Source organism: Ensifer canadensis, from assembly GCF_017488845.2.
GTDB lineage: Bacteria > Pseudomonadota > Alphaproteobacteria > Rhizobiales > Rhizobiaceae > Ensifer > Ensifer canadensis.
Genome location: NZ_CP083370.1, coordinates 227,718 through 282,808, shown reverse-complemented (window position 1 = coordinate 282,808; position 55,091 = coordinate 227,718). Strand labels below are relative to the sequence as shown.

The 55,091-nt window shown below is 60.0% G+C and carries 63 protein-coding genes and 2 tRNA genes (2 of these 65 cut by a window edge); 26 read left to right on the top strand and 39 right to left on the bottom strand.

The window, feature by feature from the left end; translation table 11 throughout:
* The 6 genes in view from cheR to J3R84_RS01340 are tightly spaced (at most 41 nt apart) and all read right to left on the bottom strand, a layout consistent with a single transcriptional unit that may run on beyond the window.
* Positions 1-130, bottom strand: partial view of a protein-glutamate O-methyltransferase CheR gene (gene cheR, locus J3R84_RS01365; RefSeq protein ID WP_025425900.1) — the 5' portion only. Its footprint begins 779 nt before the window's first position; the window shows 130 of its 909 coding nt (coding positions 1-130); the start codon lies at positions 128-130; its stop codon lies off the left edge, out of view.
* Positions 127-597 (bottom strand): chemotaxis protein CheW, encoded by a 471-nt coding sequence (locus J3R84_RS01360; RefSeq protein ID WP_203527678.1) that lies wholly within the window; start codon positions 595-597, stop codon positions 127-129. Before J3R84_RS01360 ends, cheR begins: the two co-directional genes overlap by 4 nt.
* A gap of 5 nt (positions 598-602) precedes the next feature.
* Positions 603-2,891 (bottom strand): chemotaxis protein CheA, encoded by a 2,289-nt coding sequence (locus J3R84_RS01355; RefSeq protein ID WP_025425898.1) that lies wholly within the window; start codon positions 2,889-2,891, stop codon positions 603-605.
* A 19-nt stretch (positions 2,892-2,910) separates the two neighbouring features.
* Positions 2,911-3,276, bottom strand: a complete 366-nt coding sequence (locus J3R84_RS01350; protein ID WP_025425897.1) for a response regulator — start codon at positions 3,274-3,276, stop codon at positions 2,911-2,913.
* Positions 3,277-3,279: 3 nt separating this feature from the next.
* A complete protein-coding gene (locus tag J3R84_RS01345) occupies positions 3,280-3,573 on the bottom strand; it encodes an STAS domain-containing protein (protein ID WP_025425896.1) in 294 nt (97 codons plus the stop codon).
* Positions 3,574-3,614: 41 nt separating this feature from the next.
* Positions 3,615-5,237: a globin-coupled sensor protein gene (locus J3R84_RS01340; RefSeq protein ID WP_025425895.1), complete on the bottom strand. Its 1,623-nt coding sequence runs from the start codon at positions 5,235-5,237 to the stop codon at positions 3,615-3,617.
* 258 nt (positions 5,238-5,495) lie between these two features.
* On the opposite strand from J3R84_RS01340, the gene J3R84_RS01335 reads away from it, so the two are divergent.
* The gene (locus tag J3R84_RS01335) at positions 5,496-5,756 is read left to right on the top strand and encodes a hypothetical protein (RefSeq protein ID WP_146160866.1); all 261 of its coding nucleotides are present in this window, start codon (positions 5,496-5,498) and stop codon (positions 5,754-5,756) included.
* A 181-nt stretch (positions 5,757-5,937) separates the two neighbouring features.
* Here the strand turns inward: J3R84_RS01335 and J3R84_RS01330 are convergent, their stop codons facing one another.
* The 7 genes from J3R84_RS01330 to J3R84_RS01300 form a co-directional block, all read right to left on the bottom strand.
* Entirely contained in the window at positions 5,938-7,329 is a 1,392-nt protein-coding gene (locus J3R84_RS01330) for an FGGY-family carbohydrate kinase (RefSeq protein WP_025425893.1), read from the bottom strand.
* 4 nt (positions 7,330-7,333) lie between these two features.
* A complete protein-coding gene (rhaM, locus tag J3R84_RS01325; protein ID WP_025425892.1) occupies positions 7,334-7,648 on the bottom strand; it encodes an L-rhamnose mutarotase in 315 nt (104 codons plus the stop codon).
* Positions 7,649-7,655: 7 nt separating this feature from the next.
* Positions 7,656-8,660 carry an ABC transporter permease gene (locus tag J3R84_RS01320; protein WP_203527681.1) on the bottom strand — a complete coding sequence of 335 codons (1,005 nt, stop codon included), beginning with the start codon at positions 8,658-8,660 and terminating at the stop codon, positions 7,656-7,658.
* Complete coding sequence (locus J3R84_RS01315; RefSeq protein ID WP_025425890.1) at positions 8,660-9,640, bottom strand: ABC transporter permease; 981 nt, start codon at positions 9,638-9,640, stop codon at positions 8,660-8,662. The genes J3R84_RS01320 and J3R84_RS01315 overlap by 1 nt, the downstream gene beginning before the upstream one ends.
* Positions 9,637-11,133, bottom strand: a complete 1,497-nt coding sequence (locus tag J3R84_RS01310; protein ID WP_025425889.1) for a sugar ABC transporter ATP-binding protein — start codon at positions 11,131-11,133, stop codon at positions 9,637-9,639. Before J3R84_RS01310 ends, J3R84_RS01315 begins: the two co-directional genes overlap by 4 nt.
* Before the next feature lie 253 nt (positions 11,134-11,386).
* Positions 11,387-12,376, bottom strand: a complete 990-nt coding sequence (gene rhaS, locus J3R84_RS01305; RefSeq protein ID WP_025425888.1) for a rhamnose ABC transporter substrate-binding protein — start codon at positions 12,374-12,376, stop codon at positions 11,387-11,389.
* Between the two features lie 126 nt (positions 12,377-12,502).
* On the bottom strand, positions 12,503-13,315 hold the full coding sequence (locus J3R84_RS01300) for a DeoR/GlpR family DNA-binding transcription regulator (RefSeq protein WP_025425887.1): 813 nt from the start codon (positions 13,313-13,315) through the stop codon (positions 12,503-12,505).
* A 203-nt stretch (positions 13,316-13,518) separates the two neighbouring features.
* Between J3R84_RS01300 and J3R84_RS01295 the strand changes: the two genes are divergently transcribed.
* The 17 genes from J3R84_RS01295 to J3R84_RS01215 all read left to right on the top strand — a co-directional run bounded on the left by J3R84_RS01295 (position 13,519) and on the right by J3R84_RS01215 (position 28,065).
* Positions 13,519-15,618 (top strand): bifunctional rhamnulose-1-phosphate aldolase/short-chain dehydrogenase, encoded by a 2,100-nt coding sequence (locus J3R84_RS01295; protein ID WP_025425886.1) that lies wholly within the window; start codon positions 13,519-13,521, stop codon positions 15,616-15,618.
* A 13-nt stretch (positions 15,619-15,631) separates the two neighbouring features.
* Complete coding sequence (rhaI, locus tag J3R84_RS01290; protein WP_025425885.1) at positions 15,632-16,927, top strand: L-rhamnose catabolism isomerase; 1,296 nt, start codon at positions 15,632-15,634, stop codon at positions 16,925-16,927.
* Between the two features lie 287 nt (positions 16,928-17,214).
* A complete protein-coding gene (locus tag J3R84_RS01285; RefSeq protein ID WP_025425884.1) occupies positions 17,215-17,469 on the top strand; it encodes a GlsB/YeaQ/YmgE family stress response membrane protein in 255 nt (84 codons plus the stop codon).
* Positions 17,470-17,546: 77 nt separating this feature from the next.
* Positions 17,547-17,735 (top strand): hypothetical protein, encoded by a 189-nt coding sequence (locus J3R84_RS01280; protein WP_025425883.1) that lies wholly within the window; start codon positions 17,547-17,549, stop codon positions 17,733-17,735.
* 104 nt (positions 17,736-17,839) lie between these two features.
* Entirely contained in the window at positions 17,840-18,301 is a 462-nt protein-coding gene (locus J3R84_RS01275; RefSeq protein ID WP_025425882.1) for a YbaK/EbsC family protein, read from the top strand.
* Between the two features lie 102 nt (positions 18,302-18,403).
* Positions 18,404-18,790 (top strand): DUF930 domain-containing protein, encoded by a 387-nt coding sequence (locus tag J3R84_RS01270; RefSeq protein WP_025425881.1) that lies wholly within the window; start codon positions 18,404-18,406, stop codon positions 18,788-18,790.
* 928 nt (positions 18,791-19,718) lie between these two features.
* Complete coding sequence (locus J3R84_RS01265) at positions 19,719-20,003, top strand: hypothetical protein (RefSeq protein ID WP_203527684.1); 285 nt, start codon at positions 19,719-19,721, stop codon at positions 20,001-20,003.
* On the top strand, positions 20,003-20,329 hold the full coding sequence (locus J3R84_RS01260; RefSeq protein ID WP_203527686.1) for a helix-turn-helix domain-containing protein: 327 nt from the start codon (positions 20,003-20,005) through the stop codon (positions 20,327-20,329). Before J3R84_RS01265 ends, J3R84_RS01260 begins: the two co-directional genes overlap by 1 nt.
* Entirely contained in the window at positions 20,313-21,146 is an 834-nt protein-coding gene (locus tag J3R84_RS01255; protein ID WP_203527689.1) for a helix-turn-helix domain-containing protein, read from the top strand. Before J3R84_RS01260 ends, J3R84_RS01255 begins: the two co-directional genes overlap by 17 nt.
* Before the next feature lie 734 nt (positions 21,147-21,880).
* On the top strand, positions 21,881-22,711 hold the full coding sequence (locus J3R84_RS01250; protein WP_203527692.1) for a hypothetical protein: 831 nt from the start codon (positions 21,881-21,883) through the stop codon (positions 22,709-22,711).
* Between the two features lie 342 nt (positions 22,712-23,053).
* Entirely contained in the window at positions 23,054-23,695 is a 642-nt protein-coding gene (locus J3R84_RS01245; protein ID WP_203527694.1) for a hypothetical protein, read from the top strand.
* A gap of 8 nt (positions 23,696-23,703) precedes the next feature.
* The gene (locus J3R84_RS01240; RefSeq protein ID WP_203527697.1) at positions 23,704-24,048 is read left to right on the top strand and encodes a hypothetical protein; all 345 of its coding nucleotides are present in this window, start codon (positions 23,704-23,706) and stop codon (positions 24,046-24,048) included.
* A 92-nt stretch (positions 24,049-24,140) separates the two neighbouring features.
* Positions 24,141-24,428, top strand: coding sequence for a hypothetical protein (locus J3R84_RS01235; protein ID WP_203527700.1), 288 nt, complete (start codon positions 24,141-24,143; stop codon positions 24,426-24,428).
* Entirely contained in the window at positions 24,425-25,084 is a 660-nt protein-coding gene (locus J3R84_RS01230; protein ID WP_207932890.1) for a hypothetical protein, read from the top strand. Before J3R84_RS01235 ends, J3R84_RS01230 begins: the two co-directional genes overlap by 4 nt.
* Before the next feature lie 86 nt (positions 25,085-25,170).
* Positions 25,171-26,682 (top strand): IS21 family transposase, encoded by a 1,512-nt coding sequence (istA, locus tag J3R84_RS01225; protein WP_373688562.1) that lies wholly within the window; start codon positions 25,171-25,173, stop codon positions 26,680-26,682.
* A gap of 12 nt (positions 26,683-26,694) precedes the next feature.
* Positions 26,695-27,450, top strand: a complete 756-nt coding sequence (gene istB, locus J3R84_RS01220) for an IS21-like element helper ATPase IstB (protein ID WP_203530155.1) — start codon at positions 26,695-26,697, stop codon at positions 27,448-27,450.
* 201 nt (positions 27,451-27,651) lie between these two features.
* A complete protein-coding gene (locus J3R84_RS01215; RefSeq protein ID WP_203527389.1) occupies positions 27,652-28,065 on the top strand; it encodes a DUF6950 family protein in 414 nt (137 codons plus the stop codon).
* Between the two features lie 40 nt (positions 28,066-28,105).
* On the opposite strand, the gene J3R84_RS01210 is transcribed toward J3R84_RS01215, so the two are convergent.
* The 13 genes from J3R84_RS01210 to J3R84_RS01150 all read right to left on the bottom strand — a co-directional run bounded on the left by J3R84_RS01210 (position 28,106) and on the right by J3R84_RS01150 (position 36,288).
* Complete coding sequence (locus J3R84_RS01210; RefSeq protein WP_203527388.1) at positions 28,106-28,492, bottom strand: hypothetical protein; 387 nt, start codon at positions 28,490-28,492, stop codon at positions 28,106-28,108.
* Positions 28,493-28,582: 90 nt separating this feature from the next.
* Positions 28,583-29,368 (bottom strand): hypothetical protein, encoded by a 786-nt coding sequence (locus J3R84_RS01205; RefSeq protein ID WP_203527386.1) that lies wholly within the window; start codon positions 29,366-29,368, stop codon positions 28,583-28,585.
* Entirely contained in the window at positions 29,368-30,156 is a 789-nt protein-coding gene (locus J3R84_RS01200) for a hypothetical protein (RefSeq protein ID WP_203527385.1), read from the bottom strand. The genes J3R84_RS01205 and J3R84_RS01200 overlap by 1 nt, the downstream gene beginning before the upstream one ends.
* A 245-nt stretch (positions 30,157-30,401) precedes the next feature.
* Positions 30,402-31,076, bottom strand: a complete 675-nt coding sequence (locus tag J3R84_RS01195; protein ID WP_203527384.1) for a Fic family protein — start codon at positions 31,074-31,076, stop codon at positions 30,402-30,404.
* On the bottom strand, positions 31,073-31,273 hold the full coding sequence (locus J3R84_RS01190) for a hypothetical protein (RefSeq protein WP_203527383.1): 201 nt from the start codon (positions 31,271-31,273) through the stop codon (positions 31,073-31,075). Before J3R84_RS01190 ends, J3R84_RS01195 begins: the two co-directional genes overlap by 4 nt.
* A 411-nt stretch (positions 31,274-31,684) precedes the next feature.
* The gene (locus tag J3R84_RS38675; protein ID WP_309239106.1) at positions 31,685-32,113 is read right to left on the bottom strand and encodes a hypothetical protein; all 429 of its coding nucleotides are present in this window, start codon (positions 32,111-32,113) and stop codon (positions 31,685-31,687) included.
* Positions 32,114-32,153: 40 nt separating this feature from the next.
* Positions 32,154-32,330, bottom strand: a complete 177-nt coding sequence (locus J3R84_RS01180; protein ID WP_203527382.1) for a hypothetical protein — start codon at positions 32,328-32,330, stop codon at positions 32,154-32,156.
* Positions 32,331-32,358: 28 nt separating this feature from the next.
* Entirely contained in the window at positions 32,359-32,673 is a 315-nt protein-coding gene (locus J3R84_RS01175; protein WP_203527380.1) for a hypothetical protein, read from the bottom strand.
* Between the two features lie 137 nt (positions 32,674-32,810).
* Positions 32,811-33,152 carry a hypothetical protein gene (locus tag J3R84_RS01170; protein WP_203527378.1) on the bottom strand — a complete coding sequence of 114 codons (342 nt, stop codon included), beginning with the start codon at positions 33,150-33,152 and terminating at the stop codon, positions 32,811-32,813.
* 5 nt (positions 33,153-33,157) lie between these two features.
* Positions 33,158-33,733, bottom strand: coding sequence for a hypothetical protein (locus J3R84_RS01165; protein ID WP_203527376.1), 576 nt, complete (start codon positions 33,731-33,733; stop codon positions 33,158-33,160).
* Positions 33,734-33,735: 2 nt separating this feature from the next.
* Entirely contained in the window at positions 33,736-34,425 is a 690-nt protein-coding gene (locus J3R84_RS01160; RefSeq protein ID WP_203527375.1) for a hypothetical protein, read from the bottom strand.
* 454 nt (positions 34,426-34,879) lie between these two features.
* Entirely contained in the window at positions 34,880-35,143 is a 264-nt protein-coding gene (locus J3R84_RS01155) for a helix-turn-helix transcriptional regulator (protein WP_203527373.1), read from the bottom strand.
* 500 nt (positions 35,144-35,643) lie between these two features.
* Entirely contained in the window at positions 35,644-36,288 is a 645-nt protein-coding gene (locus J3R84_RS01150; RefSeq protein ID WP_203527371.1) for an Arc family DNA-binding protein, read from the bottom strand.
* Between the two features lie 135 nt (positions 36,289-36,423).
* Between J3R84_RS01150 and J3R84_RS01145 the strand changes: the two genes are divergently transcribed.
* The 5 genes from J3R84_RS01145 to J3R84_RS01125 are packed head-to-tail and all read left to right on the top strand — an operon-like array spanning position 36,424 to position 38,877.
* Positions 36,424-36,600 (top strand): Arc family DNA-binding protein, encoded by a 177-nt coding sequence (locus J3R84_RS01145; protein ID WP_203527369.1) that lies wholly within the window; start codon positions 36,424-36,426, stop codon positions 36,598-36,600.
* Between the two features lie 43 nt (positions 36,601-36,643).
* Positions 36,644-36,889, top strand: coding sequence for a hypothetical protein (locus tag J3R84_RS01140; protein WP_203527367.1), 246 nt, complete (start codon positions 36,644-36,646; stop codon positions 36,887-36,889).
* Entirely contained in the window at positions 36,882-37,547 is a 666-nt protein-coding gene (locus tag J3R84_RS01135) for a hypothetical protein (protein ID WP_203527365.1), read from the top strand. The genes J3R84_RS01140 and J3R84_RS01135 overlap by 8 nt, the downstream gene beginning before the upstream one ends.
* The gene (locus J3R84_RS01130; protein ID WP_225906204.1) at positions 37,547-37,786 is read left to right on the top strand and encodes a hypothetical protein; all 240 of its coding nucleotides are present in this window, start codon (positions 37,547-37,549) and stop codon (positions 37,784-37,786) included. The genes J3R84_RS01135 and J3R84_RS01130 overlap by 1 nt, the downstream gene beginning before the upstream one ends.
* Positions 37,786-38,877: a tyrosine-type recombinase/integrase gene (locus J3R84_RS01125; protein WP_225906203.1), complete on the top strand. Its 1,092-nt coding sequence runs from the start codon at positions 37,786-37,788 to the stop codon at positions 38,875-38,877. The genes J3R84_RS01130 and J3R84_RS01125 overlap by 1 nt, the downstream gene beginning before the upstream one ends.
* A 70-nt stretch (positions 38,878-38,947) precedes the next feature.
* On the opposite strand, the gene J3R84_RS01120 is transcribed toward J3R84_RS01125, so the two are convergent.
* The 10 genes from J3R84_RS01120 to J3R84_RS38995 all read right to left on the bottom strand — a co-directional run bounded on the left by J3R84_RS01120 (position 38,948) and on the right by J3R84_RS38995 (position 45,241).
* Positions 38,948-39,023 (bottom strand) — tRNA-Phe (locus J3R84_RS01120).
* Positions 39,024-39,204: 181 nt separating this feature from the next.
* On the bottom strand, positions 39,205-39,414 hold the full coding sequence (gene yacG, locus J3R84_RS01115; RefSeq protein WP_025425879.1) for a DNA gyrase inhibitor YacG: 210 nt from the start codon (positions 39,412-39,414) through the stop codon (positions 39,205-39,207).
* A gap of 5 nt (positions 39,415-39,419) precedes the next feature.
* Positions 39,420-40,040, bottom strand: a complete 621-nt coding sequence (locus J3R84_RS01110) for a Maf-like protein (RefSeq protein WP_025425878.1) — start codon at positions 40,038-40,040, stop codon at positions 39,420-39,422.
* Positions 40,041-40,090: 50 nt separating this feature from the next.
* On the bottom strand, positions 40,091-40,309 hold the full coding sequence (infA, locus tag J3R84_RS01105; protein ID WP_004435948.1) for a translation initiation factor IF-1: 219 nt from the start codon (positions 40,307-40,309) through the stop codon (positions 40,091-40,093).
* A gap of 395 nt (positions 40,310-40,704) precedes the next feature.
* Entirely contained in the window at positions 40,705-41,172 is a 468-nt protein-coding gene (locus J3R84_RS01100) for an arsenate-mycothiol transferase ArsC (RefSeq protein ID WP_025425877.1), read from the bottom strand.
* A gap of 14 nt (positions 41,173-41,186) precedes the next feature.
* On the bottom strand, positions 41,187-41,663 hold the full coding sequence (locus J3R84_RS01095) for a UPF0262 family protein (protein ID WP_025425876.1): 477 nt from the start codon (positions 41,661-41,663) through the stop codon (positions 41,187-41,189).
* Positions 41,660-42,964 carry a histidinol dehydrogenase gene (gene hisD / locus J3R84_RS01090; protein ID WP_025425875.1) on the bottom strand — a complete coding sequence of 435 codons (1,305 nt, stop codon included), beginning with the start codon at positions 42,962-42,964 and terminating at the stop codon, positions 41,660-41,662. The genes J3R84_RS01095 and hisD overlap by 4 nt, the downstream gene beginning before the upstream one ends.
* A 37-nt stretch (positions 42,965-43,001) precedes the next feature.
* A complete protein-coding gene (locus J3R84_RS01085) occupies positions 43,002-43,442 on the bottom strand; it encodes a DUF2948 family protein (protein WP_025425874.1) in 441 nt (146 codons plus the stop codon).
* 106 nt (positions 43,443-43,548) lie between these two features.
* Positions 43,549-44,841: a UDP-N-acetylglucosamine 1-carboxyvinyltransferase gene (gene murA, locus J3R84_RS01080; protein ID WP_025425873.1), complete on the bottom strand. Its 1,293-nt coding sequence runs from the start codon at positions 44,839-44,841 to the stop codon at positions 43,549-43,551.
* 160 nt (positions 44,842-45,001) lie between these two features.
* Complete coding sequence (locus tag J3R84_RS38995) at positions 45,002-45,241, bottom strand: hypothetical protein (protein WP_025425872.1); 240 nt, start codon at positions 45,239-45,241, stop codon at positions 45,002-45,004.
* Between the two features lie 158 nt (positions 45,242-45,399).
* Between J3R84_RS38995 and J3R84_RS01070 the strand changes: the two genes are divergently transcribed.
* Together J3R84_RS01070 and J3R84_RS01065 are read left to right on the top strand one after the other, a co-directional pair.
* Positions 45,400-45,474: transfer RNA gene (locus J3R84_RS01070), tRNA-Thr, on the top strand.
* A gap of 282 nt (positions 45,475-45,756) precedes the next feature.
* Positions 45,757-45,966 (top strand): cold-shock protein, encoded by a 210-nt coding sequence (locus J3R84_RS01065; protein WP_025425871.1) that lies wholly within the window; start codon positions 45,757-45,759, stop codon positions 45,964-45,966.
* Between the two features lie 689 nt (positions 45,967-46,655).
* Here the strand turns inward: J3R84_RS01065 and pncB are convergent.
* From pncB to J3R84_RS01050, 3 genes are all read right to left on the bottom strand, one after another.
* The gene (gene pncB, locus J3R84_RS01060) at positions 46,656-47,960 is read right to left on the bottom strand and encodes a nicotinate phosphoribosyltransferase (protein WP_025425870.1); all 1,305 of its coding nucleotides are present in this window, start codon (positions 47,958-47,960) and stop codon (positions 46,656-46,658) included.
* An 81-nt stretch (positions 47,961-48,041) separates the two neighbouring features.
* Entirely contained in the window at positions 48,042-48,641 is a 600-nt protein-coding gene (pncA, locus tag J3R84_RS01055; RefSeq protein ID WP_025425869.1) for a bifunctional nicotinamidase/pyrazinamidase, read from the bottom strand.
* A 182-nt stretch (positions 48,642-48,823) separates the two neighbouring features.
* Complete coding sequence (locus tag J3R84_RS01050; RefSeq protein ID WP_025425868.1) at positions 48,824-50,005, bottom strand: polysaccharide biosynthesis/export family protein; 1,182 nt, start codon at positions 50,003-50,005, stop codon at positions 48,824-48,826.
* Positions 50,006-50,410: 405 nt separating this feature from the next.
* Between J3R84_RS01050 and J3R84_RS01045 the strand changes: the two genes are divergently transcribed.
* Positions 50,411-55,091: the 5' portion of a type I polyketide synthase gene (locus J3R84_RS01045; protein ID WP_203527364.1), read on the top strand. 2,861 nt of this gene lie beyond the right edge of the window; only the first 4,681 of its 7,542 coding nucleotides appear in the window; it begins with the start codon at positions 50,411-50,413; its stop codon lies beyond the right edge, outside the window.

The following is a 55,091-nucleotide window of genomic DNA, read 5'->3' as shown; positions in this document are numbered from 1 at the left end:
GATAGATGCCGGCATCGGCATAGATCATCGCTGCGATTTCACTGAGATCGCGGCGCGTCAGCGGATACTCACCGCTTGCCAAACATTCATCGGGCGACTGCTTCTGCTCCAGAATGGCCTGGTTTCTCATGCTGCTTCCCTTTCTTCCTGCGGGAAGACAGATTGGAGTTCTATCAGGCAGATCAGCCGGCCTTCGATCGCGAGCACGCCGCGGGCGAAGCTCCTTTCGAATTCGGACGAGATGACATCAGGTGTCGGCTGGATCTTGTCATCGGTAATCGTCAGTATGTCGGAGACGGCATCGACCAGCAGGCCGACGACCTTGTTCTTCACCTGGGCGACGATGATGACATGGCGGACGGTCGGCTCGGCCGGCTTCATGCCGAGGCGTGCCGACAGATCGATGATCGGCAGCACCGCGCCGCGCAGATTGATGATGCCGAGCATATAGGCCGGCGCATGCGGCATTGCAGTCGCCGGTGTCCATCCGCGGATTTCGCGCACGGACATCACGTTCACGCAGAACTCCTGATCGCCGACGCGGAAAGCAATCAGCTCTCGTCCGTCCGTGGTCAGATTCCTTGCGGCATAGGTCATCGCATTCATCCAGCAGCAGCGAGAGACATTTCAGCCTTCAGCGAATGGCCACGCGAGGCGGCCACGATCGTGTCGACATCGAGGATGAGCGCCACCCGACCGTCGCCAAGAATGGTCGCCGCAGCGATGCCCGGCACGTGGGTGTAGTTGGCCTCAAGGCTCTTGATGACGACCTGGCGCTGGCCCTGGATGGCGTCGACCATCAGTGCGCGCTGGCCGCCACCTTCGGATTCCACCAGAAGTGCGACGCCTTCGACCGGGTTTGCCTGGCTGGCGCGGAAGTTGAGGATGCGACCGACGTCGACCAGCGGGCAGAAGGAGTTGCGGATCGATATCAGCCGCTGGTTGGAGCCGAACGAATGGATTGCGGCGGCTTCCGGCTGCAAGGTCTCGACGATCGCCGTCAGCGGCACCACCAGCGTCTGGTTGGCGACCGTGACCACCATGCCGTCAAGCACGGCGAGCGTCAGCGGCAGGCTCATGGTGAAGACCGAGCCGTGGCCGGGCTTCGAGGAGATGTTGATGCGGCCGCCGAGCGCCTGGATCGAGCGCTTGACCACGTCCATGCCGACGCCGCGGCCGGAGATGTCGGAGATCTTGTCGGCGGTGGAGAAGCCGGCGTGGAAGATCAGGTTGTCGATCTCCTCGTCGGAGAGATTGGCATCGGCGGCGATCAGATCGTTGTCGATCGCCTTCTGGCGCACCTTCTCGCGGTTGATGCCGGCGCCGTCGTCGGCAAGCTCGATGACGATGCGGCCCGACCGGTGCTTGGCCGTCAGGCGCACGGTGCCTTCGGCGCTCTTGCCGGCGGCGAGACGCTTCTCCGGCGTTTCGAGGCCGTGATCGACGGCGTTGCGGATCATGTGCGTCAGCGGTTCGGCCAGCTTGTCGATGACCGTCTTGTCGACTTCGGTGTTTTCGCCTTCGGTGATGAGACGGACAGACTTGCCGGTCATGTCGGCGATTTCGCGAACGATGCGCGACATGCGCTGGAACACCGGCTTTACCGGCTGCGCGCGGATCGCCATCACCGAGTCCTGGATCTCGCGGGTGAGCTGCTGCAGCTCCTCGAGGCCCATGTTGATCGACGAGGTGCCGTTGGCGTCGTTTTCGACCACGCTCTGCGACAGCATCGCCTGGTTGATCACCAGTTCGCCGACGAGGTTGATCAGGCGGTCGACGCGATCGAGATCGACGCGGATGGTCGGTGTCGCGGCGGATGCGGCTGCCTGCTGCGCGGCTGCGGATTGCGCCGCGGCACTGGCGGCGGCACCGGCCGACTTTTCAACAGGCGCACGGGCGGTCGACTGGGCCATCTGCAGCACGTTGCTGGCCGTGCCGGCGGCAGAGACGGCCGCATCGCGGATCGCCTGCCGGGCTGCCAGCTGCTCTTCTTCCTCGATCACGCCGACCGAAACAGCCGGCTCGTCGTCGAGGATCGAGAGGTCGAACGGCACCGGCTGCATCGGCAGCTCTTCGCTCGGAGCGGCTGTGTCATCGGAGACCAGCAAAATCTCGAGGTCGCAATCCCACTCGGCGAATTCGAACACGGTGCGGATCGCGTCCTCGCCCTTGTCCGTCTTCAACGAGATCTTCCAGGAGAAGTAGGCGGATTCCGGATTTAGGCGATCGAGCGCCGGAAGCGCGTCCATGTCGCAATGGATGCTCATCTCGCCAAGGCGGGAAAGGTCGCGCAGAAGCAGCGTTGCCTCGTTGCCCTTGGCGTAGAGATCGGATCTCGGCTTGAAGACGATCTCGTAGGTCGGCATCTCCATCAGCGCCGGCTCGTCTGCCTCGAAATCGTCGAAGGAGAACGCGACGGGCTGGAAGCCTTCGTCGTTGGCGACGGGTGCCGTTACAACCGGGGCGGCCTTGGTGACCGGCTCGGCAGCGGCCGACGCCTGCGGTACCTCGCCGTTGGCAAGCGCCTCGAGTTCCTTGATCAACTGGCGGCTGCGCGCCTCGTCGACGCTACCGCCATCGCGGGCAGCGTTCGTCAGGTCGGCGAGCACGTCGGCCGACTTCAGCATCACCTTCAGAACCTCAGGACCGGGGTCGAGCCTGTTGGAACGAACGCAATCAAGTGTCGTCTCGAACACGTGGGCGAAGGAGACGAGGTCGTCGAGCCCGAAAGCGCCGGCGCCACCCTTGATCGAGTGCACCGCGCGAAACACCGCATTGACCGTTTCCGGATCGCGGTCGCCGTCATTGAGCTTCAGCAGACCCGATTCCAGTTCGGCGAGTTGTTCCTCGCATTCCTGGAAGAAGATCTCTTTGATTTCGTTCATATCCATTGGAGGCTATCCTCGGACTTCAGGCCGTTACGCGCTCGATTGCATCAATCAGTTTGGTCGGGTCGAACGGCTTGACGATCCAGCCGGTAGCTCCGGCCTGACGGGCGCGGTTCTTCTTTTCGGCGTCGCTTTCCGTGGTCAGGACCAGGATCGGGATAGCGCGGTAACGGTCGTTCTTGCGCACGCCTTCAATGAAGCCGAAGCCGTCGAGACGCGGCATGTTGATGTCGGTGACGATGACATCCGGATTGGCTTCTTCGAGAACCTCGAGGCCCTCGACGCCGTCCTCTGCCTGGATCGTTTCGAAACCGGCATTGTTCAGCGTGACCAGAAGCATGTTTCGGATCGTCCGGGAGTCGTCGACTGTCAGAACTCGCTTTTTCATTCTTCAAATCTCCTTTGCCATCAGGTGATCGATATCGACCCCGATGAGCTGTGTCGTTTTCTCGAAAGCGTCCGACACCTTGCTGAAGGTGAAAGACAAATGATCCTCTTCCCAAGTCTTGGCGCCGGCCATCAGCACCTGGACGCAGAGCGTTCCAACCCGCTCGACCGCCGAGGCGTCGATCGTGAGATCGCTGCCCTTCAGGCCCAAAAGCTTCTCATGCAGCGCTGTCGCTTCGTTCAGGTCCAACACCGGAGCGAGGCTGAGCGTCTTCTGAGCGGTCTTTTTGCTGGCCATTCCTGTTTTCCTCGACTGCTAACTCTTGAGTGCCCTTGAGATCAGCGTTGCCAACCGGCGAACTGACGTTGCGGACCGTCGTCGAACAATGGCGCCGCCATTTCATCGTCGGCCATCGCCGCAGGAGCCACGAGGCCGCGTCCCTGGCTGGCGGCCGGTGTTGGTGAGGCCGCGTGGCGGCGTTCAACGCGGAACCTGCGGATCGTCTCGCCGAGCTCGACGATGACATTGTGCAGGTCGTCGGAAGACCGGACCGTCTCGCCCGCCATCGCGGCACTTGCCTGCACGGCCTGCGAAATCGCACCGATGTCAGAGGCAACGCCCTTGAGATCGCCGACCTGTTGTTCAGCCTCACGGGCGATACCGGAGACGGCGGCATTGATCGATGTGACCTGCTGGACGATGCTGCTGATCGCATCCTGAGTGCGACCGACGATCTCGACGCCGGTCTCGACCTGCGCCTTGGTGCCCGTCACCAGCTGCTTGATTTCACGTGCCGCTTCGCCGGAGCGCTGCGCCAGCGCGCGCACTTCCTGGGCGACGACGGCAAAGCCGCGGCCGCTGTCGCCTGCCCTTGCAGCCTCGATGCCGGCATTCAGCGCCAACAGGTTGGTCTGGAAGGCGATCTCGTCGATGACGCCGATGATCTGGCCGATCTTTTCGGCCGACGCTTCGATGTCGGCCATGGCGGAGATTGCCTGGCCGGCAATCTCGCCGCTGCGCTCGACAGCAACCCTTGTCTCGGTGGCTTTGATCTCGGTGGCGCTGATGCGGCTCGAGCCCGTCGCCATGCGTTCGGTCATGTCGGCAAGCGCTGCGAGCTGACCCGAGAGGGCATCGGCTTCAGCCGCCGCCTTGTCGGAAAAACCGGCCGCTCCGTCGCGCAGACGGCCAATGAAAGTCTCCGCCGCCTGACCGCGCTGATCGGCGGACTGCAGGCTCTGCTGGATCGTGTCGAGTGCCGCGTTCAAGCTGGCGACGATCGGCTGGTAGGCATCCGGCGCGCTCTCGGACAGGCGCACGCCCAGGTCGCCGTCGTTCAAGCCTTTGGCGAAGTCGCCGAATAGGGTCGTTACCGCCTGCTCGTCGGCACTGTGCTGGTCGGCGAGCTGGCGCTGATGCTGCTGGCGAAGGGCGTTGAAGCGGAGCGAGACGCCGATCTCGGTGTCGACGAAAACGGTACGGACTAGTGCCGCAACCAGATCGCACAGTTCCTTGCGACGTCCCCTGCCCATCGGCAGGAAGGACTTCGGCCAGGCCTCTTCGATGAGGCCGACCAACAAGTGTTCCAGCACGACGGCGTGGCTTGCCATCTGCCAGCGCGGATCGAGGCCCATGCGGTTCGATGTGTCGGCAAGCACCTTGACGCGCTCGGCATAGAGGCCGTCAAAGCGGGCATCGGTCAGCACGTTCCAGTGCGAAGACTGGATGTCCTGCAGGCGATCGAGCTGCCGGTCGTTGTCGAAATGGCGGGCTGCGTCGGGATAGCTCTGCAGGCGCTGGAAGAGATCGCGAAGGGCTGCGTCGATGCGAGGGGAAAGTTTCTGCCTGGTGTCGCGGACGCGGGAACAACTCTCGTCGTCGAGCCCGGCAAAGCGCAAGCGCTCCAGCAGACTGCCTGCCTGGCCCTTCCTTGCCTGTTCTGACGATGCTTCCTGCCTCAACGCTAAATCCCCGGCTTTGCATGCTTGGAATTTGCCTGGGGAGTATCCGGACGGTCCACGGTCCACCGGACGTGCACGCCACATCAATGAGATCAGCCCCCGCCGCTTGGGCGTCTGCTATCGTCCATCCCGCAAGTAAATTCGGTGAAGAATCGATACCGGACCGGAACCGGTACGGCGGGGCGGCATCATGCCTTGAGGAGACTGTGAATTTTCCCATTCCGACGTGTGGGACAATGTTTATGGTTAATTCCTTGCTTGAAGGTTAACGGTCGATGGCCTGTAACCGGAATCACTAAAATTCGCCGGGTGTTTCCTGGCGCTGTTTTTGCGGCGCAGCAATGCCGCACTATTGACCCCGAATTTCAACAGGTTTTCACTCACAAGAGTTTAGAATTGTACTTCTACTTGCGCTCGCGTATCGAAGCGAACGTGAAGTGGGCGCAGATCGCGCGGAAGAAACCTTTGCAGCAAGCAAAGCGACATCATGACGATGCGCTGACGGGAAACGAACAATGATTGTTCTTGGAATTGGCGCCGCTCTCACAGCAATCCTGACAATGATGGCCGTATCCATCGTGCTCAATCTCGAGCATAACCGCTCGACGAACCGCAGCTCGGTTTTCTAAGCGAAAAAACGAACGCCATCGTCGTCAACCGCGCACTTCATGCGGCACCGTTACTCTCCTATATTTCACCGTTACTGGTTGCCATTGGCCTGTTGCACATGGCTTTTCGTTAGCGACCGCCAGTTTTCTGCATAGTGCACAAAGCTCTCAGGCACGGGGCCGGCGAAGGCCTGCACGCCGGTCCGCACGTGGCGGCCGTCGACAAGACTTGCAGCCCCGAGGCTGGTGCCGGTCACGTTGTGGCTGTCGGCAAGGACCGGGCGCCCCGTTGCCGCCTGAAGCATGCGCAAATAGGCGGCGTTTGCAGCGAACGGTCCCTCGACCACGATATCCCCTCGCGCCCCGATGAGATCGAGGCATGTCGCCGTCATCAATGCCAGATGGAAAGAAACGGCGGCGACCCTGCCGGCCGGCGTCAGCTTCTCCTCGTCCACCGTCCAGCGCGCCTTGGCGGATGGGAAAGGTCCGGAGCCTTCGGGAAGCGAAGGCAACAGCATGTGCCCTGCCGCAATGACGGCCTCCTCGTCTTCAAACGCGGTGGGCGTCGTGCCGTCGCCGAGCAGCAGCGAGAAGGCACGACCGCCCATGAAACGCGCCGAGGGAACCGGGTCGCCGAGAGCGTTGACGTTGATCAGTGTGTCGCGATGTTCATCGAGCGTCACTTTGGCGGCGCCAACCGCCAGCATCACGACCCAGGTGCCGGTCGACACCACGGAAAACGGCGTCGTTCGGGTCAGCAGATGCGGCAGCAACGACGCGTTGGAATCGTGGATGCCGCAGTAGATAGGCGTACCCGCGGGAATGCCGGTGGCGAGGCAAAGCTCGGGCAGCAGCTTGCCGACGATATCGTCTGCCTTGCGGACGGGCGCAAACAGGTGCCGCCAGCCCTGGCCTTCCACCAGCGTCGAGAAGGCGCCTTCCGTCGGGTTCCAGAGGTCGGTGTGGCAACCGAGCGAGGTCAGTTCGTTGACGCGCACGCCGGTCAGCCGGAAGGTCCAGTATTGCGCATAGGTCAGGATCGTTGCGATCCTGGCGAAGGCGTCGGGAAAGGTCTGCTGCTGCCAGAACAGCTGCGCGCCGACATTCAGGCCCATAGGCAGGCGCGCGGAGCCGGTTTCGGCAAAAGGCGGACGAACGGCCTCATAGGCTTCCGACAGGGTATCCGGCCCGACGAATTCATAGTCCAGCACCGGCAAGGCAAGGTCGCCGGCCTCGTCGAGGACAACCGCGGTTGCGCCGTGGGTGGTGATCGAGATCGCTTGCAAGGGATGCTCGGCCTGGAGCGCCGTCAGGCTATCGAGCACGAAGGCCCAGAGACGCTCGACATCGAAATGCGGATAGGGCTCGCCCGCGACGACACGGTTTGCGGTCTTGCGCACGGCAACCTCTTCGAAGCGATCGAGATCAACCGCTGCGACCTTGGCATTGGTCTTGCCGATGTCAATGACGCCCACGATCCGCATCGGGTCAGCTCATGTGAAAAACGGTTTTGAGCGGTACGGCGACCGGATCGTTATCCTCGCGGGTTTCCATGATGTCGGCCATATGAGCCCACCACTTCCGCATCACCGGATGGGAGGGCAGATCGGCCATGCCGTGGTCGTCCGCTCGCCAGAGGACGCCGAAGAGCAGATCGTTCTCCTCGTCGAGATGGATGGAGTAGTCCGAAATACCGGCCTCCTTCAACAGGGTCACCAGCTCCGGCCAGATGGCATCGTGACGTGCGGTATATTCGGCGGCCATTCCCGGATTGAGCCGCATACGGAAGGCGTATTTTTCCATGGAAACCTCAGTGGGCAAGACGGCGGCGGGCGCGTCGCCACAGGATGGGCAGGGCGATCACCGAGATCAACAGCAAACCGATGAAGATCGACATGACGATGCCCGGCACGTTCAGGAGCCCGAAGCCGAAGGTGACCATGCCCATGATCAGGGCCGCAAGCACGACCCCCGGTATGGTACCGGAGCCACCGAGAATGCTGACGCCGCCAAGCACCACCATGGTCACGACTTCCAGCTCCCAACCAAGCGCGATCGACGGTCGGGTGGAGCCGAGGCGCGAGGTCAGGCAGATCGAGGCAAGCCCCGCCATCAGGCCGGTGAGCAGAAACAGCGTGAACTTCACGCGGCCGACGCGGATACCGGAGAACAGCGCGGCCGTCTGGTTGTTGCCGATCGCGTAGACGGCGCGGCCGAAATTGGTCTTGTGCAGCACGACGCCATAGATCACGGCCAGGACGACAAAGAGCGTGAACTCGAACGAGAACACCCACCAGACATAGCCCTGCCCGAACCAGGAGAAGCTTCCGGGATAGCCGGTGAAGGCCTGATCGCCAAGGATGATGAAGGAGAGGCCACGAAACAGGCTCATCGTACCGATAGTGACGACAATCGACGGCAGGCCGAGACCGGTGATCAGCAGGCCGTTGACGACGCCGCAGGCGAGCCCGACCGAAAGTCCGACAACCACCAGCGCCGGCGTGTCGAAGCCGAGCTGGACGGCATAACCCATCGCCGTCGAGGCGAGCGCGATGATCGAGGCGACCGAGAGATCGATCTCGCCTGAAATGATCACCAGCGCCATGGCGAAGGCGATCATCGCCGTTTCGGTGAAGTTGAAGGTGGCGTCGGACAGGTTCCACGGGTCGAGGAAATAGGGTGAGGCCAGCGAATTGCCGATGAAGATGAGGCAGGCGACGACGAACAGCAGGCTTTCCCAACTCTTCAGCAGGCGCGCGCCGCGCCCTTCGAGGCGATCGGGAATGTTGCGGGGGGAGAGATGCGTTTCTGCCATCAGACAGCCTCCGCCTTTTTGAGGATGACGCGTCCCTTGCGCCGTTCGGCACGCGCATTGACGGCAACGGCCGTTATGATGACCATGCCGGAAATCGCCATCTGGGCAAAGGGCGAGATGTTGATGACCGGCAGAGCGTTCTTGATCACACCGAGGAACAGCGCGCCGAGCACCGCTCCCGGCACCGAACCGATGCCACCGGCGATCGAGATGCCGCCGATGACGCAGGCGGCGATGATGTCGAGTTCGAAGCCGGCGGCAATATCGACATAGGCAACGGCATAGCGCGACACCCAGAGATAGCCGGACAGCCCGGCAAGCGTCCCCGAGAGGCAATAGGCAAAGAAGCGCGTCCGGCCGACGTCGATGCCGGTATAGACAGCCGCATGCGGATTGCCGCCGACGGCGAAGAAGGCCCGCCCGAGCGGCGTGCGGCTTATCACCAGGAAGATCGCCGCGACCGTGACGACCGAGAGCCAGGACAGCACGGGAATGCCGGCAAGATCAGTGCGCGGAAAGCTCTTGAAGGCATCGCTCATCTGGTGGGCATTGATCCACTTGCCGTTGGTCAAGAGGAAGATCAGGCCGCGATAGATCGTCAGCGTGCCGAGAGTGACAACGATCGGCGGGATGTCGAGTTTCCAGACCAGGGCCCCATTGATCATCCCGAGCACCGCGCCGAGCGCTATGGCCGACAGGAGGATGACGGGGATCGGCAGGCCGGGGAACGCGGCGTTCAGCATTGCCGCGACCATGCCGGAAAGCGCCAGGTTTGCCGCCATGGACAGATCGATGCAGCGCGTCAGGATCACGGCCATCTGGCCGAGCGCCAGGATGATGAGGATCGAGGTGTCGTTGTAGACGCGTGCCAGATTGGTCGGCGCAATGAAGGGCGGGAAGCGCCAGGCGATCAGGACGACCAGCACCAGGATCGCGCCGACAAGCAGCAGTTCACGGTTTTTCAGGAGCTTGGCCATCATGCGGCCTCCGCAATGCCGGCGGCGGCACGCACCAGCTTTTCCGCCGTCAATTCTTCCCGCTCGAAGCGGCCGACAATGCGGCCCTCGCGCATGACGATGACGCGATCCGACATGCCCATGATTTCGGGGATTTCCGATGAGACCATGATGACGCTGAGGCCCTGTGCGGCAAGCTCACTCATGAAGGCGTGCACCGCGGCCTTGGAGCCGATGTCGATGCCCTTGGTCGGTTCATCAAGAATGATCACCTTCGGCTTGGTCGCCAGCCATTTGGCGATGACCACCTTCTGCTGGTTGCCGCCCGAAAGCGTGCCGACGTCCTGATCGAGGGAGGCGGCCCGCAGATCGAGCCTAGACGTATATTCCCGCGCAAGCGCGAACTCGTTGGCAAGTTTGAGGAAGCCGGAGCGCGAGGTGCGCGACAGCGACGGCAGCGTCACGTTCTGGAAGATCGGCAAGCCGATGATCGCGCCCTGACGCCCACGCTCCTCTGGCACATAGACGATACCGCTCCTGATCGCCTCGGACGGATTGCGGATCACCAGGATTTCGCCATCCAGCCTGATGGCACCTGCCGACGGGCGGGTGATGCCGATCAGCGACTGCATGAATTCGGAGCGGCCCGCGCCGATCAGCCCATAGAAGCCAAGAATTTCGCCACGTCTCAGTTCAAAGTTAATGTCCTCGAACTCGGTCGGGTGACGGTAGCCGGAGACTGTCAGAACGGGGTCGCCGATGGCTACGTCCTTCTTCGGATAGACGGAGCCGACGGCGCGGCCGACCATCATGCGCACGAGATCGTCCTGACTGACATCGGCGATCAGCCCCTCGCCGACCATCGTTCCGTCGCGAAACACGGTGTAGCGATCGGCGATGCGGAAGATCTCATCGAATTTGTGGCTAATGAAGAGGATCGCCTTGCCGTCGGCCTTCAGCCGTTCGACGAGCGCGTAGAGTTCGTGAATTTCCTTGTGCGACAGCGCCGCCGTCGGTTCGTCCATGATCACGACGCGGGCATCGACCGACAGAGCCCGGGCGATCGCCACCAGATGTTTCTTGGCAATGCCGAGATCGCGCAGCCGGATCGTCGGATCGAAATCAGCGCCGGCGCGATGCAAGAGCGCACGTGCATCCGCATTGAGCTTATTCCAGTCGATCAGGCCGAAACGGTTGCGCGGGGCATGGCCGAGGAAGATGTTTTCAGCGACGGACAGTTCGTCGAACAGAACCGTTTCCTGATGGATGGCGGTTACGCCTGCCCTTGCAGCAGAAAGCGCGGTCGGGAAGGCGGTTTCCGCATCCGCAACGCGGATGCTGCCTCCATCAGGCTGATAGATGCCCGTCAATATCTTGACGAGGGTCGACTTGCCCGCACCGTTCTCACCGACGAGTGCCGTCACGGAGCCCGGATAGAGCGACAGCGAAACGTCGGACAATGCCTTGACGCCGGGAAAGGACTTGGAGATGCCTTCAAGCGCAATGGCGGGCTTCATCCGCGATGTGATCGTATCCTGCAACACATTCCATCCGCCTGATTTGTGGGCCTGACATCCAAGGCGCCACGTCTGCAAAATTGCCCCTCACCCTAACCCTCTCCTCGCTCGCGGGGAGAGGGGACCCGTTGGCGTGTCGCCGCTTACGCCGACGCCCATTAGGAGCGGAGCATCGCCGCATGTTTCCCTTCTCCCCGTCAAACGGGGAGAAGGTGGCCGGCAGGCCGGGTGAGAGGTAACCGCCCCTCGCCGATCAGAAGATCTTTGCGAACTCTTCGACGTTCGAGGCGTCGTAGACGAACGGGTCGGCCATGGCGCCTTCGTTGTTGTCGTCGAGCTTCACAGCGCCCATGCGGCCCATCTTCAATTCCGCGCCGGGCTTGGCTTCGGCACCGTTGACGAGATCATAGGCGATCATCGTTGCGGAATAGCCGAGATCGATCGGGTTCCAGATCGCGAAGGACTTGGATGCGCCCGACTTCACGTGACCGGCCATCTCCGAGGGAAGGCCGAGGCCCGTGACATTGATCTGGCCGATCTTGCCGGCATCGGTGACGGCCTGTGCCGCAGCAACGATACCGACCGAGGTCGGCGCGATGATCGCCTTCAGGTTGGGATAGGACTGAATGAGCCCTTGCGTTTCGCGGTAAGACTTGTCGGCAAGGTCATCGCCGTAGACGGTCGCGACGACATTGATGCCCTTGTAGTTGCCCTGAACCTTCTTCATTTCCTCGATCCAGGTGTTCTGGTTCGTGGCTGTCGCCGAAGCCGAGAGCACGGCGACATCGCCGCCATCCGGCAGGTTGTCGGCGGCGAGCTTGATGATCATGTTGCCGATCAATGGATTTGACGACGGGTTGAGGTGCATCTGGCGGCCGTCCTTGGCGACCCCGGAATCCCAGGAGATCACCTTGATGCCACGATCCATCGCCTTCTTCAGCGCCGGAACGAGAGCATCGGTGTCGTTGGCGGAAACAGCGATGGCATCGACCTTCTGGGCGATCAGCGAGTTGATCACCTCGATCTGGCCTTCAGCGGTCGTCGTCGTTGGACCGGTGTAGATCACCTCGACGTCGCCCAGTTCCTTTGCGGCTTCCTGCGCGCCCTTGTTGGCAGCCTCGAAGAAGCCGATGCCGAGCGCCTTGACGACCAGGGCGATCTTCTTGTTTTCCGCATGTGCGGCATTGGCCATCAGCGCCAACGACACGGCGGCCGTGACCATCAATGATTTCAGGATCTTCATTTCCACTCCTCCCATGGACCGGAACGCGATCGGGATGACCGCATCGTCCGGTACTAACCTTCTCGAATTCGCAACCGGCCCGGTCTTTTCCGACCGGTGCCGATCCTTCCCCTCCCCTCGGCCGTCTCAAGCGGTCGAGGATGCATTCTCCGCGTCAGCGCCGGACCTGGCGTTGGCGATCACCAATCGCACGCCGGCATTTTCGAGCATCGCAGCATGCCTGTCCTCGATGCCCGAATCCGTGATCACAGTGGCGATCCGCTTCAATCCGCACAGGATGAGGCTGGAGCGCTTGTGAAATTTCGACGAGTCGACGAGCACGACGAGCTCGTCGGCCTGATCGATCAGTTTCTGCTCGGCCTGGATCAGCAGCGGATCCGCCTCCATCAGACCGAGCGGACCAAGCCCCTGGGCGCCCATGAACATGCGGCGCGCATAGAAATTGCGCGTCACGTCATTGTCGAACGGACTGAGGATGATGTTCTGCTCGCGGTAGATCGTGCCGCCCGACAGCATCACCGTGTTTTTCGAGTGCTTGAGCAGATGCTCGGCGATCGGAAACGAGTTGGTGAAGACCTGCATCCGGCGATTGGTGAGAAAGTGCACCATCTGGAAGGTCGTCGTGCCGCCATTGATGATGATCGGCTCGCCATCTTCGCACAGCGCCACCGCCTCCTTGGCGATCGCCTGCTTCTCCCGCGCATGCAGGCTTTCATTGACCTTGAAGGGTCGCCCGGCCAGCCCGACGAACTGCGGCGGATTGATCGCTTCCGCCCCGCCGCGCACGCGCCGCAACCGCTTCTGCACGTGGAGCGCCGCGATATCGCGCCGGATCGTCGCCTCGGAACTGTCGGTCAGATCGACCAGTTCCGGCACCGTGACCACGGGCTTTTCCTGAACCGCCGACAGAATGATCCGATGTCTTTCTTTCTCGTGCATTCGCTCCTCCGATAATTTGCATGCTTCCATCACGACCAAACATTGTCAATCACAATCAATCATATTTTTTCATTGTGCAGTGCGACATGCGCGAATTTGATCGTTTTTGATTGACAATGACTCTCGGGCCATGTGATCTGATGCCAACCACATCTCCACGCGGCCGCCAAGCCGCGTGGCAACGGACCGGGAGGATTTTCGAGATGCTCGACAAGCAACAGGGCGCGCGGCTTGCCAATCTATGGGATGAGACGAAGGCGGCCGGCATGAGCGAGGCCGAACGTCTTCTCTATCGTTCGAACCTGCTCGGCTCCGACAAGCGCATCACCAACTACGGCGGCGGCAATACCTCGGCCAAGGTGATGGAGAAGGACCCGCTCGGCGGCGGCACGGTCGAAGTCCTCTGGGTCAAGGGCTCTGGCGGCGACGTCGGCACGATCAAGATGGACGGCTTCGCCACGCTTTGCATGGACAAGCTGAATGCCCTGAAAGGCATCTATCGCGGCGTCGCCTTCGAAGACGAGATGGTCGGCTATCTTCCGCATTGCACGTTCAACCTCAACCCGCGCGCCGCCTCGATCGACACGCCGCTGCACGCCTATGTTCCGAAAAAGCACGTCGATCACATGCATCCCGATGCGATCATCGCGATAGCGGCCTCCAAAAACAGCAGGGAATTGACGGCAAAAATCTTCGGCAACGACATCGGCTGGCTGCCCTGGAAGCGCCCGGGCTACGAACTCGGCCTCTGGCTGGAAAAGTTCTGCCTGGAGAATCCGTCCGCCCGCGGCGTCGTGCTTGAAAGCCATGGCCTCTTCACCTGGGGCGACACGGCCAGAGAAGCTTACGAGACCACCGTCGAAATCATCAACAAGGCGATCGCCTGGTTCGAGACGGAAAACACCAGGCCGGCCTTCGGCGGCGTGGCCAAGCCGACGCTCGATGCGAGCGACCGGGTGGCGATTGCCAAACGGTTGATGCCGGTCATCCGCGGCCTGATCAGCGCCGACGAGCGCAAGGTCGGACATTTCGACGACAGCCAGGCGGTGCTCGACTTCGTGACCGCCAAGGATCTCAAGCCGCTGGCAGCGCTCGGCACCAGCTGCCCGGATCATTTCCTCAGAACCAAGATCTGCCCGCTTGTCGTCGATTTCGATCCTGCCGCTGCAGACATCGAAAAGACCCTTGCCGGGCTTGCCGACGCAATCGCTGCCTATCGCGCCGATTACGCCGCCTACTACGAGCGCTGCAAACATGCAGACAGCCCCGCCATGCGCGATCCGAACGCGGTCGTCTACTTGGTGCCCGGCGTCGGCATGATCACCTTTGCCAAGGACAAGGCGACGGCGCGCATCTCCGGCGAATTCTACGTCAACGCCATCAATGTCATGCGCGGCGCATCCGGCGTCTCGACCTATGTCGGCCTGCCGGAACAGGAAGCCTTCGACATCGAATACTGGCTGCTCGAGGAAGCCAAGCTTCAGCGCATGCCGAAGCCAAAAAGCCTTGCGGGACGCATCGCGCTGGTGACTGGCGGCGCCGGCGGCATCGGCAAGGCAACGGCACACCGGCTGATGCAGGAAGGTGCCTGCGTCGTCATCGCCGATATCGACGAAACGGCGCTTGCTAGCGCCGAAAGCGAGCTTGCGGCCCGCCACGGCAAGGATTTCGTGCGTTCGCTCAGCATGAACGTGACCAGCGAGGCGGCGGTAGAAGGTGGCTTCGGCGATACGCTTTTAGCCTTCGGCGGTCTCGACATCCTGGTGTCGAATGCCGGCCTTGCCTCCTCCGCCGCGGTCGAGGATACGACGCTGGCGCTCTGGAACAAGAACATGGACATCCTTGCGACGGGCTACTTCCTCGTCTCGCGCGAGGCCTTCCGGGTCTTCCGCAACCAGAAGGCCGGCGGCAACGTCGTCTTCGTTGCTTCCAAAAATGGTCTTGCCGCGTCGCCCGGCGCATCGGCCTACTGCACCGCAAAGGCAGCCGAGATCCACCTCGCCCGTTGCCTGGCGCTCGAGGGCGCGTCCGCCCAGATCCGCGTCAACGTCGTCAACCCGGACGCCGTGCTGCGCGGCTCGAAAATCTGGACCGGCGAGTGGAAAGAGCAGCGCGCCGCCGCCTACAAGATGGATGTCGACGACCTCGAGGCGCACTACCGCGAACGCTCGATGCTGAAGCTCAGCGTCTTCCCGGAGGATATCGCCGAGGCGATCTACTTCCTCGCCTCGGACATGTCGGCGAAATCGACCGGCAACATCGTCAATGTCGACGCGGGCAATGCCCAGTCGTTCACCCGCTGATCCGGAGATTTTGATGAGCACCACCATGATCGGCAAGACCATCCTTGACGCAGAGAACGAGCGCCGCGAGGCGGCACTTCGCCAGGACTATGAAAGCCTTGGCGAAAGGCTGGCGCGCCGCGGCATCGACGTCGACGCCATCAAGCGCAAGGTTGCGGCCTATGGCGTCGCAGTCCCCTCCTGGGGGGTCGGCACCGGCGGCACCCGCTTTGCCCGCTTCCCCGGCAAGGGCGAGCCGCGCAATATCTTCGACAAGCTGGAGGATTGCGCCGTCATCCAGCAGCTGACACGGGCAACGCCCAACGTCTCGCTGCACATCCCGTGGGACAAGGTCAGCGATCTCCAGGAACTGAAGCAGAAAGGTGCCGCCCTCGGCCTCGGCTTCGACGCGATGAACTCGAACACCTTCTCGGATGCGCCCGGACAGGCACATTCCTACAAGTTCGGATCGTTGTCGCACAGCGACGCGGCCACGCGCGCCCAAGCGGTCGAGCACAATCTCGAATGCATCGACATCGGCCGACAGCTCGGCTCGAAGGCACTGACGGTCTGGGTCGGAGACGGCTCCAACTTTCCCGGCCAGAGCAACTTCACCAGATCGTTCGAGCGTTATCTCGATGCGATGAAAGCGGTCTATGCCGCACTGCCCGAGGACTGGCGCGTCTTCACCGAACACAAGATGTTCGAGCCGGCCTTCTATTCGACCGTGGTGCAGGACTGGGGCACCAACTACCTGATCGCCCAGGAACTTGGACCCAAGGCCTTCTGCCTGGTCGACCTTGGCCACCACGCGCCGAACGTCAACATCGAGATGATCGTCGCCCGGCTGATCCAGTTCAGGAAACTCGGTGGTTTCCACTTCAACGATTCGAAATATGGCGACGACGACCTCGATACCGGCTCGATCGACCCCTATCGCCTGTTCCTCGTCTTCAATGAACTCGTCGATGCCGAGACGCGGGGTGCCAAAGGCTTCGATCCGGCCCATATGCTCGACCAGAGCCACAATGTCACCGATCCGATCGAAAGCCTGATGACGAGCGCGATGGAGGTCTGCCGCGCCTATGCACAGGCCCTCATCGTCGACCGCACAGCGCTCGACAGCTTCCAGCAGGACAATGATGCACTGATGGCGGCGGAAACGCTGAAGACCGCGTTTCGCACCGACGTCGAGCCGATCCTGGCGATGGCGCGCTTCGAAAGCGGCGGGGCGATTGCGCCGGTTGCGACCTATCGGGCGAGCGGCTATCGCGCCAAGGTGGCCGGCGAGCGGCCGGCCGTTGCCGGCGGTGGCGGCGGCATCGTCTGAGATCCACTCCCCCATCCCACAATCTAAATGCCGGGCAGCGATTGCTGCCCGGCATTTTCACGCACGATTGATATCGTCTCGCGGATCGGCTCCGATCTCGTAGGCGGATCATAAAGCGAGCGTGACCGCGGCCTTTTGTGCGCCCTGTTTGACGGACGGCGCCGGATTGTCCCGCACAAATGCTTCGCATTCCTGCAAAAAATCATCGCGCGATGAAATTGCCCCCTATCTGATTTGAAATCCTGGTCTATCTTTCCCTTCTAGGTCCAACGGAAAGGGAACCATTCATGGGTATCGAAAGCATTCTCGTATTCCTGATTGTCGGAGCGATCGCCGGCTGGCTTGCCGGCTTGATCGTCAAGGGGTTCGGCTTCGGCCTGATCGGCAACATGGTCGTGGGCATCATCGGCGCCTTCATCGCCGGCTTCCTCTTTCCCGCCATCGGTATCAGCCTTGGATCGGGCGTGCTTTCGGCGATCCTGCACGCGACGATCGGCGCAGTGATCCTGCTGGTGCTGATCCGCATCGTCAAACAGGCGTGACGAACCACCGCCACGCGACCATACCGCATGGCTCGCCGACCCGGCGGGCCGTGCCAGTCCAACGGAAGGAAATCACCATGAGCGAGCCGAACTCCGACAATATCGAAACGGCGCTGAAGGCGTTCATGGCCGACCATCCCGGCAAGCTCACACGCGAGCAGGCGATCGCGGCGATCCTCGAAAACTGGTTCACGACCCATGGCTACCTGCCGCCGCAGCAGGAAGGCAGACGCCCGGAAGACCTTGACGCCTCCAACGACGATTGAGGCATTCCTGCCGGCGGCAGCACCCTTGGCGCTCGACGCCTCTCCAAGCGTTCGTCCGCTCGACTTTTTTTCATGAAGCCATTTCCAGAGCCTGAAGACCCACCATGAGCCTTACATCCGTCAAACAGTTCTTCTCGCAGCACGCCCCCGACATCGACGTCATCGAACTCGAGCAGAGCACGGCAACAGTGGCACTTGCCGCCGAGGGCCATGGCGTCGAACCGGCACAGATCGCCAAGACATTGGCGCTCCGCGTCGGCGACGACGTGATCCTCATCGTCACGCGCGGTGACGCGCGGCTCGACAACAAGAAATACAAAGCCCGCTTCGGCACCAAGGCCCGCATGCTCGGCTTCGACGAGGTCGAGGCGGAGACCGGTCATCCAGTCGGCGGCGTCTGCCCGTTCGGCCTTGCCAAGCCCCACAGCATCTATTGCGACCTGTCGCTGAAAGCCTACGACATCGTCGTTCCTGCCGCTGGCGCCACCAATGCCGCCGTTCACATCAATCCGCAGCGTATCGTCGAATTGACCGGCGCCGAATGGATCGACGTTTCGGAAACGTAATCCGTGCCTTGGAATGGCCACAAAGCTTAACTGAAACCGCAGGCGCACTCCGGCAGTGATTTGCCGGGCGCGGCCCTTTCCAGAATCAGGAGTCCGTCGAGCATGAAGATAGTCGCGTACCCGCTCATCTTCGCCGCCACATTTTCCCCGGCGCTGGCGATGGATCAGTCCCTGGTGCGCCAGTTCGAAAAGCTTGACCCGCAGACCCGCCTGGAACAGCGCTGCGACACCGAGGCGATGGAGCGCATCAACGCCGACAAGACGACCTTCAAGCCCGACAAGGTGATCGCCTACACCTTCGCCGAACCGGTCATGAAGGAAGACAAGATGAAGGCGCCGGGCGCGGTTTTCCGCAGCAAGGGGGAATGGTACAAGCTAAAATTCAAGTGCCGCACCGACGCGGAGCACCTGGGCATCCTGTCCTTCGAATATAAGATCGGCGATCTCGTGCCGCGCGAGAACTGGGACGAGTTCTACCTCTATCCCTGACAGACCGGACCGCGGGTGCGCGCAAACGCCCGAGCTTTTCGCCGTCACCAGAAATGTCGCGCAAAAATGTGCAGCGCTTTCGCGATGACATGCGAAAGAACAAGAGCTTGAAGCGCGACAAGCGGATCCTGGAAATCGCGACGCGCTTTAGAGAACGGCCATCAGAAACAGCAGCGAGCCAAGCGACAGCGCTGCCATGATGCTCATCAGCATCTTCATCATGTGATCTGCCATTTCGTACACCCTTGCCTCTACTCCCTCAGGAATGAACGAATTCGTCTGCTTTGGGGCGCGGCATGCCCGGTATATTCCAAGCTCGAAACGCCTGACTGACACGATCCCACCAGATCGGTGCACAATCTGCCAACAGTGTTTCAGGTTGCGCCGACATGGTTAACAATTGGTTAATCTCATTGTCTGCGGTGTTGGGTGGATAGGTGGCGCGGCGCCCTTCGGGCCCATGCGGAATACCAGCCGCATGGCGGGATGGCGGCGACAGAGCCAGGTGAAAAAATCGCCGCTTGGCTGAATAAGGTGGCGGCAGGGTATCGGAAGCAGCTTGCATCAGAGCGCAGTCACAGACCGCGCCCTAGCCCTTGTAAGGGCGTCAGCGCTAAGATTACGGCTTCTTCGGCTCCGGCTTTGCATCGGCAAGGGGAAGCAGCCACCCCTGCCCCGATATGCTCCTGCCAGTGTGACCGTGCCCTAGAGACCCGCCACATTCGGTTGGAGGAGGCGGCGAGGTTCGACGTGGCTACCATCTGCGACACGCACCATTGCTGACTTCAAAAAGGAAGTGAGCAGAAGGAAGAACGGAAACTTCCAGAACGCTGAAAAGACCTGCCTAGACGCGGCAAGCGACCGACTAAATCAAGAGGCTAAAAATCAAAGGAAACCATGCAATTATGAATGGTGCCCGGAGGCGGATTTGAACCACCGACACGCGGATTTTCAATCCAGTGTCATTCCGGCCTTTTCAGTAACTTCCACAACAAAATCTGTCAAACTCAAGATTGAAGATCAATCACTTACCGCAGGTTTGTCAAACGCTGACGCAGTGATTTTAGTGGCCGCGAAGTGGCTCGTCGATCACCGCGACAGCATTGTCGGTCCAATCCTCCCTGCGCTCAAAGAGCGTTTCGGACTTCGCAATATCGAAGCCATCGAGGCGATGAAGGCCGCGCATGCGCTCTCCCGCGAGGCCTTTGAGTGATGCCGTTCTACTACGACGAAGCTCCGTTTAACCTCGACGAGCTTGATCTTGGCATCGGCGTCTCACGCGAGCTCAACGGGATCGACAAGAGTGTTTCGGCGGCGATCCTCAGCCTGTCGGAGATCAACGGCTTTGTCATAGCTGTGCCGTCGAGGATCGCAGGAGGACTTGGTGTCAGTGAGGAGCGCGTAAGGTCCTCATTGAAGCGCCTGGAGGCTAAAGGGCTCATCAAGACGATACTCGAACCAGATATTTCCGCACTGGCGGCACTGGGGGATCAGTATCGCGCAAGACGCGAGCAGTTGGTTGATGGCGAGGAAGAATGAAATTCCCACCGCTCTCGACGTTGCTGTCGCGCGCAGGGCCCTCGGCTTGAGCGCCGGTATATCAGGCGGCGCGCTGAATGTCGGCTTCGCGCTGCTGGAGCACTTCAACCGCAAGACTGGCCAGTGCGACCCGAGCGTCGCGCGCCTCTCGACGATGCTAGGACTTGGTGAGGCCACGGTGAAGCGTGCAACCAAGGAGCTTTGTGACGTGCATGAACTGTTTCGCAAGCGTAGCCATGGGGGCATGTCTCACCGCGCCAGTTACCAGCCGAACTGGGCCAAGATGCGGCGTATTCTCGCTGACTGGGAGAGGCGGATGTTGAGCGGTGGCGCGCCTGAAAAGGAAGCCGCAAACGGATCAGAAATGATCCCTCCAACAGATCAAGAACGATCCCTTGATGGTATCAAAAATGATCCCCGAACCCTTTTGAAGGAACCCTTTGGAATAAACCCTATACCGTCCGAAGCGAGTGGAGGGGTGGGTTTTCCGGAGCCTGACGGCCCTGCGCAGCGTCAGAAACCTGTACCAGCCGAGAGGGCAAATGGGCTTTGGAGCGGGAATGCCCGGACGGCTCTGAATTCACCATCTAAGGTTGTGCCCGGTGGGAAGTGGCGCATAGCCGAACAGGCGGCAACGAGGCGGTGGAACTCAGCGATGCTGAGGCGAGGTGTTCACGCCTACGCCAGCTTCCTCGAGTGGGTCACCACAGAAATTAGCGATCAGGCGACTGAGGCCGAGATGCAGCGGCGCGGCGATGGCGAGCGGTTCATCGTGGACCGCATGCATGCCGCTGGAATGGTGACGCGAGATGGATAAGCACGATCGAAAAAATGGGGCCAGAAGTCTGATGAATTCTGAACTGTCACCTGCTGCCGATCTCTTTGGACACGCATTTGAGCCGGAAGCCCGAGCCGAGAGGCCGCAGAAGAGGTTTTCAGCTCTTTGCGCGGAATGCGGTGAGGACTTTGAGGCATTGAGAAAACGTGGTCGCCCCATCCGTTTTTGCTCGGACGAATGCCGTCGAAAACACGGTTCGGATCAGCGACGAGATTGGGAAGCCAGCGCCCGGTCGTGTCCAGCAGTTGCCGCAAGCTGCTGCGGCCAATGCGGATCGCTATTGCCTACTCGTCTCGGCGGACCTGGCAGGCTACGGCGTTTCTGCTCTCCCCGCTGCTTTCAGCGGTCTCGCGAACGAGTTCGGGAACAAGCTCCCGATATGATTGATCTGTTGAATTCCAACACCACGTCGCCTTCCACTCGGTGAGGAACTGACCATGACCGTAACCGCCGTTGACTGCGTTCGAGGAGTGCAGTCGGAATCCATTTTGAACTTGAGTCAGGGGACTAGCCCCCCTTCAGCTTACATGTTCGACCGCTATTACGGTGCCCACGAGCGCGCGGGTCCTTCCAGTGGTTTAAAGTACCCGCGATGTTTGGCGCGTCAGAAGGGCTGCTTTTTCCCTTGTTGTTGTTGTTGTTGTGTTCTCGTCCTGCGAACATGAGTTCGGCTGCGTTCGGGGATGTTTGGTGCAGTGGGAAGGGCGTTTGAAATGACGTATGGGTACCAGTGGCGGCAAGTTCAAAGCGAGGACATTCGACGGCGGCTCCATGTCGGCAAGGAAATCGACCTTGCCGATGCATTGATCCTGTTTGACATCCGTCGGCTGAGCGGCCTCTCGCCTCTCGCGGAGCTAAGGGCAAGCGGCAGGATCAACGGACCATTGGAGCCCTACTCCGAGATCCCCGAAGAGGCCTGGCATCACCTTCGATGGGAAACGGATGGCGTTGATTTTCTGGCCGTCACACCCGAAGGCAAGCGCGTTTACGATCTGCGGTTTGCCACAAGAGAAGCTATCCCGACTAACAGAGAACTGCTCGACCAGGGTCCTGCAACGTCGAGCGTGGAGCTTGTACAGCCCGTTCATCTGCAGCAACCGTCAGACGTCTTCCGGCGCATTGTGGAAGCCGATCGAAGCGAAACCTCGCCCTGGACGATCGAGGACTACAACACGGAACTAGCGAAAGGGGGCCTTTCGGTCACGAGAGACAAACAGCGAGTCTCGGGCGTGCGAATTGCTGATCAAGGACGTATCGAGAGGGGCGGCGGGCCGATCAATTTGCACAAGGCGTTGATGATTTCACGGTTCCGCCTTGTGGAGCCATTAGGGCACTTTCGCGAAATTCCTACCAGGCGTGGCGTCGCTCAAGCGCTTTATCGGTGGCTGGCAGTGGATCATGCAAATCTGACCGCCGCCCGCCGCGCCGTCTCAGAATCCGCTATCGATGATCTTGCTGACGATTTACGCAAGTCGTTCGGTGCTGCAGCTGACGCGCAAGATGTTTGCCTGAACTCGATGCGCAGCCGTCCAGGCCAGGAGTGATCTCTCTTCTTCGCGCCGAAGGGCGCGCCCCGATTGCCCGGCCCGCCTCGGCCGTCGCCGCCGAAACCGTCGCGGCTCGTCACCGGTAGCTTCGCCAACTTGGCGAACATTCGCCTGCCGTTGACAGAAGCGCCGTTGGCCGTCTCCAGTGCCCGGAAGGGCGCCCGAGAAATGTTTTCGTCGGAAACATTTTCACCAAGGAGGAGGCCGGCGTTGATCGGCTGCCCAGTGCCGCTTTGGATACCCAAAACGACACCGGAAACGTTTTGGGTATCGTTTTCGGTAGTCCACCCATGCCACGTCAGTTCGGACAGGAACTCCTGAAACCGCAACGAGGTAGACATGGTTACTCCAAAAACCGGCGCAGAGGGCACCCTCGATAGAGTCCGCCGTGAACTCGCCAAGGCAAATACCGCGTCGGAAGTTCTTTCCGCTGGGAAAGCTCTTCCGGATCTCATTGCCGAGATCGAAGGCCTGCGGGAGGCTTTGGACGATGAAATCGCGGCCGAGGCTGAATCTATCGACCGAACCCGGGCGAGCAAGCTTCGCGCAGAAAAAGCGATGCTCGGTGACCTGCTTAACGACGCCGAGTATCTCGAACGGCGTATCGATGAGAAGCACAAGGTCATGCTGAAGAATGAAACCGAAGCGGCGATGAGCGCCAAACGCGCGTCCGCTGCGGCGAAACAACTCGAAGCCCAAGCCGTGCTCCTGGAGGTCTCCGCACCACTTCAGGCCGTCGTGGATGGCTTGTTGCAGTATCAGCGCCTGGCCGCCGAAATCGAGGCTCTGAACAACCAGCTCAGAGCGGGCAACCATCATGAACTCTGTATCCGCCCTCCTCTGCATGTCGTGACAAAGCCTGACGAGAACCTGGCGGAAATTTTCGACTTTATGCGCGCTGGCAGGTTCATGGCGGGACAAACAGGGCCGAACCTGCTGGAGGTCACTCGTCGCTTGAAAAGCACTGCAGCTGGGAAGTGAGGGACGACATGACTTATGGCGATAAATTGAATGCTTGGCGCAGCGAATGGGAAGCGAATGAGGATCTCCGCTTTCAGTTTCCCCGCTGGAACGACTACGCCTACCGGCGCCTGAGAGAAGCGTGGGAAGCGTCTCGGGAACTGCGGCTGCTCTACGGAGACGATTACAGAGCTTTCATGACTGCAACGAAGAAGGAAGCCGGCAACTTGGTGCTCGCGGCTTGCAACGCATCTGCGCGCGAGGCCGAAAAGCACCGATCCGAGGAGGCTATCCAGAAACGCGGTAGCCCCCTTCGCCAATTCGTCGACCGTCTGCTGAGAAAGCAAGAACGAGCGAACCGCAACCCGAACTAGGACGCCTCCCAGCTAATTGCCAGCCCCCGGTCCCGGCGTGGATCGCAAGCAGACGACTTCCGCGCCGACACGCGAATTTGAAAGGAACGAAAATGCCCGCCGTCATAAATCTCGCACCCTTGATCATGAAGGATCAGAAAAACATGCTTCGCGTTTCTGTCGTATGTGCCCTAACGTTTTTGGCATCGGCAGCGTCTGCTTTCGCCAACCCTGCGCCCCTGCTTGTCCCCTTTATTCACGGCTTCCTCCTATCAAGCACCGCCATCTCGGCTGCGGCCACCGGTGCCATTGCCATCGCCGCCGCCAATGTGATTGTCGCCGGCGCTGTACTTGCGCCGCCGACTGGTCAGGTTCGGCAACACTTTCGGAATGCCCGATGAGCGCGGTTCAGATTTTTCTGAGCGGCGATCGCGCACACATCGTTACCGATGGTGCAACGGAGCCGCGTGGGCTGACCGTTAAGGCAATCCCGATACCTCATCTAGGAATCGTCATCGCCATGAGGGGCACGTCGGGCGGCTCGTCACGCATTCAATGGCTGGCATCTCGATTCCCATCGGTGGAGCGCTTGCGCCGGGAACTGCCGACGCAACTACGAAACTCATTCGGATTACTGCACAAGTTCGGCCTGGAGCTTGGAAAGTTCGATCTCTATGTCGCGGGCGTCGAACATGGGAAGGCTTTTGCGTTCTTCATTTCCTCTCAAGCTCATCGGGAATCAACGCCGTTCGAGATAAACGAGATAACTTCTGTGTCCATCGCACCGGACAATGGCGACGAAGCGATCGAGCGGGCGCTCGAAGGTTGGTATTTGGACACCCGTGGCAAAACAGACCGGCTAGGCGGCCGCGATTGCCGTGATGGAAGTGCAAAGAAGGCTTCCGGGGACCGTGGTGGGAGCGTATGCGCAGCTAACAACTGTCAGCCTGCGGATTCCGACGTGAAGCCGGCCGCCATTCCGATCAAAGACCGGCCACCATTCCGATCTGAAGCCGGCCACCGTTCCAATCAAAGACCGGCCGGTTTTCGGCACTGAACATTACCTCCTGGGTCAGCAACTTTGGCATCAATTACACCACGACAAACGTGGAGATTTTGATGCCGGCAAAGAGAAGGCTGACCATGAGACAGTTACGACAAATGCTGCGGCTTGCCGGAAGCGGGACGAGCTCCCGCGAGATTGCCGTCGTGTTGGGAATAGCGCGCAGTACGGTGCAGGATAATCTGCGGCGCGCAGCAGCGGTTGGATTGACCTGGCCCTTGCCGGGCGAACTGACCGACGATGCGCTTGCGAACAAGCTCTTCACTCGCAACGGCGTCAAACAGGGCGCGAGGAGACGCGTCGAGCCGAACTGGGCCGATCTTGCTGTCGAGCTCAAGAAGCCTGGTGTCACCTTGCTCATCCTGTGGGAGGAGTATCGTGGCTCGCATCCCGAAGGATATGGCTACAGTCGCTTCTGCGAACTCTTTCGCGGTTTCGAGCAGCGGCTTTCGCCGACGATGCGCCAGGAGCATGCGGCCGGCGACAAGGTGTTCGTCGACTATTCCGGCAAGAAGATCCCGATTGTCGATCGCAAGACCGGCGAGATCCGCGAGGCAGAGATCTTCGTGGCGGTGCTCGGCGCATCCAGCTTCACCTATGCGGACGCGACCTGGACGCAAACGCTCCCCGACTGGATCGGCTCGCATGTCCGGATGTTTCGTTTCTTTGGAGGCGTTCCCCGGCTGATCGTTCCCGACAATCTGAAGTCAGGCGTCAGTCGTGCCAGCTTTTACGATCCCGAGATCAACCGCAGCTACGGCATGATGGCATCGCACTACGCCGTCGGTGTTCTTCCGGCACGGCCGCGACGGCCGAAGGACAAATCGAAAGTCGAGAATGGCGTCCGGTTTGCCCAGTCCTGCATTCTGGGGCGATTGCGCAATCAGACCTTTTTCTCGCTTGCTGAGGCCAATGTTGCCATTGGCCAGGCACTCGATCGCATCAACGGCCACGTCATGCGCCGGTTGGGCGTCAGTCGCCGGCAACTGTTTGAGAGCGTTGAGCGTGCCGCACTCGCAAGTCTTCCGAGCGAAGACTACGAATTCGCCGAATGGCGTTTGGTCCGCGTCTCGACGGATTACCACGTCGAGTTCAAGACTTTCTTTTATTCCGTGCCGCACAGCCTCATTCGCCAGCAGGTCGATCTGAGGGCAACGGCACGCACCATCGAGATCTTCCACCGCGGCAAGCGCATTGCCGTGCATCAGCGCCGCTATGGTGGTCCTCGCCATGGAACTGATCCGGATCATATGCCCAGTTCCCACCGGCGCTATGCCGAGTGGACACCGGATCGCTTTCGGCGCTGGGCCGCATCCATCGGCCCTCAGACCGAAGGGTTGGTCATCGCAATTCTTTCCAGCCGTCCTCATCCCGAACAGGGCTTTCGAACATGCCTGGGTGTCCTGCGGCTGTTTCGCGACATCGAACGCAATCGGGCTGAGGCCGTTTCAGCCCGCGCCGTCGAGATCGGTGGACTGAACTGCAAGAGCATTGCCTCGCTCATCGCCAACCACAAGGCCGCGCGCCATTCCACCGAACCGACCGCCATTATCGATCACGCCAACCTGCGTGGCCCTGATTATTTTCATTGAGGAGACACACCATTGCTGATCAACCCCACCATCGACATGCTGCGCGAACTCGGCCTTTACGGCATGGCAGCCGCTTTCCAGGAGCTCGATGCACAATCAGAAGCACGTGGCCTCGAGCATGCAGAATGGCTTGCCATGTTGCTCGAACGCGAGGCCACCATGCGTCGACAGAAGCGCTTCGAAGCCCGCGCCAGGGCTGCCAAGCTTCGCCACGACGCGCAGATCGAGAATGCCGACTTTCGTGCTGCACGCGGCCTCGATCGCAATCTGTTCATGGCGCTTGCCGGCTGCGACTGGATCCGCAAGCACCACAGTCTTCTCATCACCGGGCCAGCCGGTGTTGGCAAAAGTTGGCTGGCCTGCGCACTCGGCCACAAAGCATGCCGCGAGGATTTCTCCGTCGCCTATCACCGCGTCCCGCGGCTGTTTGCAACTCTTGCCCTTGCAAGGGGCGACGGGCGATACGGCAGGATCCTCAAATCCCTCGCCAAGACCGACCTGCTTATTCTTGATGATTGGGGACCGGAAAAACTCAACGATGATCAGCGGCGTGACCTCCTCGAGATCATCGAAGACCGCTACGAGCGTCGCTCGACAATCGTCACCAGTCAGGTGCCTCTGGATCACTGGTACGAGATCATTGCAAACCCAACGCTCGCCGATGCCATTCTGGATCGCCTCGTTCACAACGCATACCGCATCGATCTGACCGGCGACAGCATGCGAAAACAGCGTCCGCTGGTCGCCGCTGAAACACCTCAAACTTGACCTGAAACAAAACCCGATCCAAACATCAAACAGACCCAGGATCAGTCCGAGAAATGGCCGCCTTCAAATCGGAACGCCGGCCGGAATGAAATCGGAATGACTGGCCGGCTTCAAATCGGAATCAATGGCCGGCTTCATCGGAATACGCAGTCAGCCAGTTCGGCGCCTACACCCGCGTGATCAAACGCTGGGAGGAAGACTTTGCCCACTGCTGACCGCATGTCGCTTGACCTGAAGTTTCACCACTTCATTGAGGAGTCGATGAAGACGCCACTGGTGTGGGGTGTTTCAGACTGTTCATCTTGGCCGGCTGCCTGGGTTGAAAAGATCACGGGCACGTCGATCATGCTTCCGGTTTGGGGAAGCGAGACCGAGGCATTTACATTGATAGCGGCGGCCGGTTCCCTTGAGGCGCTTTGGCATCAGGCATTGGCCGTATCGGGGCTAAGGCAAACCGGTGCCCCCGAGCTTGGCGACGTCGGCATAATTGAAACCAGAGTGTGCGGACAAGTCGGAGGCATATTTCTACCAGCCGGCCTGTTTGCATGGAGAGCAGAAATTGGCGTCCGCATGCTAGTGCCACGACAGGTCGTGGCGGCGTGGTCGTTTAGGTGATCGCCGATCCGCCCTGCGCGTGTTTATCTCTCAGTTCAGTTTAAGCAAGCGGATCATAGTCATCTACCGCCCGATAGCCGCCGCGATTGTACGAAGAACGATCTCTGTTTTGCCCGCCCTGCGGCAGGCGCACATGCACCGAGAACTTCACCCTGCTTGTGTTCTGCATTGATCGCGAAGTGGGATCTGACATTTCGGCGCTTGCCACCCTGACTGAGGCGCCCCCTTCCTTGGCTTCGGCAAGAACGGAAACATCAAAATCGACCAATGTAAAAAAGCCGCTTGTGCCGCCGGCCATCAGATTTCCGTTTGCAGGCGCAATGTAGCCCTCTGCTGCTACATTGTCCCCTCCTGGGCGGCTTTGAGCTTCCCGCACGCCCTCTAAAATCTGCGTCAAGCTCTCCGCAACAAATGTTTTGAGGTCCATCAGGTTCACCCTAGAAAGCGATGTCGGTAACGGAAGGAAAAGCGCGAGCGCGGTCACAGGATCTGCTGCATTTCGAGATAGTGCGTTTGCCTACTCAACGTCAGGCGCTTCAGGTTTTTCAGCAGGCTGCGCCCTCCCAACGATCGGAAATTTGTTGTCGTTGAGGTACGTCCGAAGAGCGGGTCCCATTTCATTTGCGACCCGGAAGCCGTTGTTGAGGTCAGCTTCAAGGTTCTCCATGACTTGAGCCATTAGGTTGTTTAGAACGTGCATCCGTGGTCCGAACATAGCGATTTGCCCGGCATTTAGCACGAAGGTGCCGCGGTCACCCTCCATCCGATCGGTAGGGATGCTATGTACCAACTCGGTTCTCAGTCGATTGTAGTCCTTCATATTCTCTAGCAACGACGCCCAGCGCGAACTCATCAACGTCAAATCGTTGGCAATATCATGCTTTTGCGCAGCGAAGAGCACGACGATGTCTTGCGGATCGAATGATATCGGTTCCTTGGGCAGGCCCGATATTGGCATAGCCTTCTGCCAAAGGTCGATATCTCCGTACCCCTGTTCTTCGGCCGAAGTGAGCATTCCGTCGATTGTGCGCTTAGTGTCATGCAACGCGTTGAGGATAGCTTGCAGTTTGATAACCGCTTTTAGCGCCTGTGATTTTTCCGTTTCCCGCCTTTGCTCACTATCACGGGCGAGTTGCTGCTTACTGGTCTGTCGCGCAAGAACCCATGAAATGACACCCGAGACCAGCGCTCCGAGGACTGCTCCGCCCAAACCGGACCAAAGAGCGACACTATCGTCGCTCACTGTCTGCACGATGATAGGTGGATTCATCGTGGCATAAATTTCTGGAAGAGCATTCAGCATTAGGCGTTTTCAACCTTGTCTCTCAAGTCTTCACTGTGAGGGTAGTAGTCTTCTCCGCCTTCGTGCGCCTCTGGCGGACAGGCAATCCCGACGAAAACGAACGATTTCGAGAATTGCGCCAGGAAGGTGAAGATCTCTGTTTTCGGGTCGCCGTACCACACATAGAGAAACTGCTCTCCGATGTTCGTATTCTGCCGGTTGCCGTGCTCGGCGTTTGGCATCATAGGGGCAGCTTCGCGGATAAGGTCTTCCGCCGAGGTCGCGATGGCCTGCACGCGATGTGTGCGGATTAAGTGTGTCCGCAGAAGAACCGCACTCATGTGCTTGTAGTAAAGGGCGCAAACCAGGCGTCTCTCGAAGAACTTGAACGCCTCACGATTTTCCTCCGGCAGGCGCGCGACCGGGGCATGTGAGAATGGCTGACCCGCTGGTAGCATAAATCGATGCCCCCGGATGGCCCGCCGTTTTTCATTGGCGGTCAGGTCGAGCACTGGCAAGAATTGAGGATTGTTGTTGTGGACCCCTCGAATAAGCTTCTGCATGTGGGGGACGGATGACATGCCGTCGTGGTTACCCATAATCAGGTATAGGGCGACCACCTGCTCAATTGGACCAGCCGTATTGTTGCATTCGGCACACGCTGGAAACTCATAGCCTTCTGGGCCAACGCGATCGCGGAAACACTCGCGCGCGGGCACGTGATCTATCGTGGTGGCTTCTGCGCCACAGAAATAGCAGACGGCATTTTTTGCGAGGAAAGCCTCGCGCCTCTTTTTACCGGCCCCCAAGTCAATCCCCTGCCCAGCAACCTTAATGAGACTTAGGCATAAAGCGCATTTGCAATCAGAGCGCTAGTCTGTTGCCGGCGTCTCGAACGCGAATAGTGGAATAAGCGGACACGCAGGTTTCGGAAACGTGGTGTCCGAAGGCCTCCGAAGATTAGTTGTGGCCTTCGTTCGATGGCTAAATGCAACGAGGGTGCATGCGTGCGTAGAGCACCGAGTCCAGGGAAGGCGGCTCAGGCGTGACGTGATTACTCGTGTTGAAGAAACGCCTTCCCGGTCGCGTTTTCCATGACGACAGCAAGTTGGACTGCAAGCATATGCTCAATAAGGTCTTCCATCTTTGAAAGATTAATTGAGCCTGCCTCCATCTCCTTATCGGCCGCCTCCAGAGCGTCAAAGTAAGGCTTTCTGTTATCGACGATCTGATCAGGTATCGTGTTGTGACCAGGCAGGAGAAACCCCAGCTTTACGCACAAAACCAGGTAAGACACCATTCGAGATGTCCGGCCATTGCCATCGCTGAAGGGGTGAATCCAATTGAGCCGCCACATGATGTACGACGCCAAATGGACAGCTGTTTTCTCATGCCAGTTGTCATTGACGTAATCGCACATTTCCTCGATTAGGCCGGGGACCTGGAAAGCTTGAACGGGCTTGTGCTCGCTTCCCTGAATGGCGACATCGGACGGTCGAAAGTTCCCTGCATAGCCGCTAATGCCATCGAGCGCCGCCCTGTGGAGCGTAAGGATCGCTGAAGGCCGCAGTTTCCACTTTTCGCCTTTTTCGATCGCATCGAGGATCATGCTGCAAGCATGGTCGAACTGAATGAGGCCATTCCTGGCCTCGGCTTCAGCTCTCAATTGCTCGTCTTTAATAAGATAAGCTTCGCTGGCCACGCTGTGGCGGCGATCTTCTTCGCTCATCGTCCGGTCAAAGCTTTCGAGCTGGCGTCGGAGAGAGGCATCTCGTCAGCTATTTTGTTCACCATTTCACGCGTAATTTTGCTGTTCTCAAAATGCGTGTTGCCGTAAGCGAAGCTGCGACGCTGAACCTCCAAATCGCTCTTCGTCTGCGGCGCCTTTCGAGCTACTTCGAGAAGATGTTTTAGTGGTTCGTTCATGGGATGTTTCCTTTCGTCTGAGAGCTCATAGAAACTGATTTGTGCCAGATATCAATCTCAAACCAGCCAAGCTGGGCCTTGCCTCTTCGGCTTCGTATGAGGGTGTTGCTTTCACTCACCAATATCGGACACCGCCTCACATACAGCGCCGGCGCTTACCTAGCTCACCTGCTCAAGCTTGAGCCAAGCTGACTGCACTGTGGTGGACCAACATGGCAGCCTAAAGACAAGATCGGGATCCTAACCCGATCCTTGTCAATAGATAGGTAATTGCGCGGACGATCTGTATCCGCGCGCTACCCAAAGTCTCATATCGCATCCCTTAAACTTTAAACTTGGGGCTCGGGTCGTCCCGTTCTACGGTGCGGGCAGCAAGGCATCGTCGAGTTTGTCGGCGGAACCCTACTTTCGTCAGCCCTCGCCGCGGCCTTCTCCTACATCTTCGATGCGGCTGTTGTCGTCACAGAGATCCGAAAAGGCCTCGTCTAACTTCCAGCGGTCCCAGACAACACATCTGCCGATACGGCTCGGAAGAGGCATTCGCCGATCGGCAACCATTCCGTCGAACTCAGTAACGCCGACGCCCAGATATCTGGCGGCAACCTCGCGCTGCATGCCACGGGGAGGATAGCTATAGACCAGCTGGTGCCTGCGATGGGGAGCGCTATCGAGATCGCGGAGCGTCGCAAGTGCATATTCACGCTGCAACCGATCAAGAAGGGGCTGCGCAATGGCGCCGCGCCTCGCAACTAGTTCGGTGCAAATCAGTAGCATCCGATGTAGTCGCGCAACGGAGAAGACGTCGGGATCTCGTTGAACATTGATCGAGCTAACCATCATGTACGACCCTCCATTCGACCCTTCTTGGGCGAACACGGCATCAAGTCGCCAAGTTGGCGACTTGAGATAAAACGCGCCAGCACACTTCGCTCAGCTTGCCGCCTTCATAGAGCCGTGGAGCGATGTTGCCGGCATATTGGGCAACCAGCAGGCGGCGTTCTTCCATTGGCAGCTCTCTCGGCAGCCTTTTGAGGAACGCCAACGTGAAGTCTTCCATCAATTCCGTGGCGGGCGTAGCCACTTTTTCAGTCGCGTGGAGGCTTGGCGACGCCTTCTATCTGGTCGCTTCCACGCGCCACCCTTTCACCTTTCTCGGTCAGGGTGACTACCATGTAGTCGTCTACAGCGCTGGAGCGCAGGAGGCCCATTTGATCCAGCCTTTCAAGCGCCGTTCGGATTTCGAGTCTACTGCCACCAAGTGCCAGAAGGTCCAGGTATCCAGCCAATATGCAATCGTTGGATCTACCGCTCGGCTCAAATGCAGCTAAGGTATGCAGGATCTCAAACGCCTGATGGCTCTTGCGGATCCGTCGATAGTTTTCTTCCTCGTTCGTAATCATAGATGGTTCAGTTGGCTGTTGCCGACGTGGTGATGAGCGGCAGCAAAGCGACGACGAGGAAAAGATTGCAGCCGTTTGGCACGACGGATCGAAAGACTGGCGAAATCAGTGGTATGCAATATCGCTCTCCCGGACGGTTAATACCTTGATTGGTCTCTGTTCTGGCCCCCTTGTGGAAGTCTCACATGGACCGAAAACTTGACCCTGCTTGCATTCTGCAGGGAGCGCGACGACCCATCGGACATTTCGGCGCTTGCAACCCTGACCGACGTTCCGCCCTCCTTTGCTTCGGCGACCACCGACACATCAAAGTCAACCAAAGTGAAAAAGCCGCTTGTGCCGCCCGGCATCAAGTTTCCGCTCGTCGGGTTTATGTAGCCGTCCGCGCCGACATTTTCGCCTCCCGGCCGCTTCTGCGCTTCGCGCACGCCGTCCAGAATCTGCGTCAAACTCTCAGTCACAAAAGTCTTCAGATCCATTTTGGCTATCCGAGAAATGAGGTGAGGATTGGAAGGAAAGGCGCAAGGACGGTCACGTGGTCGGCGGCGCTTGAAATAAGCTTCTGGTAGGCGCTTCGATAGGTTTCCGGGTTGCCTGCGGCCGCTTTGGCTTCATCGAGGCTGCCGATGATCCGCGCCCGATTTTCGCTGTCTGGCACTTGAGCAACAATGGCCGCTCGCGCGTCCTCAAACACCTTGAGATCGTGCGCGACGTTGTTTGAATTGTCTTGAGAATGAATATTGACGCGAGAGTTAGGGCCGTTGACGGTGATCGTGTAGTTGCCGCCGCCGCCGGCAGGAAGTAAGCCCTTTTTGCGAACCTTCACCTGGAAGTGTGCCGGGATGCTGCCGAACTGTTGATGGAAGACCGGATCTACCACTTCAAATGTTTCGTCTTTCCCGTTTGGCAACGAGCGGCGGATCTCATAGCCAATGTCGACGGCCGCTTTTGCGTCGGGAATCACGATCGCGTCACTAGACGAAACGATGCCTTTTGTGTGCGAGACTGATCCATCGGTGCTCACAATCGTAAGGTCTGATTGCGGAAACTCATTGAACATGGTCACTCCTGCGTTTTGGTGCGTTCTTCGATGCGCGCCCGTCTGATTTCATAAACAGGGCCAGGGTCAACTTCGATCCCGTTTACCGCAAGAAGGCGCTTCTGGACGTGTGCGGCGTCTTTCAGCCAGTCGGAAAACGCGGTCCGATAGGTTTCCATAAGCTTGGAGGCGAAGTTGGCCCGCATGTCGCTCGCTTCCGGAACTCGTTCGGAAATGAGCAGCATATTGTAAACGCTCACCACATCATGCGCGGTTGAAGGACCGAGCAGACCGATCGATCCGATGTTCGCTTTATAGACGAGTGGATCAAACTTCGGGAGGAAGTTGGACAAGGCGATCTTGTCAATCACGACATCTCCGCCGGCGCCAAGTCCCGCCGCTGCAATATTCATTATCGAAAGGCTGTTGGTGACAACTGTGGACGCGGCAACAAGCTCCGCGAGAAGAGAACTAGCAAGTGTGTTGGCTTCGTTCTGCCGTCGACGGGCATCAGCTGAACGATCGAGCTCGGCCTGGTGCACCCGGGCGTTGCGATCGAGTTCTGACTGCCTTTCTTGAGAATGAGCGATAGATTTGAAACCTTGCCGCGTCTGGTACGCCACGATACCAAACCCTGCTGCTGCAGCAATCAACGTTGCCCAGCCCTCGTCTATCGTCGCTGGAAAGTGGTTAAACCATTGTGTTGGATCCACTCATTTCTCCAGTGAGCCACGTCGAACATCAACTAGAAGTAATTGTGGCTGTGTCTTTGATCAATAGACAGAATCGTGCTCAACAAAATACGGGCGACAGATCGTCAGATGCGACCAGGGGCCTACGATTTATTTGCCTGACCCGCCCTCTTGGCATCATCGAAGGCATTCCGCTGCGGCTGCGATCCATCAGCGTCGGCAGTCGTTTCACCTCTGTGCGGTAAAGCCCGGAAGTACGTCCACAGCTCTTCAACGTCCCAGATGTTCCGTCCACGCAGCACGCGGGGCTGTGGCATCGTTCCGGCGTCAACTGCGCTGTCAAAAAGGGATGGGCTAATACTCAAAAGGGCAGCAGCCTGTTCGCGGGTAACACCAAATGGCTGCAGGTTTTCCGGCAGCCTCGACGATTGGCGCTTGGGCGCTGCGCTTGCTCGATGGAGGGGATCGACCGACCTCAAACCTCTACGTCCCAATCGCCCGCTGCGCCGGATAGCAGTTCGTCGATCCGGTTGCGGTTGTCGTCGTTTAGATCAGAGAAAAACGCGTCGAGCATGATGCGATCCCAGACGACGCATCCGTCGATGCGTTTCGGCCTGGGCATCCTGCGGTCGGAAACCATCTGATCGAACTTCGTCACACTCACGCCCACGTATCTGGCTGCTTCTTCTCGGCGCATGCCGCGTGGCGGATAGCTATAGCCATCGGTTGTTTTTGGCATGCGAGAGACGGTTCTCCAGCAAAAGTGTGGCCTGTGCCGGAGGCGCGGGCAAAATCCCAAACGTCCGCGATGCGGACATTTCCGGGAGGGTGAGCAAACTTGCTTACCCTTTCCGCGTGTCGCCAACTTGGCGACTTACCGCTCGGCGGTCTGCGAGTGCGTCGATCCGGGCTTGATGCCGTGCCAACGCTCTCACGAACGCTACGAGGCGAGGATCGATGTCGCCTTCTTCGCACTTGGGCCCCTTCCTCGTTTCGGACAAAGCGACCGTGTACCTTACCGTAACTGGTGGCAAATTGCGCATCGGCGTAAACCAATCCTTCTTTTTGAGATCGAGCGGCCGAGACTGCGGACGCAAGCCGCCAAGTTGGCGACTTGAAAGTTTGTGGGTGCTGATTGGCGTCGTGCCTGCCTGTTTCAGCGGCGGAATAAATGTCTGCCGCTGAAACATTTTCGGGGCGGCGCGTATTCTGATGTCCGATAACGGAGCTTATCGGCACTCAAGGTTTGTTTGTTTCGATGATGTTCTTCATCGGCAGGGTGTCTCCGAAGCTAACTTCGTCGTCGTCGCCTACATCGGATTCGTTGCGGCGCGCGTTGTCTCTGTGGCGCACTGCAAACTGCGCGTGCTCATACCGGTCTCTAAGAGCCGACAGCTCAGCGTGGTTTAACGCCTGCAGATCTTTCGCAGCATCCTGAACCGCAGCAGGAAGGTTCGCTTGAGTCGCTTCGAACAGTAGCTGAAGGAACTGGCTGATCTGAAGCACCTTGCCATAGTAAAGCAGGAAATCGAGATGCTGACGCTCTTTCAGATCCTCGACGCGCTCTGATAGATCGCTCGCTTCGCCTACAGACGCCAGTAGCTTGTCGAGCGCAAGTTTGTAGTCAGAGTTGGGATCAAAGGTTCCGCTCAGGATCTGAACCGCCCGTTCATCCATCTCCATGTTGTGTACGTGAGCGTCAGCAAGGAGCGAGCTCCAAACGTCACCGGGCAAATCAATTCTTAGGCGATCATCGTCCTCGTCCATGAAGGACCGCTTTAGCCGTTGGATAACCTCCGCGTTCATCGAACGCCCCATGAGATCAGCGGACGCTTTGATTTGCTCGCGCATTCCCTCAGGGAACCGCAGAAGCAGCTTATCCACATTGTCGCTCGGGTAATTAGGTCGGGCCATGCCAACTCGATATCAAAAAATATCGGAGTTGCAAATTGATTATTGACTCCGTATCGCCTCGATATCATAAGGACTACGTATCGAAATGAAACGGAGTTAAATGACATGAGTCGGGTCACGTATCCGAGCGAGCAGCTGGACAAGTTTTTAGTTCGCATGCCGAACGGCTTGCGCGACAGCCTCAAGCAAACAGCCAAGCAAAATCGCCGGTCCATGAATGCTGAGATCGTATTTCAGTTGGAAAGGGCCATCGAAAACGAAAAAGCCGAAGCGCGGTCGTAGGAAACTCCGCTTCGGCTTTTCTGCATCAGAAAGGATGTCTGAAATGCCCAAACAGAATAGCGCAGTGAATGCCTCCTGCGCAAGGGAGGCGAAAGTTGGCTTCGTCAACAACGATGAAGCTGTGACTTTGCTCCGCTGCACCTGGCTCGCCTTGCAGGCCGGAGGCGGCTACCTCCAGAACGAGCAGATGCTGGAAGCGGTCTACGGCACTATCCAGATTGCCCTCGGTAACCTTGATCGCGTCAGCGAAGCGCTCCGGGCCATTCAAGAGGATGTGGACAATGCGTAACGCCCTCTCCCGTCGCGCCCTGCTGGCAACACCGCTGCTTGCGTCCACCTGTGCTGCTGCTCACGCGTCCGCGCCGGCGCCCGCAAAAGTTACCGATGAACTCGCCTGGATGATCGATACTTACGCGGAGATCGCGGCGGCGCGAAAGGTTGTCGTCGACGAAATCGAGCGGATCATCGCAATCCCGGATCAACCGTTCGCCGCCGAAGTGCTGCTTAAAGAGGTGATGTCGCACGGTGAGGACTATCCGGCCGACCGGCGGGGTAAGGTGTTCTTTAGAGAGGCAAGCATAGAGCGCTTCTTTGCCAACGCCAGGCATGATCTGTCGTGGGGTGTGGAGAAAACCCCCTACTGCGCTCGCGTAGATGCTGACCGTGACAAGGCGCTTGCTCTCTTCCGGGCGCGCCGCGAGGAGCGTGCCCGCTTTCAGGCAGAGAGCGGGCTGGATGCACTCGACGAACAAGACGCCGCGCTGTTCGGAAAGCTCGGCGAGATCGAGAAGTGGCTCCGAGCATACGCGTGCCGGTCGCTGGCTGATGTCGTCGCTATCGCAACCTTCGCGGAGATCTGGCTTGCGGATGACGGGGTAGACATTGAAGTTCGCAGCGACCTGTTGCGCGCGATCTCCGCATTCGCTGTTGCAACGGAGGAACGCTGATGGCGACGGCTACACTCAATCTCAAAGTCAACCATCGGCCTCGTATGCTCTCTCTGAAAGAAGCTGCCGAGTACTGCGGCTTGGCCGTGAAGCGCTTCCCGGGCGCATGCCGAGTTTCGCCGGTTGCCATGCCAACGGGCGAGCGCCTGTATGACCTCCGTGACCTCGATAGCTGGCTTGATGCGCTCAAGGATGGCGGGGCCGATAGCGACGACGAAATCCTCGGGAAACTTGGCTGATGACGGAGCGCGAGAAACGTCAGAACAAATACAAGGGCTGGCAGATCTTCCGAGACAAGAAGCCGCCATTCGAATGGCGCGCCTATCATCGGATGAGTCGCGAGAAGATCGACTGCACGAAGTTCGAACCCTACACGCTGGCGTTCGATGTCGAAGTGCACCGCATCAACGAGCTGCATAAGGTCAAGGAAGCAAAGCCGGGAACCCTCGGCATGCTTATCAAGAAGTACCGAGCCAGCCCCAAGTTTCAGAAGCGCGCCGCGAGGACGCAGAGCGACTACCAGAAGGTCTTCGACTGGCTGAAGCCGATTGAGGACACACCACTGGAGCGGTTCTCGCGGAGCTTTGTCGCCAAGATCCGAGACAAGGCGGAACTCCAGCACGGCTTCCGGTTCGCGAACTATGTCCGTTCCGTCCTGTCGATCATCTTCAACTGGGGTTTGGAGTACGACTACGTGAAGGAAAACCCGGTGGAGGCCGTAAGTCTCGCGGAGCGACCGAAGAATCTCCGCGATGCCAATAGGCCTTGGACGGACGCCGAGCGGGAAACCGTACTCGGCGCTCTGCCCGTTCAGATGGCCCTCCCGATCGGTCTCATGATGTTTTACGGCCTAGATCCTCAGGACGCGCTGGCGCTGCCCAAGACGGCTGCAGCGTCGGCCGGCATCGACACGCGAAGACAGAAGACGGGTCAGCCGGTCTACCTCCCTATCTTCGAGCCCGTAGCGAACGCCCTGGCGAAAGCGCCGAAGCATGATGCGATTACCCTCTGCGCCAACAGCCGAGGCCAGCCATGGACCTATAACGGCTTCAGCACGAACTGGGACAAACTGAAGAAGAAGCTGGAGAAGGAAGGGCTGGTGCAGCCGGGGCTCACACTCAAGGGGCTTCGTCATACGGTCGGGACAATCCTTGCGGAGATGGGCAAGGATAACGGCACCATTGCGCTCGTGCTCGGGCATGCAACCGAAGCCATGGCAAAGCACTATTCGCGGCGCGCGGATCGCACGCGGCAGACCACTGCCGCCGTTGCGGATTTCGAGGCCGAACTGAACAAACGGAAAACCAAAGTTGTCAAACCCACGGCGTGATTTTGTCAAACTCGGCTATGTAAGAAAGAATGCGGATATGGAAAAAGATAAGCGCAATAAAGGCTTAGAATGGTGCCCGGAGGCGGATTTGAACCACCGACACGCGGATTTTCAATCCGCTGCTCTACCAACTGAGCTATCCGGGCATCCTGCCGTTGCGGGCAGCGGCTCCTCTCGGAGCCCTCGGGGCGTTGTCTGTGCCCCGGAAGCGAGCGGGGTTATAACATCTTGTTCGGCGGTGTCCAGCACCAAATGAAAGTTTTTTGGCAGGAATTTCAAAGTTAGTGGAAAAAGCCAAAAAACCGTGGATATTCAGGCAGATCGCGGTCAGCGATCGTCGTCGTCCGCTTTCGCCTCGTCGTCTGCGACGGGAATGGCGTAGGAGCCCGAGAGCCAGCGGTTGAGGTCGACATTGCGGCAGCGGTCCGAGCAGAAGGGATAGTGCTCGCGGTGCGATGGGCGGCCGCATTCGGGGCAAGGACGCGGGGCGCGCAGAGGTGCTACGTTCGAGCCGCTTTTCTTGTCTTCGTCAGTCACTGCCTTCAGCCTTCCAGCCAGCGATTGTGAACGTCGTAGCCTTCACCGACCAGCAGGCCGACCGTCTCGTAGAGCGGCAGGCCGACGACGTTGCTGTAGGAGCCGACGAGCTTGACCACAAAGCTGCCGGCAATGCCCTGGATGCCATAGGCGCCTGCCTTGCCGCGCCATTGGCCGGAGGCAAGATAGCTCTCGATGTCAAAACCGGAAAGGCGCTTGAAGCGGACCTTGGTGTCGACCACCTTCTGGCGCAACGTCTTGTCGGGTGTGATCAGGCAAACACCGGTATAGACGCGGTGGCTGCGGCCCGACAAAAGATGCAGGGCGCTCGAGGCTTCGCTGACGAGTTCCGGCTTCGGCAGGATGCGCCGACCGACGCAGACGACGGTGTCGGCCGCCAGAATATAGCTGCCATCCCAACCGGCTTCACCCTTGATTGCAGCCAGCGCCGCCTTGGCCTTTTCAGCCGAGAGACGACGCGCCAGCGAGCGCGGATGCTCGGAGCGCTTCGGCGTTTCGTCGAGATCCATCGGCATCAGGCGCGCAGGCTCGATACCTGCCTGGGCCAAAAGCTCGACGCGACGCGGCGAACCGGACGCCAGTATCAGTTTTTGAGCCGTTGTCATCGGAACGCGCCGTCACCCCAGAAATATGATGAAGCCACCTGTCGGGCGGTTTACTTGAAGCGGTAGGTGATGCGACCCTTGGTCAGGTCATAGGGCGTCATTTCGACGAGCACCTTGTCGCCGGCCAGAACGCGGATACGGTTCTTGCGCATGCGGCCTGCGGTGTGGGCAATAATTTCATGTTCATTTTCGAGCTTCACGCGGAAGGTCGCATTGGGAAGCAATTCCGTGACCACGCCCGGGAATTCGAGGACTTCTTCTTTCGCCATGTAGGACTGTTCTTTCTGTGTTTGTTCGGGGATACGACACGCATCCCGAAAAATTCGCCGGAAACTACACAATCGACGAGGATTTGTGAACCGCTTTGCGCCGGCTTTTCAGCTTTTGTACTGCCTTATACCAACCTGCGCTGATATTGATCGATTGCGCCGGAGCGATTTTGGTTTCCGGCAAGGAGAAAACCGCAACCGGACCCGAGCAGTCCGGTGAGGATTGTCGACGCTGTCGGAGACCAAAAGCGCCCGGCCCTTCGGGTGGGCCGTCTGTCGGCCGCCGGCAGCGTCGCAATCCTCGACCGATGCCCAGGCATCGCTCTCAGATATGCTCCTTGCCGGAGGACCGCATACGGTCGCACGCAATAGGTCAATATCAGCGCAGGTTGGTATTAAGCTTTTTCGCCCGCGGGCGCTACTACCAGACGGCGATTAATCAGAGTGGCAAGGTGATCGCGAACGGCGCGATAGGCATCGACAATCTGTTCGCGCGTGCCGGTGGCAACCGTCGGGTCAGGTGTCGGCCAATAGACCACGTCGACGGCCATGGAGCGAGTCAATTCCAGCGCCATGTGATGGGCCTCGGGCGCCAGCGTGACGATGAGGTCGAAATAGTCGTCCTCGAGCTCGTCCAGGGTGCGCGGCTGATGCCGCCCGATCGACAGGCCGATCTCGTCGAGCACGACATCGACGAAGGGATCGCGCTCACCGTGGCGCACGCCGGCGGAGGTGACATAGGTTCCCGCCGGCAGGGCGGCCTTGGCGAGTGCCTCGGCCATCGGCGAGCGGATTGCGTTCATGCCGCACATGAAGAGAACGGAACGGGGCCTTGTCGGTTGAGGCGTCGCGGTTGCCGTCATCCCGGTCTCCGCCGTCATCCGCGCCAGTAGAGCACGCAGACGAGCGTGAACAGGCGGCGGGCGGTGTCGAAATCTAGCCGGATCTTGCCCGACAGGCGGTCCATCAGCGTCTGCGAGCCCTCGTTGTGGATGCCGCGGCGACCCATGTCGATCGCTTCGATCTGACTCGGCGTCGCCGAGCGGATCGCTTCGTAATAGCTCTCGCAGATCATGAAGTAGTCCTTCACGATCCGGCGAAACGGCGTCAGCGAGAGAATATGGGTGGCGACGTCAGATCCTTTCTCGGTGGAGATCGCAAAGACCAGCTTGGCGTCCATGAGAGAAAGGTTGAGCTTGTAGGGGCCGCCCGGGTGGCCGACCGGTTCGAACAGGTTTTCTTCGAGAAGGTCGAAGATCGCAACCGCGCGCTCATGCTCCACGTCGGGCGTCGAACGGCCGATCGTCTCGTCCAATACGACGTCGCAGAGGCGCTGGTTGCGGTCTGCCTTCATCCCGCATCCCCGAGATTGAGGCGAATGGCGACGGAGCGCGCATGAGCCTCAAGGCCTTCCGACCGCGCCAGCGCGATTGCTGCAGGGCCGAGGATGCGAAGCTGCTCCGCGTCGAGGCGCAGGATCGACGTGCGCTTCATGTAGTCGAGAACGCCGAGACCGGAGGAGAACCGCGCCGAGCGCGCCGTCGGCAGTACGTGGTTCGAGCCACCGACATAGTCACCGATGACTTCGGGCGTGTGGCGTCCGACAAAGATGGCGCCGGCATTGCGGATCTTGGCGACCATCGGCTCGGGATCGGCAAGCGCCAGCTCCAGATGCTCGGCGGCAATGCGGTTTGCAAGCGGTATGGCCTTTTCGAGGTCCGGCACCAGGATGATCGCGCCGAAATCGCGCCAGCTCGCCGATGCGGTCTCTGCGCGCGGCAGGGTTTTCAGCTGACGTTCGACCGCCGCTTCGACCGCCTCGCCGAAGGCCGCGTCATCCGTGATCAGGATCGACTGGGCGCCGACATCGTGCTCGGCCTGCGCCAGGAGGTCGGCGGCGATCCAGTCCGGATTGTTTTCGCGGTCGGCGATGACGAGCACCTCGGACGGGCCAGCAATCATGTCGATGCCGACGGTGCCGAAAACCTGGCGCTTGGCGGCGGCGACATAGGCATTGCCCGGGCCGACGACCTTTGCCACCGGCGCGACGGTCGCGGTGCCATAAGCAAGGGCGGCGATCGCCTGCGCGCCGCCAATACGGTAGATTTCCTCGACACCGGCCAGACGCGCAGCTGCCAGCACCGCCGGGTTGATCTTGCCGCCGTTTGCCGGCACGACCATGACGATGCGCTCGACGCCGGCGACCTTGGCCGGCAGCGCGTTCATCAGCACCGAGCTTGGGTAGCTCGCCGTGCCGCCAGGCACGTAAAGCCCGACGGCGTCGACCGCCGTCCAGCGCGAGCCGAGGCCGACGCCCATCGTATCCTCGTAGATATCGTCCTTCGGCCGCTGGCGGGCGTGGTGCGCCTCGATGCGGACGGCGGCAACCTTGAGCGCGCCCAGCACTTCCGGCTCAACGGCCTGGATCGCCGCATCGATTTCCTCGGCGCTGACGGCCATCGGGGTCGTTGCAAAGTCGATGCCGTCGAAGCGGGCGGAATATTCCGCCACCGCCTCGTCGCCGCGCAGGCGAACATCGTCGATGATCGCCTTGACCGCGGCGTTGACGTCCTCGGAAACTTCGCGCTTGGTGGTCAGGAATGCCGCGAACTGCTGTTCGAAGTTACCGTCGAGATAGTTCAGCCTGATTGCCAACGCAAAATGTCCTTGTGGTATGCCTGTGTCGCGGGTTTCAAACGCCTTCGGGATGCCGGGGCTTGAAAGCGGTTTCCCATGCTCCGCCGGTATCCGCAAGCTGCACCTCGATGCATTCCACATCAAGGGCGATCGAAGCTTCGCCGGCAAGCACCAGTTCGACGGCGCCTTCCGGCCCCTCGCCGGCGACCGTGAACGTCACCGCCAGCAGATCGAGCACGGCCTCGCCGTTGCGGCGGTCGAAGCCAAGCGAGCGCACGGCGCTCACCCGCTTGAACAGGAGCACGGCGCGCCGGCGCTCGAACGAACGCCGCTTGCCGTCGGCCATCTCCCAGACGAACCGGTTGACGATGAGCGAAAACTGCTTGCGGCGTGCGTCGTATTCCAGTCCGGAAACCTTGAACACGGCATCCTGGACGTGGGCGGAGACGACGGCCAGGTCCTCTTCATCGAGCGCCAGCAGCTTCAGACCATCCATGCGATCCATTCCTTTCGCTTTCGTCGCACATTTTGCGTGCCACAATTGAAATGGACATAGGACGTCGCGCCTGAAACCGCAACGGCATCAGGCGCGACGGCTAAAATCAGTCGCTGACACGCTCGACGTGAGCGCCGCAACGGGTGAGCTTTTCTTCCAGCCGCTCGAAACCGCGGTCGAGATGGTAGACGCGCGACACCATGGTTTCGCCTTCCGCCGCAAGACCGGCGATGACCAGCGACACCGAGGCGCGCAGGTCGGTCGCCATCACGGGGGCGCCCTTCAGCCGGCTGACGCCCTCGATCTTGGCCGTCTGGCCCGACAGCGAGATCTTGGCGCCGAGGCGCGCCAGTTCCTGCACGTGCATGAAACGGTTTTCGAAGATCGTCTCGGTGATGTGCGAAACGCCGTTCGACTTGGTCATCAGACCCATGAACTGCGCCTGCAGGTCGGTCGGGAATCCGGGGAACGGATCGGTGACGATATCGACCGGCTTGATGCCGGCGCCATTGCGCACGACGCGGATGCCGCTGTTGGTCGGCGTGATTTCAGCGCCGGCCCGGCGGATCGCCTCGAGTGCGGTGTCAAGCAGCGCCATATCCGTGTCTTCGAGGATGACGTCGCCGCCGGTCATGGCAACGGCCATGGCGTAGGTGCCGGTCTCGATACGGTCGGGCAGCACGCGGTGACGCGCGCCGGACAGCGAGCGCACGCCCTCGATGGTGATCGTCGCCGTGCCCTGGCCGGTGATCTTGGCGCCCATGGCGTTCAGGCAATTGGCTAGGTCGACGACTTCGGGCTCGCGCGCGGCGTTGCCGAGCACGGTGGTGCCGTTGGCGAGCGTCGCCGCCATCATCAGCACGTGGGTGGCACCGACGGAAACCTTCGGGAAGGTGTAGCGGGCACCGATCAGGCCACCTGCCGGCGCCGTCGCGTTAACGTAGCCGCTGTCGATCTCGATGTTGGCGCTCAGCGCCTGAAGACCCTCGATGAACAGATCGACCGGGCGCGTGCCGATGGCGCAACCGCCCGGCAGCGACACGCGGGCCTTGCCTTCGCGTGCGAGCAGCGGGCCAATGACCCAGAAGCTTGCGCGCATCTTCGACACCAGCTCATAAGGCGCGGTGGTGTCGACGATGTTGCGGCAGGTGAAATGGATCGTGCGGGCGTAGCTTTCGCCCTGGCGCTCGCGCCGGCCGTTGACCGAGATATCGACGCCATGGTTGCCGAGGATGCGGATCAGCTGCTCGACGTCGGCCAGATGCGGAACGTTTTCCAGCGTCAGCGTGTCATCGGTCAAAAGCGATGCGATCATCAGCGGCAGGGCCGCATTCTTCGCGCCGGAGATCGGGATGACCCCGTGAAGTTCATTCCCGCCTACAATCCTGATGCGATCCATGAGGCCTCTCGAACGGGCTTGGCCCGCCTTTCCAAAAAAATGAAGTGTGTCTGAAGGCGCCTCTTTAGTGGAGACGCCGCGAAATTAGAAGTGCCTTGAACGCAAGGCAGACGCCTGCATGCGTGGGGGAATGCCGAACGGCAGCCCCTCCCTCGTCGTACTAATCTTCGGATTCGTCCGTTTTTGCGGCAGGCAGACCAATCGCTTCGTCGGGGGCGCCGGAACGGCGCGCGCGCATCTGCTGTTTACGGCGCTGGAGATTGTCGCGCAGGGTCTTGGCAAGGCGCGCCTTTCTCAGATCCGACTCGGTCGTATCTTTCTTCTTGCGCGTCGGCGCAGTCGCCTGCTGCTCCTGCGGCGAAACCTCGCCCTTGGCGCTTTTCTTGTCGTCTGTTTGCATGGGCGATGCTTTAGCGCAAAAGCAGGGGCTTCGGAAGCCGAAACCGATTTTCTCACGGAACAACAGCGAAAACTTCGAAATGCGGCTTGCGCTCCCCGTCCAGCTATGGCAATAGGCGCCTCGCTTGATGCGGCTTGTCAACGAACCGGCCGCGAGATGCTGCTATAGCTCAGGGGTAGAGCACTCCCTTGGTAAGGGAGAGGCCGAGAGTTCAAATCTCTCTAGCAGCACCAGTTTTCCTTCTATTTTGCCTCAAAACCATGGCGCTATTCGCCACCGTTGCACCGCGATGAACACGCACATGTGCATAGCCGCTCAACCCGTCCAGACATGGGCGAACAAAGCCTTGCAATCGTCACATTCAGCTCCTATTTGGCGGAAATCGATATTGCTGACGAACTTTGTGTCGGCGCCCTAAGCGCGTGAGAGACGGACTTCCCTCTTCAAAATCGGTTATCCTGATCCGGAGGTTTTTTCCGGAAATGTCTATTACGAGCGATTGAAAGGGAATCGTCATGGCTACAGGCACAGTAAAGTGGTTCAACAGCACCAAGGGTTTCGGCTTCATCCAGCCTGACGACGGCAGCCCGGACGTGTTCGTTCACATTTCGGCCGTTCAGCGCGCAGGCCTTTCCGGCCTCAACGAAGGTCAGCAGATCAGCTACGAGCTGACGCGCGACCGCAAGACCGGCAAGTCTTCTGCAGACAACCTGCAGGCCAAGTAATTAGGCCAAGTCATTTTCGCGCGTCGTCGCCGGACGCAGATTTGCGGGCAGCGGCAGTGCAGCGAATGGGAAGGTCGGGTTCGCCCGGCCTTTTTTATTGCCCTGTTGTCACCGGCGACTGGATAATTCCACCTCAAACCGGCGACGCATCGAGGTGGAATTATGAAGCGATTTCTCGATGTTACGGCGTCGTCAGACGACCCTGTTTGATATTCCGCGCGGCAACGCTTCAATCCCAAAATGCGGGCGCGATCTCCAAGATCAGCTCGTCGCAATTTAAAGTCCAGTTGCCTCTCAGCGGTTATCGCCAACCGCTGGGCACTCTTGCGTGACCTGCTTGAGACAGGGAACGTTTCCCGCCAGCCTGCGTTACCAATTCAACGGCAACGACGTGGAGGTCTTGAAATGAAAGGCATCGTTCTCTGGCTCATGGGCGTACCCCTGATCGTCATCGTTCTGCTTTACATGTTCGTGTTCTGATGGGTCGCTCAGGAAACCTGAGGAGATCGCTCGATCGAAACGCTCAAGCGGAAGATTTAATTTGTAGTTGCAGACATCGAAAGATGCGCCTTAACGCAACCTTAAGATTCTGTCCCTAGATTTGACATCGCGATGATGGACAATCGCAACGCTTAAATCCCCTTTTGAAACCGGCTCGCGCCGGTTTCTTTTTGTCCAAACGACCGCCGTCAGACCTTGACGGCCTGCTCGACGAAATCCTCGCTCCCGAAGAACTTCAGATAGCGCTGCACCTCGGCCGCGTCGCCGGTCGCCTTGCGGGGGTTGTCCGACAGCTTGACCGCCGGCCGGCCATCAGCGTCGCTGACCTTGCAGACGATCGATATCGGATTGAGGCCCTTGATCTCCGTCGGCGCGCAATCGGCAAAGTCATTGGTGAGGTTCGTTCCCCAACCAAAGCTCATGCGTACGCGTCCCTCGAAATGCCTGTAGGTTTCGATGATCGTTTCGACATCGAGACCATCGGAGAAGATGAGCAGTTTTTCACGCGGGTCGCGCCCCATCTTCTTCCACCAGGCGAGAATTTTCTCGCCGCCTTCGATCGGCGGGGCGCTGTCCGGACGAAAGCCGGTCCAGTCCGCCACCCATGCCGGCGCATCGCGCAGGAACGCGGCCGTGCCGAAGGCATCGGGAAGCACGATCAAGAGATTGCCGCCGTAGAGCTGATTCCAGTCCTGCAGCACCTTATAGGGTGCGGCGGCGAGTTCGGCATCGGTGCGGGCAAGTGCAGCTGCCACCATCGGCAATTCATGCGCGTTGGTGCCGAGCGCCTCCAGGTCCGTATCCATCGCCAGAAGCACGTTGCTGGAGCCGGAGAAGGATGCACCGATGCCTTCCTTCAATGCCTCGACGCACCAGCGCTGCCACAGGAAGCTGTGGCGCCTTCGCGTGCCGAAATCCGAAATCCGCAGGTTGGGATACTGCCTGAGGCGCTCGACCTTCGACCACATCTTCGCCTTGGCACGGGCATAGAGCACATCGAGCGTGAAGGGGCCGAGCCCTTTCATGGCCGAGCGCGAGCGCAGCTCGTTGATGATCGCCAGCGCCGGGATCTCCCACATGGTGGTCTCGGCCCAGCGCCCACGGAAGGTCAGCTCGAACTGGCCGTCGCGTCGCGACAGCTCGTAATCCGGCAGGCGGAATTTTGCGAGCCAGGCGAGGAACTCCGGCGAGAAAATCTGCTTGCGACCGTAGAACGAGTTACCGGCAAGCCAGATCATCTCCTTCTTGGAGAACCGCAACTCGCGCGCATGATCGAGTTGCTCGCGCAGTTCATTTTCGTCGATCTCGTCGGCCAGGCGCACGGTCTTGGTCCGGTTGATCAGCGAGAAGGTCGCGTCTACATCCGGATAGAGCTGCCAGATCATCTGCAGCATCAAAAGCTTGTAGAAATCCGTGTCGAGCAGGCTGCGCACGATCGGGTCGAGCTTCCAGGCATGATTGTAGACGCGCCTGGCGATATCGGTCTTGGTCATCTTAGGAATTGCTCCTCTTACAGCGCAGCGCGTCTTATGAGACGCGCAAAGGTCGCTGTAGCACTTTGAATTGCTGCATGGCTAAAGCATACGCACGCCGGCTTGCCGCATGCGCGTGATCATGGCGGAGAGCGAACCGTTGAGATCGATACCCCTGGAGGCATCAAGCACGACGGAGGTTGAAAACCCCTGGGCCACGGCGTCGAGCGCGGAAAAGGCGACGCAGAAATCGGTCGCCAGGCCGCACAAGGTAACGCTGCCGATACCGCGATCCCTGAGGTAGCCAGTCAGCCCGGTCGGCGTCCGGCGATCATTCTCGAAGAAGGCGGAATAGCTGTCGATGCCGGTGCGAAAGCCCTTGCGGATCACCAGTTCGGCGCGTGTCCATTTCAGCGATGGGTGAAAGTCGGCGCCGGTACTGCCCTGAACACAATGGTCCGGCCAAAGCGTTTGCTCGCCATAGGACATCGTTACCGTCTCGAACGGCGCTTTTCCCGAATGGACGGATGCGAAGCTCGAATGGCCGACCGGATGCCAATCCTGCGTCAGCACCACATGCTCGAACCTCCCGATCAGATCGTTGACCGCAGGCACGATCTCATCGCCGCCGGAAACGGCAAGCGCTCCGCCCGGGCAAAAATCGTTTTGCACGTCGACGACGATCAACGCCTCACCAGCCATCGCTTTCCCCTTGAGCGGACCAATCCCTATCGATCACCAAAATCGATTTAAGTCCAAGATCAATCACAGAATTTGAGCGACGGCAACCTGCTTCGACACCCCACGGCACGATCCTTGACGCACATAGAAAAAGGGCGCTGACCACGGTCGGCGCCCTCTCAAGAACTGCAGCCTGAATTGGATCAGTTGCCGTTGAGGTTGTCGGCGATGGAGAAGCCGGAATTGGCAATGCCGACCGGCTGCGCCACGAAGTTCAGGAACTTCGAGAAGTCCACCGACGGATGACGCGAGGCATAGATCACGTCGCGATTCTTGATCGGGAAGGTCTGGCCGACGATCAGGCTGTCCGGCTTGCTCATGTCGAAGCGGTAGACGATCGGATAGCGCCCCTGGCTGTCCGTCTGCATGCCCTTGCGCAACATCTCGTTGAAGCGCTGCTGGCCGAGAAGGCTCATGACGACATCCGGCTCTTCGTAGCGGAAGATGAAGTAGCCCTTCATGTCGAGCGCATAGTCGGAACCGCCGCCGGCAAGTCCCATGGCTTCCAGCAGGTTGAGGTCGTTGGCGCCGAACTCGACGCGCTGGTTGGCCTTGACGGCGCCAAGGATAGTGAAGCGGCGCGGATCGCGCGCAACGAAGATCTGGTCTCCCGGCTTCACATGGATGTTTTCAGACGGGTTCTCGATGATCGACTTCAGGAGAACCGTGCCGGTCTTCTTGCCGCGCACCAGCGTGACATAGGTCTCGTAGGGCTGCGCCACGGGGCCGCCCGCCTTGGCGATGACCTCGTTGATCGTCTCGTCGACGAGGCTGAGCGGGACGACTGCGGACTTGCCGACAGCGCCCGAAACGGTGACGTTGCGCGAGGCGGTGCTCATGCTCGTGACGATGACATCAGGCTCGACCGCCTTCTGCTTCAGCGCTTCCAGGATTTCCTGGCGCGCCTGTTCCAGCGTCAGGCCGGCAAATCGGACCGAGCCGACATAGGGGATGGCTGCCTTGCCGTCCGGCTGGACGACGAGGTCGATGCTTGTCTGTTTGGAGTCCTGCGTCGAGAACAGACCGTCGCTGCCGGCCTCGAAGATCGATACTTTCAGAGCGTCGCCAACACCGATGACGACCCGGCCCACACCGCCGCCGATACCGAACCGGCGGTTGAGCGTCGACGACACGTAGTCGGAAACAAGGCGTGCGGACTGACCGGTCACATCGACGATATCAAATACGGTGGCGTTCTTTCGACCGATTTCGGCGCCGGATTGGCCGGCATCCGCAACAATGGCCCCGGCCAGCGGCCCCTCGCCCGGAACAGCCTGACATCCCGCAAGCGCGGTAGAAAGCAGAAGGGCAGCTACACGTTTCAACTAAGACACTCCGAATTCGGCACAGCCATGATTCTGTTCATAGTTCTGCACCGCATGATCTCCCGGTCGGGAATCCGCCGGTCTCTGAAAAGCACAATAGCCGTCTCACAACAAGTCACTTGCAGACGAAGACGAGCAAAATAATTGGCCCTGCGCCTTTCCGGTCATACCTCCTACACCTTGACGGGTTTGCGGCCCGATTTGTCTTGGATGAAGGTTCTGGGCATGTATATGTTAGGCCATTGGACTTGAAAGCTAGGTACTTTAAGTTAAAAGCTGACTAATGAGGCGGAACGAATATACGTGGGGATAACCCTGGGGCGGAATGATTGGCAGTTGCGTTTTCCGCTTGGAAGCGCAATCGCAGATGCAACTTTAACGTCAGTTTAGAGCGTTCGATCATATATGGCTGTTGAAATTATTGGGCGTGCATGCCTCGCCCCTGGAGCAGAATCGCCTTCGGCGTTGTTCAAACTTCTTCGTCAGGGCAAGTGCACAGTCACCAGCATCCCGTCCGATCGCTGGGACGTTGCGCGTTTCTGGCACCCGGTCATGGGCACGCAGGGCAAGACCTATTCCTTCGCCGCGGGCGTGCTGGATCAGCTCTATGACTTCGACCCGGCCGTCTTCGGCATGTCGCAGCGCGAAGCCATGTATATGGATCCGCAGCAGCGCGTGCTCTTGCAGCTCGCCTGGCGCGCGCTCGAGGACGCCAATATCTCGACGACGTCGCTGCACGGCGAGAATGTCGGCGTCTACATCGGCGCATCGAGCCTCGACCACGCCAACCTGACGGTTGAGGACCCGGCGGCGGCCGGCCCGTATTTCATGACCGGCAACACCCTGTCGATCGTCTCCAACCGCATTTCGCACATCTTCGGGCTGAGCGGTCCGAGCATGACGGTCGATACGGCTTGTTCGTCCTCGCTCGTCGCGCTCGATCAGGCGATGCGCGCACTGAACGCCGGCGAAATCGACACGGCGATCGTCGGCGGCGTCAATATTCTCGCCCATCCGCTGCCGTTCGTCGGCTTTGCGCAGGCGCGCATGCTGTCGCCTGAAGGGCTCTGCCGCGCCTATGACAACGATGGCGCGGGCTATGTGCGCGCCGAAGGTGGCGTCGTGTTCGTGCTGCGCCGCTCGGACCGGGCGCGCCGCGAAAAAGACCGGAGCTATGCCCGGATCGTTGCGACTGGCGTCAATTCGGCCGGCCGCACGAACGGCATCTCCCTGCCCTCGCGCGAAGCCCAGGCAAATCTGCTGCGGGCGATCTACGAAGGCAACGGCATCGATGCCAATCAGGTGGCTTTCGTCGAGGGCCACGGCACCGGCACCAAGGTCGGCGACCCAGCGGAAGTCTGGTCCATCGGCACGGTCATCGGCGCCAATCGCCGGGCACCGGTTCCGATCGGCTCGATCAAGTCGAACATCGGCCACACGGAGCCTGCCTCCGGCCTTTTCGGCATGATGAAGGCGATCCTGGCGCTCGAAAACAACTACCTGCCGGCGTCGCTGCACTTCGACACGCCGAACGAACATATCGATTTCGATGGCCTGAACGTGCGCGTCACGGCAAGCCCGATCGAACTGCTGCGCGGCAAGCGTGCGCGGCTTGCCGGCATCAACTCCTTCGGCTTCGGCGGCGCCAATGCCCACGTGGTCATCAGCGATCCGGAGCCCGTTTCCGAAGACAAGATCAACAATCCGCCGTCGTCCGGTCACGTCTTCCTTGCAAGCGCCCATACCGCGTCGAGCCTCGAAGCACTGCTGAAGGACTACAAGACGCGTTTTGCCAACGCTTCCAAGGGCGAAATCCGCTCGATGGTCGCAGCGTCGGGCGCCAACCGCACCCATATGCGCTATCGGTTCGCGGCCCGCAGCGATCATCCCGAAGATATCGTCCGTGCGATCGCAAGCCATGTGGAAAAGCCGGGCTCCGATATCGGCGAAGTCGGCGAAGCCGTCACCAGAGATGCCAAGGTCGCCTTCGTCTTTTCGGGCAACGGTTCGCAATGGGCCGGCATGGGCGTCGAAGCGTTCCGTGAGAACCTGCATTTCCGCCAGTGTTTCACATCTGTCAGCGCGCTCTTCAAGTTCCATTCGGACATCTCGCTCATCGAGCTTCTGACCGATCCTGACCTCGACAAGAAGCTGTCCGACACGAAGATCGCCCAGCCGTTGCTTTTTGCCGTCCAGGCAGCTCTTTCCGATTCGCTTGTCGCCATGGGCGTCAAGCCAGTCGCCGTGTTCGGTCATTCGGTCGGCGAGATCGCCGCTGCTTATGCAGCCGGCGCGCTGTCGATGGTCGACGCCGTCTCGATCGTTGCAAAGCGGTCGCTGCACCAGGATCTGCTCGCGGGCCACGGCACGATGGCCGCCGTGATGCTGGGCGAAGACGCCGCGCGCGCCTTCGCCGAGGCGCACGGCCTCGATGAGCTTTGCGTCGCTGCCGTCAACGCCCACAATTCGGTGACGATCTCGGGCCCGGCCCATGAGATTTCCGCCTTCCGCGACGCGGCACGCAAGGCGAAGATCCCTGCTCAGATCCTCGACATCAACTATCCCTTCCACCACCCGATCATCGACCGGGCCAAGGACGCATTCCTGTCGGATATTCCCGATATCGCGCCCCGTCGTGCGGACGTTACCTACCTATCGACGGTTACGGGTGCTGCCCTTGATGGCACGCAACTCGACCCCGACTACTGGTGGAAGAATGTTCGTGAGCCGGTTCGCTTCCAGGCGGCGGCAGAGGCGGCGATCGAGCTCGGCTGCCGGCTCTTCATCGAGATTTCTCCGCGCCCGATCCTGTCCTCTTACGTCAAGGAGACGATCAAGCAGGCGGCGGCACCAGGCATGGTCGTGCCGACGCTGCTTCGAGATGTCGGAGAGACCGGTCAGGATCCGATCTCGGCCGCTATGGCGCGTGCTGTCGCCCACGGCGCAATCGTCGACACCGCGCGCGTATTCGGCAAGCGCAATGCGGCGATTTCGCTGCCGAGCCTGCCGTTCGAGCCGGTCGAATTGCGACCGGCGGCCACGACCGACGCCACGGATCTCTTTGGCCGCACCGCCAAACCCTATCGCCTGATCGGATGGCGCAGCGACCCGAACAGCGGCAGCTGGAAGAACCACATCGATGCGCCCCTCTTCCCGGATCTGGCCGAGCACGTTGTCGATGGCAAGGCTATCCTGCCGGGCAGCGGCTTCATCGAGATTGCCGTCGCAGCGGCACAGCAGTTTTACGGGACAGACGAAGTCGAGATCACCAATCTGGAAATCGTCCGGCCGCTGGAGCTCAGCGACAGCCGCATCATGGAACTGTCGACCATCCTGTCGCCGGAAACCGGCGATATCGAGATCCGCTCGCGCGAGCGCCTGTCCGAAGACGACTGGGCCGTTCATGCGGTCGCCCGGTCCCGCAAGCCGTTGCCGAGTGAAGAACGCGCGTTGCCTTCCTTTGCCGGCATGCAGAAGACGGCAACCGTCGCTCCGGCCAAGGCTTATGATACCGCACGGCAATTCGGCCTCGACTACGGTCCGCGTTTCCAGCTGCTGGCAAAGGCGGTTGCCTATAACGACCGGATCGTCGACGTCGAGCTGAAGAGCCCGGACAAACCGGGACATCCGCTCGTCACCTATGCCCTCAATCCGATCTCGGTCGACGCCACGTTCCACGGCCTCGTCGCGCTTTTTGACCGCTTCACCGGCGACAAGAGCGGCGCACCCTATATTCCGGTGCGCTTCGGTTCCGTGCGCGTCGTCAATGCCGGCAAGCCGATCGCGCGCGCCACGATCGAGATCGAACGTGTCAGCGCCAATTCGATCAAGGCCAAGTTCCATTTCTTCGACAAGTCGGGCGACCCGATCGCTCATTTCGAGGATTGCCGTTTCCGACGCACCTATCTGCGCAAGCACAAGGCGCTGGACGCTCTCTCTTTCCACTACGAAACAGTCCTTTCCGAAACGTTCCTGCCGACAGTTGAGGCCGACGTCCTCACGCCGGTAACCCTCGGCGTCAAGACGGCGGCCGATGCCGGCGTCGACAACACGACGTTGCTGTTCAACGCGGCGATCTACCGCGCCTGCCAGGAGATTGCGCTGAAGCTCGGCAAGGGCCGATCGATCGTGCGCAGCGATAGCCTGCCCGGTGATTTCGCCTTCCAGTGTTTCCTGGCGAGCTGCCTTTACGTGCTTGAGGATGCCGGCCTCTGCGAGCACAAGGATGGAGTCTGGGTCGTCGCCCAGGAATTCAGCCTGCCGAGCGTTCCAGAAATCCTGCGCGAACTCTATGGCGAACGTCCTGATCGTGCCGTCGAGGCGGTGCTGATCAACAACGCCTATGCGGAAGCGCTCGCACGCCTCGACGTCCTGCTGGCGGCCCCAGCCGGTGGCGATGCCGAAATCGTTGCCAATGCCGGCTTCATCAGCGATGCGACGCTCGATCATCAGGCCGTGCATTCTGAAGTAAGCCGCCAGCGTATGGCGCTCGTGCTTGATGCGGTCGAAAGCGCGCTACGGGCGCAGCCGACGGGAACACGTCTGCGCGTTCTCGAGCTTGGCAGCGTGTCTGCCGGGTTCACGCGCCGCATCGCGACGCTTGCAGCCAAACACGGCGCGAGCCTCGGTGTGGTCGAGCCGCGTGACAATGCCCAACGCGGCCTTGAACTCGCCTTCGAAAACGATGCCCATGTGCGCATTCTCAAGAAGGGTGAGCTTGCGACACAGGCGCCGTTCGATCTCGCCATCAGTGCCTCCGACCGGCTCTACGGCCTGATCGAAGACGACATCGATGTACGCACGGCACTCCGCTCGACGCTGCGCCGGACGGGTGGTCTCGTCGCTGGCGTCGGCGCGCCATCCCTTTTCAACGATTTTGCGCTTGGACTGTCGGATGGCTGGTTTGCCCGCAGCCAGGCGGCCGAGTTCCCGATCGGCAACCTCGCCGCCGTTCCTCACTGGCAGAAATGTCTGGCCGACCTCGATCTTCGCGAGATTGACGTCACCGACCGTGAATGCGCGTCCGGCAATGTCATCGTTCTTGAAGCACGCGGCGTGGAAGCGCCGGCGGCTGTCGAGACCGGTG

What these genes read in the sequence shown, in the direction of transcription:
- J3R84_RS01360 (WP_203527678.1), bottom strand. Translation starts at nt 597, where the DNA reads ATGACCTATGCCGCAAGGAATCTGACCACGGACGGACGAGAGCTGATT.
- J3R84_RS01355 (WP_025425898.1), bottom strand. Translation starts at nt 2,891, where the DNA reads ATGGATATGAACGAAATCAAAGAGATCTTCTTCCAGGAATGCGAGGAA.
- J3R84_RS01350 (WP_025425897.1), bottom strand. Translation starts at nt 3,276, where the DNA reads ATGAAAAAGCGAGTTCTGACAGTCGACGACTCCCGGACGATCCGAAAC.
- J3R84_RS01345 (WP_025425896.1), bottom strand. Translation starts at nt 3,573, where the DNA reads ATGGCCAGCAAAAAGACCGCTCAGAAGACGCTCAGCCTCGCTCCGGTG.
- J3R84_RS01330 (WP_025425893.1), bottom strand. Translation starts at nt 7,329, where the DNA reads ATGCGGATCGTGGGCGTCATTGACATCGGCAAGACCAATGCCAAGGTC.
- rhaM (WP_025425892.1), bottom strand. Translation starts at nt 7,648, where the DNA reads ATGGAAAAATACGCCTTCCGTATGCGGCTCAATCCGGGAATGGCCGCC.
- J3R84_RS01320 (WP_203527681.1), bottom strand. Translation starts at nt 8,660, where the DNA reads ATGGCAGAAACGCATCTCTCCCCCCGCAACATTCCCGATCGCCTCGAA.
- J3R84_RS01315 (WP_025425890.1), bottom strand. Translation starts at nt 9,640, where the DNA reads ATGATGGCCAAGCTCCTGAAAAACCGTGAACTGCTGCTTGTCGGCGCG.
- J3R84_RS01310 (WP_025425889.1), bottom strand. Translation starts at nt 11,133, where the DNA reads ATGAAGCCCGCCATTGCGCTTGAAGGCATCTCCAAGTCCTTTCCCGGC.
- rhaS (WP_025425888.1), bottom strand. Translation starts at nt 12,376, where the DNA reads ATGAAGATCCTGAAATCATTGATGGTCACGGCCGCCGTGTCGTTGGCG.
- J3R84_RS01300 (WP_025425887.1), bottom strand. Translation starts at nt 13,315, where the DNA reads ATGCACGAGAAAGAAAGACATCGGATCATTCTGTCGGCGGTTCAGGAA.
- J3R84_RS01295 (WP_025425886.1), top strand. Translation starts at nt 13,519, where the DNA reads ATGCTCGACAAGCAACAGGGCGCGCGGCTTGCCAATCTATGGGATGAG.
- rhaI (WP_025425885.1), top strand. Translation starts at nt 15,632, where the DNA reads ATGAGCACCACCATGATCGGCAAGACCATCCTTGACGCAGAGAACGAG.
- J3R84_RS01285 (WP_025425884.1), top strand. Translation starts at nt 17,215, where the DNA reads ATGGGTATCGAAAGCATTCTCGTATTCCTGATTGTCGGAGCGATCGCC.
- J3R84_RS01280 (WP_025425883.1), top strand. Translation starts at nt 17,547, where the DNA reads ATGAGCGAGCCGAACTCCGACAATATCGAAACGGCGCTGAAGGCGTTC.
- J3R84_RS01275 (WP_025425882.1), top strand. Translation starts at nt 17,840, where the DNA reads ATGAGCCTTACATCCGTCAAACAGTTCTTCTCGCAGCACGCCCCCGAC.
- J3R84_RS01270 (WP_025425881.1), top strand. Translation starts at nt 18,404, where the DNA reads ATGAAGATAGTCGCGTACCCGCTCATCTTCGCCGCCACATTTTCCCCG.
- J3R84_RS01260 (WP_203527686.1), top strand. Translation starts at nt 20,003, where the DNA reads ATGCCGTTCTACTACGACGAAGCTCCGTTTAACCTCGACGAGCTTGAT.
- J3R84_RS01255 (WP_203527689.1), top strand. Translation starts at nt 20,313, where the DNA reads ATGGCGAGGAAGAATGAAATTCCCACCGCTCTCGACGTTGCTGTCGCG.
- J3R84_RS01250 (WP_203527692.1), top strand. Translation starts at nt 21,881, where the DNA reads ATGACGTATGGGTACCAGTGGCGGCAAGTTCAAAGCGAGGACATTCGA.
- J3R84_RS01245 (WP_203527694.1), top strand. Translation starts at nt 23,054, where the DNA reads ATGGTTACTCCAAAAACCGGCGCAGAGGGCACCCTCGATAGAGTCCGC.
- J3R84_RS01240 (WP_203527697.1), top strand. Translation starts at nt 23,704, where the DNA reads ATGACTTATGGCGATAAATTGAATGCTTGGCGCAGCGAATGGGAAGCG.
- J3R84_RS01235 (WP_203527700.1), top strand. Translation starts at nt 24,141, where the DNA reads ATGCCCGCCGTCATAAATCTCGCACCCTTGATCATGAAGGATCAGAAA.
- J3R84_RS01230 (WP_207932890.1), top strand. Translation starts at nt 24,425, where the DNA reads ATGAGCGCGGTTCAGATTTTTCTGAGCGGCGATCGCGCACACATCGTT.
- istA (WP_373688562.1), top strand. Translation starts at nt 25,171, where the DNA reads ATGAGACAGTTACGACAAATGCTGCGGCTTGCCGGAAGCGGGACGAGC.
- J3R84_RS01210 (WP_203527388.1), bottom strand. Translation starts at nt 28,492, where the DNA reads ATGGACCTCAAAACATTTGTTGCGGAGAGCTTGACGCAGATTTTAGAG.
- J3R84_RS01205 (WP_203527386.1), bottom strand. Translation starts at nt 29,368, where the DNA reads ATGCTGAATGCTCTTCCAGAAATTTATGCCACGATGAATCCACCTATC.
- J3R84_RS01195 (WP_203527384.1), bottom strand. Translation starts at nt 31,076, where the DNA reads ATGAGCGAAGAAGATCGCCGCCACAGCGTGGCCAGCGAAGCTTATCTT.
- J3R84_RS01190 (WP_203527383.1), bottom strand. Translation starts at nt 31,273, where the DNA reads ATGAACGAACCACTAAAACATCTTCTCGAAGTAGCTCGAAAGGCGCCG.
- J3R84_RS38675 (WP_309239106.1), bottom strand. Translation starts at nt 32,113, where the DNA reads ATGATGGTTAGCTCGATCAATGTTCAACGAGATCCCGACGTCTTCTCC.
- J3R84_RS01180 (WP_203527382.1), bottom strand. Translation starts at nt 32,330, where the DNA reads ATGGAAGACTTCACGTTGGCGTTCCTCAAAAGGCTGCCGAGAGAGCTG.
- J3R84_RS01175 (WP_203527380.1), bottom strand. Translation starts at nt 32,673, where the DNA reads ATGATTACGAACGAGGAAGAAAACTATCGACGGATCCGCAAGAGCCAT.
- J3R84_RS01170 (WP_203527378.1), bottom strand. Translation starts at nt 33,152, where the DNA reads ATGGATCTGAAGACTTTTGTGACTGAGAGTTTGACGCAGATTCTGGAC.
- J3R84_RS01165 (WP_203527376.1), bottom strand. Translation starts at nt 33,733, where the DNA reads ATGTTCAATGAGTTTCCGCAATCAGACCTTACGATTGTGAGCACCGAT.
- J3R84_RS01155 (WP_203527373.1), bottom strand. Translation starts at nt 35,143, where the DNA reads ATGCCAAAAACAACCGATGGCTATAGCTATCCGCCACGCGGCATGCGC.
- J3R84_RS01145 (WP_203527369.1), top strand. Translation starts at nt 36,424, where the DNA reads ATGAGTCGGGTCACGTATCCGAGCGAGCAGCTGGACAAGTTTTTAGTT.
- J3R84_RS01140 (WP_203527367.1), top strand. Translation starts at nt 36,644, where the DNA reads ATGCCCAAACAGAATAGCGCAGTGAATGCCTCCTGCGCAAGGGAGGCG.
- J3R84_RS01135 (WP_203527365.1), top strand. Translation starts at nt 36,882, where the DNA reads ATGCGTAACGCCCTCTCCCGTCGCGCCCTGCTGGCAACACCGCTGCTT.
- J3R84_RS01130 (WP_225906204.1), top strand. Translation starts at nt 37,547, where the DNA reads ATGGCGACGGCTACACTCAATCTCAAAGTCAACCATCGGCCTCGTATG.
- J3R84_RS01125 (WP_225906203.1), top strand. Translation starts at nt 37,786, where the DNA reads ATGACGGAGCGCGAGAAACGTCAGAACAAATACAAGGGCTGGCAGATC.
- J3R84_RS01110 (WP_025425878.1), bottom strand. Translation starts at nt 40,040, where the DNA reads ATGACAACGGCTCAAAAACTGATACTGGCGTCCGGTTCGCCGCGTCGC.
- infA (WP_004435948.1), bottom strand. Translation starts at nt 40,309, where the DNA reads ATGGCGAAAGAAGAAGTCCTCGAATTCCCGGGCGTGGTCACGGAATTG.
- J3R84_RS01100 (WP_025425877.1), bottom strand. Translation starts at nt 41,172, where the DNA reads ATGACGGCAACCGCGACGCCTCAACCGACAAGGCCCCGTTCCGTTCTC.
- J3R84_RS01095 (WP_025425876.1), bottom strand. Translation starts at nt 41,663, where the DNA reads ATGAAGGCAGACCGCAACCAGCGCCTCTGCGACGTCGTATTGGACGAG.
- J3R84_RS01085 (WP_025425874.1), bottom strand. Translation starts at nt 43,442, where the DNA reads ATGGATGGTCTGAAGCTGCTGGCGCTCGATGAAGAGGACCTGGCCGTC.
- murA (WP_025425873.1), bottom strand. Translation starts at nt 44,841, where the DNA reads ATGGATCGCATCAGGATTGTAGGCGGGAATGAACTTCACGGGGTCATC.
- J3R84_RS38995 (WP_025425872.1), bottom strand. Translation starts at nt 45,241, where the DNA reads ATGCAAACAGACGACAAGAAAAGCGCCAAGGGCGAGGTTTCGCCGCAG.
- J3R84_RS01065 (WP_025425871.1), top strand. Translation starts at nt 45,757, where the DNA reads ATGGCTACAGGCACAGTAAAGTGGTTCAACAGCACCAAGGGTTTCGGC.
- pncB (WP_025425870.1), bottom strand. Translation starts at nt 47,960, where the DNA reads ATGACCAAGACCGATATCGCCAGGCGCGTCTACAATCATGCCTGGAAG.
- pncA (WP_025425869.1), bottom strand. Translation starts at nt 48,641, where the DNA reads ATGGCTGGTGAGGCGTTGATCGTCGTCGACGTGCAAAACGATTTTTGC.